The organism is Mesobacillus subterraneus (assembly GCF_000934845.1).
Classification (GTDB): domain Bacteria; phylum Bacillota; class Bacilli; order Bacillales; family Cytobacillaceae; genus Mesobacillus; species Mesobacillus stamsii.
Map to the genome: position 1 here is coordinate 1 of NZ_JXIQ01000033.1, position 48,431 is coordinate 48,431.

The following is a 48,431-nucleotide window of genomic DNA, read 5'->3' on the forward strand; positions in this document are numbered from 1 at the left end:
TTATACATCTCGGGAATCCAGGTTACAACAAATTGCGAAAGAATACCATCCATCTTCTACACCAACGGATATCACAAAAACAGAATGTCATTTTGAAGAAACGGTTTATCAAGCGAAGTCATGGTCTAAAGCTAGAAAGGTGATCATCCAATCGGTACGTCCAGCTTGTGAATTATTCTTTGTCCACTCCTTTTTCGTGACCAATGTTGAAGTCGCATTTTCTCCAAAAGATATCGTCCGAGCTTACCAAAAAAGAGGGACGATGGAGAACTATATCAAGGAGGCCAAGAATGGTTTCAGGTTAGATCAAATGAATAGTCATTCGTTTCAAGTGAACGAAGTGAAGATGATGTTGAGCCTTTTGGCTTACAACTTAACGAATTGGCTTCGAACACTTCCGTTTCCACCAGAACACAAGAATATGCAAATCCAGACTATTCGTACTCGGATCATTAAGGTGGCAAGTAAATTAGTAAAGTCAGGACGATCTCTCTACTTCAAATTGTCTTCCAGTTTTGTCTATCAGGAATTCTTTTGGAAAGTGCTTAATAGAATCAAGACACTACAAATAGAATAGTTCAGAGTTGACTATGTGGAAATTTTTAAAAATATTTTACCTTCCAAGGGGGTAGTCTGCCTAAAATAGGTATTTTTATTTCCTTAATTTAGGTAAGACTTGCATCCTCAAGTGAAAAGACGATTTTTCCTTAAAAAGACGAAAGAAATGTAATTTATTTCCAAGTAAGTGTACGGATTTAAAGAAGGTATGAATAATTCAGGCTATACTATAATAATCCTACAAATACTTCATCAAACTTTAAAAAAATCATAAAAAATCATTCCCCGCCTCCCCATTATCGTTTAAAATAGATTTAGATGTTTAATTCATGAATGGGAGTGATGGTGGAAATGGATCAATACCAATTTAGTTCAGAACACAATAAAATGATTGTCGAGGCTATAGTTGAAGGTTATCGTGAATATATTGAGCATCGAAAAGATCGAAGAGATAAGATGAAAATTAGCTCTGCCTTTGCATGGACTAAAGGGAATTTTATTGAAAGCAAAGTGGCAGAAGAGTGTATTAATCATGGTTTCACATACAAGAAGTCTAAAGCAGGTCTAACATGGGACTATCTCCAGTTTATCCATGGTGATACTAAAATTCTCTTTCTGATAAAAAATGCTGCCTATTTTAATGAAAAGTGCTTTTCGCAGGCAATACTACCTACTAGTGGCAATAGGAGCGGCCGCCTCCGAACTTACCTTCATGAATTATCTAAAATTAATAAAGACTTATCATTTTCTTCCCATCATCAACAATCAGAAGAAGTGTCTTATAAACACTATGAACAACTTTCGTTATTTTTAGTTCAAGAAAAGCAAGTAAAAGAAGAACTAGACCACTTCAGAACATCCTATAATGAATTTCATATACTCACGTATGGTCTTGATGAGGCATATCAGATATCTGAAATTATTCATTATCTACCGAATCCACAAGATAATGTAGCTTACCTAGTGGAAAACCTTTCAAGTTATATTTCTGGAGCAGATTTGACAGAAGAGGACCGTGAAGTAGTTGCGCCAGAAGCAAATGATGATCTCATGGATCCAGCAGCATTCGACATTGGAATTCTTGAAGAAGAGCAACAAAATGAATAAATGAGAAATAATTGATTTAATTAAGGAGGGAGCGGCATGTTTATTGGTGAAAATCTAACCAATCTCCGGATCATGCATGGGTACTCTAGAAAACAGCTCTCTGATATGATAGGCGTAACAGAACAGGCAGTTTGGCAGTATGAAAACAATTACACCTCACCAAAAATGCAAGTTATTAACGAATTAAAGCATATTTTCAATGTGAAAAATAAATACTTCTATACTAATGACATTCTGATGAAAAAGATGAACCCAGGAAATGTGAATATGATGAATATCGCTTACCGTTCAAAGGTTGTAAATGTCGTCTCAAAAACCCAGGCGGAAGCCAAGCATATAGAGTATTTAGATACTTTTGTTGACTATATAACGGCTAAAGTAAGATACCCCACCATGAAAATTATTCAGTTAAGAGATGAAGTAATTAAATACTTAAATACTTCAGATGACAGTAGGTTGGTTCAAATTGAAAAAATCGCTGAACTAGCTCGAAAAAAACTTGGGTTTAGGAATGACACCAATGAGGACTTGATGTTTCTAGTCGAGAAAAGTGGCGTGTTTGTTTTTGAAAAGGCAATTGGTGATGAAATTGATGCTTATAGCTTATGGACCAATAATGAACGTCCCTACATAATATTAGGAAATTTGAAGCGTTCAGCTGTTCGAAGAAACTTTGATATTGCTCATGAGCTAGGTCATTTACTACTTCACTACCGTCTTGAGTTCACTAGCCTGGATCGTAAGGAGCATAAGATAATAGAAAATGAGGCAAATATTTTTGCAGGTATCTTCCTTTTACCTGAGGAAGAGTTCAAAAATGACATGAAAGACTTACTCCATATTACTAATCCAGATGCTTACATCGACTTAAAAAAGAAATGGAGTACCTCGTTACAAGTATTAGGATTCAGGGCCGCCAAACTGGGAATTATTGAACCAAAAAATCATCGGAACTTTTATGCAGCACTTCATCGAAAGGATTATTTAAAAAAAGAACCACTAGATGAAATTATACCTCTGCAGAAACCGATGAAGGTAAAATCAATAATTGATCTAGTTTCAAAAAAAGGGCTTATAGATATTCGTCACATGATTGAAAACGATTGGAAAGTAGATCTTTCTTTTTTCCATCGGATGACAGGAATTGACCCGAACTTCTTTAGTAAATATTTAATTAGTAAACAAGATTTCGGACTTGAGAATGTTACAGACTTACCGATACGTATCTCCGGAAAAGATAAGTAAGTCAAATTAAGAAAGGTAAACTTCGACTTTAAAGTTTACCTTTCTTTTTAATAATTCTATTATTACATTAGGGTTGGTTTACCACTACTTATGATACGGTTCCCCCCGATTTATCCTAAAAGCCCGATAAATTTGTTCTACGAGGATCAAGCGCATTAGTTGGTGCGGGAATGTCATTTTTGAGAAGGATAGTTGTTCATCTGCTCTTTTTAAAACTTCCTCGCTGAGTCCTAGTGATCCGCCGATGATAAAGGCAATTTTGCTTTTTCCGTAGGTGGCTAGCTTATCGAGATTGTCTGCGAGTTCTTCGGATGATCTTTGTTTGCCGTTGATGGCCAGGGCGATGACATGGGTATCTTGGCCAATTTTGGCTAGGATTCGCTCGCCTTCTTTTTGCTTGACTTGGTTTTTTTCGATTTCGCTTAATTCTTCGGGTGCCTTTTCGTCTGGGAGTTCGATTACTTCTACTTTTGCGTAGCTTCCAAGCCGCTTTATGTATTCCGCGATTCCTTGTTTGAGGTATTTTTCTTTCAGTTTTCCTACCGTTATGATTGAGATATTCACAGGCATCCTCACTTTACAAACAGTTTACAAACAATCTATTAACAATAGTTATCCACATATTCACAGCACTATCCACATTTAGTAGGAGATCATTCGTTCGCCACAATATATATTGCAGGTTGTCCACAGTATCCACAGGGAAACGTTGACTTATCAACAGCCTCCAGTTTCGTTAATCGGGGTGCTACTTCAAATTCATCTACTGCTTCATCCAGTGCTAACTCGACATGATCCGCGCAGCAATACTTCATATTCCTCATCCTTTCCGTTTATTTTCTCTATCCTTATCATTTGTTAATTCTGATTTTTAATGATCGACAAAGACTATTTTAGCACAAAAACAGGAAGCGTCTGCCTCCTGTTTTTTCATCACAACAGCTATAATGTTTCTCCACCCAGCTTCATAGTTGTTTCTTGCAGCTTGCCATTTCGGTAGTATTTAACCTGCATATCGTCGCCGACCTTCTTTTTGTTATACAGATGCTTGCGCAAATCGACAACGTCGCGGATTTCTTCTCCATCCATTTCAATGATGACGTCCAATTCCTTCATACCTGCCTTGTCTGCCGGAGAATTCGGCTCTACGGCTCTGATCGCGACGCCAAAATTGACTTCCTTAGGAAGCTTCAAAGTGTTCTGTTGGTGATAGGCTGAAATTTCATTAACAGAGGCGAGTTCGACGCCCATGAATGGCCTTTTCACTTCCCCGGTCTTCTCAAGGTCATCAATGATAGGAGCTGCATAATTGATGGGAATGGACAATCCAATTCCTTCTACAGCACTCTGGGCAATTTTCATCGAGTTAATTCCAATTACTTGACCCTCAATATTGATTAAAGCACCACCACTATTGCCCGGATTGATGGCTGCATCTGTCTGGAGCACCTCAGCTTGCCAGTCAGGTGTTCCGTCCTGATTTACATCCACTGGGATGGCCCGTTCCAATCCAGAGATAATTCCTTGGGTAACCGATCCTGAGAAGGTAAGTCCAAGCGGGTTTCCGATTGCAATCACTGGTTCACCAGGCTTTAGTTTTTCGGAATTTCCAAACTCAGCTACGACCTTGATTTGCTCAGCTGGCACCTCCAACACCGCCAGATCCGTCCAAATATCGCTTCCTAAAAGTTTTGCCGGGATTTTTGTCCCGTCGCTAAGGCTGACCTCAAGCTCTGAAGCATCTGCCACAACATGGTGATTCGTGACTATATAGGCTTTATCTCCAGCCTTTTTGTAAACAACACCCGATCCTGTTCCGCCTGACTCCTGTGCTTGTCCCCAGAAGCTCGTACTTTCTTGGATATTCGTAATCCCGACAACCGCATCCCCGGCCTTGTCAACCGCATCGGTAATTTGGGTCGTAACATCGATCGAAACTGTTTTTTTCGCGGTGATGTCTTCATTTTTGTCCTGCGGCTGTTCTATTACAGCTGATTGATTATTTGGTTCAATTTTATAGGGCAGCACATCCAAATTCGATAACAAGGGGATGGAGAAAATCACCATTAACGCCCCAATCACTGCGCCTGCGAGGCTGGCCCAGAAGAAGCCGCCTTTCCTGCTGTTTTGCGGTTTATACCGACCTTGATAATCTTGATCATCGTAATATCCCATAGTTCACCAACCCTTTCATTAACCAATAGCTACAATTGTTTTGTATACCATATATTATACAACCAGACAGGATAATTTCTAAATATGAGCTCTTTTTTACAATCGAAAAAGGAGTATGGTTGTACCTTACTCCTTTCCCTGAAAATCTATTCTTCTAAACGCGTTAAATGGCGGTCAAAGGGGTTGGAGTTTTTGGATCCGTGTCCATCAAATCGAACTGTTCTCCTACAATGATTCCCTGGCCCTCCAATGTTTGCGTGACTGCCATTCTTGCAAGGTCCTTCATATTGTTATCCTTGCTCAAATGGGCAAGGTAAATCCGTTTGGTTTGATCTCCTGCGACTTCGCTCATTGCCACTGCAGCATCCTCGTTTGATACATGGCCGTAATCGCTTAAGATACGGCGTTTCACGCTCCATGGATATCTGCCCATTCTCAGCATCTGCACGTCATGATTGCTTTCAAATACATACGCGTCCGCATTTGAAATGATTCCCTTCATCCTGTCGCTGACGTAACCTGTGTCCGTTACAAGCGCCAATTTTTTCCCTTCTTTATGGAATACATAAAACATCGGCTCAGCAGCGTCATGTGAAACGCCGAAGGATTCAATATCCAATCCGCCAAAGGTTTTCACCGTCTCCATCGCAAAAGAAAACTTTTGGTCTAACGGAATTTCGCCAATTAATCCGTCCATTGCTTTCCATGTCTTTTCATTCGCATAGATTGGCAGTTTATATTTACGGGCAACGATTCCTATGCCTTTTATATGATCGCTATGTTCATGCGTCACTAATATTCCAGAGAGGTCTTTCATTTCACGGCCGATTTCTTTGAATAAACCCTCCATCTGTTTGCCGCTCAATCCGGCATCCACTAAAAAGGATTGGCCCTCCGTCTCCACATAGATCGCATTTCCCGTACTCCCGCTGGCGAGAACACTAAAATGCAAACTCATTTCTCTTCACTCCGTTGTATTATTTTCTCCGTCTGTCAACGGGATGACCCGACCTTCGAATGCATGTACAAACATGTTTTCCTTGCCATTGACTTCAATCCTCCACGTTGGTGTCACCACATGGGAAGCTGTCAGGGAAACGAGTGTGGAATACCCCAACTCAAAGTCTGTAATTTTACTCTTAGGTTTTAATAACCCTTTTTTATAGAGCGTGTCCACAGCCCTGAGCGGCGGAAGCAATTCCTCTGCCTCGGAAAGCTCGTCCACGATCTCCAAATATGTCTGTCGGTACGAAGTCACTTCCTGGTCTTCATTTAAAAAGAAGGTCAATTTTGCATTACTGTTATAGTAAAACGTTTTATTTTCGTATTCCTGATAATACGTAATGGTCCCAGCCTCATCGTTTTTACTCCAGAACTTATACTGGTCCCCCGCAAAAATATTCGCCTTCAGAAAGGCAGAAAGATCAGCAGGCTCGAAGTTGCCCGTTAATTGCCACCGCTTATCAAGTTTAGCCTCAATCGATGTGCCATCCCCAAGACTGATGGACTGCCCCTTGAACTTTTCCATGTCTTCAGCGGTGAATACCTTTGCTCTTACACTAAGGTATTGTTCTTTATTTTTTGCCTCAGGAACTTCCACATAGCTAATATCATCATTCTTCAGTTTTTCTTCCAGTGTCGTTTCCTTTGGAATTTCATATTGGGCAGCATCCCTCGTATTGATGAACTGGTATACGAGGTATACATCGAGGACGAGGAAAGTCAGAATAAAGATTGTCTTGATTCTACTCCAATCCATTATTCAATTCCTCCTCCCAGATCAGCTGACGCCACTCCTGGTCGTACAGGTAAAACCAGCCTGGCTCCAGCAAGATCACTGAATTCTCCGTTCCTTGAGTCAGATAATATCCCGGCATCATATTTTCCAGAAGTTCCGGTTTGAAATCCTTTTTATGCTGTAAATATTCTACCGCCTCTTGTCCCGAAGGCAATGTCTTTGTTTCCACATCCGGATTCAATGGAAGCTCCAGATGAAAGCCTGGCCGTACATAGCGGCTGATTTCTGACTGCCGCCATTGCTGATAAATTTCGGACATCCCCATTTGGTTAAATACGGGGTATCCTTCCTTGCTGTAAAGACGGAAAAGGACATTCTGGTTAAAATCATCCTTATACACGTATCGGTACGATTCCGTCCAGCCACCATGCCCATTGACAAATTCAATGCTCTTTTGCAGGACATTTGTGGTTCCAATGACCGAATCCCCATTGCGGACCGGATTTACATAATTGATCATATTTGTTTCTGTATCCACGATCATTTTGCTTGCATCATCGGTATACTCCTCAACCCCTTCTCCTACACTGCGCTGTACAAAGCTTGGATCCGTGAACAGCGCATCCTTAAACTGGTCTGAATCTAACGGATTTTGATAATAGGTGTGCATGACCATGTCGACTTTTTCCGTTGGCAGATAGATTTTCTTAGTATCAGAAACAGGATATAGGAAATAGGGAGTCAGTTTTTTAGCAGAATCATAGTATTTGTCCGTAAAATCATTGATATAGGTTGGACTGACATAGACTTCCTGGTTTTTTTGCGAGTAAAAATAAACAATGCCCTCCTGCTTTTGCTGTGTCTCCGAATTGATGATGATCCGGTCGAAATCAAATTTCGGAATATCCTTTTCGCTAATATTTAATACCCTTTTATAAAGATCAATCGGCACTTCATCCGGGAAAATTATTTCCGTGTTGTGTCCTTGGTTGATTTCCTCGGTAAAATCGGCCACCCGGCCAGGATACTTTCCGACATCAAAGTACTTCCATTTGGTGATGACCCCAATAATCCCATCGATATAGGCATTATCCACCGACCCAAATTGCTTGCCGTCTACTTGATAAATGATCTGATGCGGCTTGACGATCTTCTTGAGATCCTTCTGGGTTGCAATATTTACTTCTTCCACCGTTTTGTGATTAGTAACTAATTCATAGTCCGGCTGGTAGGTCCATATATTCCAGGTTAAAATCCCACTCAATACTACCAGAAAGGTTAACATACCAGATTTTATATTTTCATATGTCATGACCAATCATCCTCTGCATTTCGGTCATAAGGTAGAGTGAATTGAACAGTTGTTCCCTTGCCTTCCACACTTTCCGCCCAAATTCTTCCCCCATGGGCATTGACCATTTCTTTGGCAATCGCCAGTCCAAGTCCGGTTCCGCCAAGTTTTCGTGTTCTGGCTTTATCGACGCGGTAGAAACGGTCAAAAATTTTCTCGAGATTATCCTTAGGAATCCCGACACCTTCATCTGAGATACTTGCAACAATCTGCTCCTCCAATTCCTTCACCTCGAAGGTAATCGTCCCGCCTTCAGGTGAATATTTCATTGCATTGGAGATGATATTATCCAGCACTTGAGTGATTTTGTCTTCGTCTATTTCTACAAAAATAGCATCGCTTGGTATGTTTCTTTTGAAAGCTACATTTTGTTCCTTCGTCATTTCAAACCGGTCAATGATCCGGTTAAAAAACACCGGGAAGTCAACCCATTCTTTAGTAAGACGGTAATCCACACTGTCCAGCTTAGACAGCTGCAGCAAATCGTTGACAAGCCGGATCATCCGCTCTGTTTCTCCTCTGGTTGTCTCCAGGAAGTTAGGGGCAATTTCTTCATCGCGCCAGGCGCCATCCGCCAAGGCTTCCAGATAACTGCGCATTGTAGTCAACGGGGTGCGTAATTCATGGGATACATTTGCTACGAATTCGCGTCTTTCCATATCAATTTTTTCCTGTTCGGTAATATCATAAAGGACCGCAATTAATCCATTTACAAAGCCGCTTTCCTTCTGGATAACCGAAAAATTCGCACGAAGGATGAATGGCTTGCTTTTCGTACTGTAATCCAAAATGATGGATTCCTTCTCCTGCAGCAGATCCTCAAAGCTATAGTTTTCATCTAGACCAAGAATCGAAACCAACGGTTGTGAAAGGACTGTTTCACGTGAAACACCAAGCATTTGTGCAGCTGGATCATTGATCAGGATGATCCGCCCTTTCCGATCGGTTGAAAGGACACCATCCGTCATATAGGAAATAACGGAGCTGAGCTTTCTTTTCTCCCCTTCAGTAGTTGCCTGTGCTTCCTGCAGCTTTTTCGTCAGGTTGTTAAAAGTGATCGCCAGCTGACCAATTTCATCATAGCCATACACTTTTACCTTTCTGGAAAAATTGCCGCGCGTCATCGCCAGCGCCTGTTTGCGCATATCGGAAATCGGCCTGGTAATCGTCTGTGCTAGCAGCACACCTAAAATAGCTGTAAAAATAAGGGCAATTGCTGTCCCTGTAGCAAGGATTTTATTAATGTCATTCATTTGGTTAAAAATGTCATCAATTCTAGCTACAAGATAGACAGCGCCGATCGCTTCACTGTTATGCATGATTGGAGTAGACAGCACCCAAACTCTTTTCCCTGTTTTCGGATCCAGTTGGATGACGTCTTCATCTGCTTCAAAGATGATCGACCGTTTTATGTTTACATCAGGAGTTCTCTGCCCTACCAACCCGCTATTGCTAGAGCTGGATGTTCCCAATATTTTAAAACTGCTTCCATCAATCACGCGAATTTCCGAGATATCGGATGCCTTGTTATAGTCTTGCAATACCTGTCTAATTGCTTCCTCTTTCGTCGGGTCTTCCTTCCCGCGTTCCTTTACCATTTCTTCCTGAATATCATACACCAGCAGGTCCACACGGGATTTCACGGAATCTTGGTAATTGGTCATTAGTGTCGTCTCAAGCTGTCGGACAAAGTAAACACCAATAATCTGCATCGCTACGAGAATAAGCAGCACATATATAAGCACAAATTTCAGGTGGATCGAGCGAAAAAAGCCTACTTTTTTCATCCCTATTCTTACTCCTGCTCAGAGTTTCTTAAATAATAGCCAACTCCTCGTCTGGTCACGATCCACATCGGATGACTAGGATTATCTTCGATTTTTTCGCGAAGTCGTCTAACAGTTACATCCACTGTCCGCACATCTCCGTAATAATCATAGCCCCAAACGGTTTGCAGCAAATGCTCTCTCGTCATGACTTGTCCAATATGCTTGGCAAGATAATGGAGCAATTCAAATTCACGGTGTGTCAATTCAATTGTTTCTCCCCGCTTCGAGACAACATAAGCATCGGGATGGATGGTCAAAGAACCGACGCTAATTTCATTTGATTCTTCCTGCTCATTTTCTTTTACGGCATTCGCTTGATGGCGGCGCAGGTTTGCTTTTACCCTGGCAATCAATTCCCTCGTGCTGAACGGCTTCGTAACATAATCATCTGCACCAAGCTCTAAGCCGAGAACTTTATCGATTTCGGAATCCTTAGCCGTCAGCATGATGATCGGCATTTCAAATTTCTTGCGGACTTCACGGCAGACTTCCATGCCATCAAGCATCGGAAGCATAATATCAAGCAGAATCAAATCAGGCTGAATCTCCTCTACCATCTCCACTGCTTGATTCCCATCGTATGCACAGTAAACATCATACCCCTCTTTTTTTAAATTGAACTGCAGGATGTCTGCAATTGGCTTCTCATCATCAACAACCAAAATTTTCTTCTCCATACGACATTCTCCTTTTTCCACCAAATTATCATTCTTATATAAAAGCGCTTCTCTTTTTTTAAAATTGTTATCTTTTCTATTTTACTGTAAATCAGCGAAAAACGATATTTTTTCTATTATACGATTTTTCTGCTTCTCTTCCCAATCGCACCAATCTTCCCCAGAAAAACAAACAGCGAAAGCGACTCGAGTGGCTAGGCGCTGGAGCTGGATTAAGAAAACAAGTAATTTCCCACAACTAAATAATTTTATAATTACCTAAACATCAAAAAAGTCTCTAGTTTGGCTAGAGACTTTTGTAAAATCTTAATTTCGATTTACTTTGGATAACGGGTCAATGATCTTCCCATTTTGATGTACTTCAAAATGAAGATGGATACCAGTTGAATTGCCTGTTCTGCCCATGACCCCGATTTTCGAACCGCGCGAAACTGTCTGGCCTACATTTACCGAGATCGATGCAAGGTGAGCATACAAGGTGCGATAGCCGTTATTATGATCGACGATGATTTTATTGCCATATCCATCGCCGCTATTGCCAGCATAAACGACTGTTCCATTATCTGCTGCCTTAATGGTGTAATTGCTTGGCCTAGCGATATCAATTCCTTTGTGCAGCCTGCTCCATCGGTAGCCTTGACGGCTAGAAATATAACCGCCATTTGTCGGCCATGCAAAAGTTCCATCTCCACGAGAAGGGATAACTTTCGTTCCCTTCCTAATGATTTCAGTCACAGGTTCCTCAAGGACTGTTTCTTTGAGGACTTCCTTCTTGATTGTCTTGCCATTTTGCTCTGTCAGCGAGTAGGTCATACCCTTGATCCCAACTTTGCCCTCCTGCTTCTTCTTCGTGTCGCCCTTAGGCATGGTAGGATCTTCTATGACCTCTTTTTTAAAAGCTATTTCTTCCTTAGCATATACTTGACGATGGACGACAACATCAACGAAAGGCTTTAAAACTGTTACATTTATTTCTTGACCAGGCTTGAGAATGGAATTTTCGTTCAACCCTTTATTTAAGGAAAGCAATTGGGCAAGCTTTAGATTATGGTCACTTGCAATGGTTCCCAATACATCTCCTTCTTGAACCTGATACTTCTGTTCTTTAAGCGTCCCTTTTTTAAGAAGTTCAACAGCTTTCTCGATAGGGAGGATCTTCTCAGGAGCAATTTTTTCTGCTGACTGTGAAACTTCCTTAGAGAAATTAACGTCTACTATACGGGTTTCCTTTTCTTTCCCATCGGGTAATGGGAGAGTAGGAGCAGTTTCTCTGCTCTTCACTGCTGCTAATTCTTCTTCCGTAATGTATTCAAGCAGTAAAGTATCGAGAACTTTTTCAGCTGCTGCCTTGTCTTTTAAGTAAGCAACTGGTTTGTTATCGATCATGACAGCCGAAGCTTCGGCCTGGACATGGATCTGATTCTTAAGTTCTGTGATTACATCATTTGTGTTGGTATTCGTGTCAGAACTAAACACCTGCTCAGGAATATACGAGACATTCATTCCTAGATCGACTACCAGGTTCGCATAATTCTTCTTAGCAGCTGCTAATTCGGCTTCTACCAAGTTTTCGACTTGAGTTTTGTCTGCTACCATTCCTACAAAGCTATCATTTACATACACATAAAATACGGTCGTTGTTGTTAATTTCGTTTCTGCCGCGTGTGCTGCATTTCCCGCACTAAATGACAATGCAGCTATAGTAACCCCAGCCATGATCGACTTTTTTATTGCCGGCTTCATCCCATTAGATGTTTTGCCGGCAAGATTGGACAGCCTATGTTTTAAATTTCTCATCCTGATCCTCCTACAACGGTCAAACACTATTAGTCTAGTTCTATATAACTATTTTCTGATAATTGCACCTTTATACTTTACCATATTATGTATCGCTAGAGTGATAAGTCTTCAATATGTAACAAAATTGTATAATAGCTGACATTTTATTACGTTTTTTGTCAGACAAATTCCATTCGATATCGATCTATTTTCCTATTTTCTAGTCGAATAACAAGCCGAAAGTCTAGCGATAACAAGATATCCCCCTACTTTTGGGTAAAAATTCATGCAGCCACCTATTCAATCCATCATAGCCAGGTTAAAAATAGGAAAATTACAGAGTTTATTACAAATAGATTACAAAAAAGAGAGCATGTCATTAGACACGCTCCCTTTTTTAATGGCTCAGGACGGAATCGAACCGCCGACACAAGGATTTTCAGTCCTTTGCTCTACCGACTGAGCTACTGAGCCAAAATTTATTAAAATCATCGTTTTTTGTCGAATACGTGACAACATTGCTTATAATACCATAGCAGTTTGTCGCTTGTACATGTTTTTTTGCTAAAAGTTGCATTTTTTTGTACCAAATCAGCTTGCTGGCCATGCTGCGACTAGGAACTACCTGTACTTCGTTCACAAATAAGCCCCCGACTGCATGGCCAGGGGCTGTATCTCGTTAAATTAAGATCTCCAAGGGCTGCGCACAGTATTTGTCTGGGTGCGGTCTGGGCCGACGGAAAAGATAGATAGCGGAATCCCAGTCAGCTGAGAGATTCGTTCAAGATAATGCCTTGCATTTTCCGGGAGTTCATCGAGTGATTTCACACTAGTGATGTCTTCAGTCCAGCCCGGAAGTTCTTCATAGACAGGATCACACTCAGCAAGTGCTTTTAGGCTTGCAGGAAATTCTTCGATCAATTCCCCTTTATAACGATAAGCTACACAAATTTTCAGCGTTTCAATACCAGTCAGAACATCGATGGAGTTTAAAGATAAATCTGTTATTCCGCTGACACGGCGAGCGTGGCGGACGACGACACTGTCAAACCAGCCAACACGGCGCGGTCGTCCAGTAGTTGTTCCGTATTCACGGCCTACTTCTCGAATCCGATTCCCAATTTCATTGTCCAGTTCGGTTGGGAAAGGGCCATCGCCAACGCGCGTCGTATAAGCCTTTGACACCCCAACAATATGGGTGATTTTCGTTGGTCCCACTCCAGACCCAATTGTCACACCGCCAGCGACGGGATTGGAAGATGTAACGAACGGATAGGTACCCTGGTCGATATCAAGCATTACCCCCTGTGCACCTTCAAACAGCACTCGGCGGCCTTCATCCAAGGCGTCATTTAACACGACAGATGTGTCGACAACATAATGCTTTATTTGCTGGCCATATTCGTAATACTCTTCCAAAATATCCTCCAGCTTGAAGCCTTCCGTTTCATAAATGCGTTCAAACAGGCGATTTTTTTCTTCAAGATTTCGGGTAAGTTTTTCTTCGAATACTTCACGGTCTAACAAGTCAGCAATCCTGATTCCGATACGGGCAGCCTTGTCCATATAAGCTGGGCCAATTCCTTTTTTTGTAGTGCCGATCTTATTGGCACCCTTGCTTGCCTCTTCCACTTCATCCAGCTTCAAATGGTAAGGCAGAATAACATGGGCACGATTGCTGATCCGGAGATTGTCAGTGGACACTGCTTTCTCGTGAAGATAGGCAAGTTCCTGAACTAGTGCTTTCGGATCGACAACCATTCCGTTCCCGATCACGCTGATTTTCTCTTTATAAAAAATTCCGGATGGAATCAAATGCAGTTTATATGTTTCCCCATTGAACTTGATCGTATGGCCTGCGTTGTTTCCTCCCTGGTAACGGGCAATTACTTCGGCATTTTCTGAAAGGAAATCTGTGATTTTTCCCTTTCCTTCATCTCCCCATTGTGTTCCAACTACTACTACTGATGTCATATAAAAAGCACCTCCAAAGGTAATATGGTATTTTCGGTTTCAAACATATAAAGTTTACCAGTAATTCCGGGAAAAAGTCAATAAAACACGAACATTAATTTTAAATTATCTTTCATTTGTTCGTATAAATTTTTACCTAAGTAAAATCTCCATCTAAAAAAAAGAGAATCAACCAAATCTGGTCCATTCTCATTTTCCCCCTGGGGGAGCATACGATTCGTCATATCGGTTCTCTATATTGACGAATTTATTATATTCTTTTACAAAGGCGAGCTTGACCGTTCCAACTGGGCCGTTACGCTGCTTGGCAATAATGATTTCAATAATATTCTTATCCTCAGATTCTTTGTCATAGTAATCATCCCGATACAGAAAGGCAACGATATCGGCATCCTGCTCAATCGATCCGGATTCACGAATATCGGACATCATCGGCCGCTTGTCCTGGCGTTGTTCCACGCCACGGGACAGCTGAGACAACGCGATCACAGGTACTTGTAGCTCGCGGGCAAGCTGCTTGAGGGAACGGGAGATTTCCGATACTTCCTGCTGGCGGTTTTCGCCGGCTCGACCGCTGCCAAGGATCAGTTGCAGGTAATCGATCAGGATCATGCCAAGTCCCTGCTCTTGCTTAAGACGGCGGCATTTAGAACGGATATCCGCAATTCTGAGTGATGGACTGTCATCAATGAAAATCCCTACATTCGACAGACTGCCCATTGCCATCGTCAGCTTGCCCCAATCTTCATCATTCAGGGAACCGGTCCGCAGCCTCTGCGCATCAATATTTCCTTCCGCACAAAGTACACGCATGACAAGCTGTTCTGCACCCATCTCCAAACTAAAAATCGCCACATTCTCGCCTGTTTTTTTGGCAACATTCTGGGCAACGTTCAGGGCGAACGCCGTCTTCCCGACAGAAGGACGAGCTCCGACGATGATCAGGTCATTTCGCTGAAAACCAGCGGTCATTCGATCAAGCTCCGTAAAACCCGTTTCCAGACCGGTGATATCCCCTTTGCGGTTATGCATTTCCTCGATATTATCGTACGTTCTGACTAGGACATCTTTTATATTGTGAAAGGAGCCTCCGCCCTTGCGCTGGGCAACCTCCATAATGTTCTTTTCCGCTTCGGCCAACAAGGCTTCGACTTCATCTTCCCGCATATAGCCATCTTCGGCAATCCCTGAAGCGGTACGAATCAGCCTTCTCAACAGCGATTTTTCTTCTACGATTCTAGCATAATACTCTATGTTGGCTGCCGTCGGGACGGATGCCGCCAATTCACTGAGATAGCTGACCCCTCCGACATCCTCAATCAGTTTGGAAGATGCTAGGTTTTCCGTAACAGTTACGAGGTCGATTGCTTTTCCTTTATCGTTCAAATCCAGCATGACGCTGAATATTTTCTGGTGTGCCACTCGGTAAAAATCTTCGGGTAACAGCATTTCTGAAGCAAGAGTTAAAGCGGATGGCTCTAAAAAGATTGCACCAATTACGGCTTGTTCCGCTTCTATATTTTGCGGCGGAAGTCGATCCGCGAATAATTCACTCATCTGCCAGCCCCCTTACAAATTACTCAAACGGAAAAAAGTGATCAGCAAAACCGATCACCTATTTCTGTAACTATATTAGTTTATCATGTTTCGGTCGATATGGAACTGTCAATTATTTTCCTTCTTTTACATGGACATTCAATGTTGCTTGAACTTCCTTGTGAAGCTTTACAGGAACCTTTGTATAACCAAGTGTGCGGATGGCATCCTGCATTTCCATTTTACGTTTATCAAGCTTGATGCTGTGGGCCTTTTGCAATTCATCAGCAATTTGCTTGCTTGTAATGGAGCCGAAAAGACGGCCGTCTTCGCCAGACTTCGCCGTTAGTTCAACCGTTACTTTTTCCAGCTTTTCCTTCAATTCCTTCGCATCCTCAAGCTCCTGCTGCGACTGTTTCTCTTCTTTCTTCGCTTGGGCGTTAAGGGAACTCATAGCAGCCTGATTGGCTTCGACAGCCAGTCCCTGCTTGATTAGGAAGTTATGAGCATAGCCGTCCGCCACGTTTTTGATTTCGCCTTTTTTGCCTTTTCCTTTCACGTCTTTCAAAAATATTACTTTCATTCTTTTTGTCCCCCTTCTAAATAATCATCTATCGCATGTTGTAAAAGTGATTCTGCCTCGTCGATTGAAAGATCAGCTAATTGCGTAGCAGCATTGCTCAAATGCCCGCCGCCATCCAGACTTTCCATGATAATCTGGACATTGACTTCCCCTAATGATCTAGCGCTGATGCCAATCGTGTCTTCGACTCTGCGGGATAAAACGAAGGACGCCTGTACCCCCTCCATCGTCAAAAGGATGTCTGCTGCTTGGGCAATTAGAACATGATCAGATCGAATATCATCTGAGCCTTTTGCAATCACAATTCCGTCACGGTAAAAATAAACATTTTCAATAATTCTTGCTCTTTTAATATAAGTACGGATATCTTCTTTTAAAAACTTTTGCACGAGAATCGTATCTGCTCCATGGCTGCGCAAATAGGAAGCAGCATCAAATGTCCGCGCTCCCGTCCTTAAGGTGAAGCTTTTCGTATCCACGATAATCCCAGCCAGCAAAGCCGTTGCTTCAAGCATCTGGATTCTTCCATTCTTCGGCTGGTATTCAAGCAATTCTGTAACGAGTTCTGCTGTCGAGGAAGCATAAGGCTCCATGTAGACAAGCAGCGGATTTTTGATGAACTCCTCGCCCCTGCGATGGTGGTCGATGACAATGACATTCTCTATCTGGTTCAATAGCTTCTCATCTATCACCATTGACGGCTTATGAGTATCGACAACGACAAGCAATGTGTCATCCGTGACGATTTCATATGCCTGTTCCGGCGAGATGAAACGAGAGTAAAGCTCCTCGTTCTGTTTAATCTCATCCATCAGGCGCTGGACTCCTGTATCCATTTCATTTTTATTATAAATGATAAACCCTTCATGGTTGTTCATTTGTGCTACTTTAAGAATCCCGATCGCTGAACCAATTGCATCCATATCTGGATTCTTGTGGCCCATAATCAAGACTTTGTCGCTTTCGATAACCAATTCCTTCAGCGCATGGGAAATGACTCGTGCCCTTACCCTCGTTCGCTTTTCAACTGGATTGGTCTTGCCTCCATAAAATTTGACCTTCCCATTAGGTTGTTTAATTGCCACCTGGTCTCCGCCACGACCTAAAGCTAGGTCTAAACTGGATTGTGCCTGTGAACCAAGTTCAGGAAGGGAGGAATAGCCAGTGCCGACACCAATACTAAGGGTTAACGGAACATTTTGCTTTGCTGTCGTCTCCCTTACCTCATCCAGGATGGTGAATTTGCCCTTTTCCAACAGCCGGAGGATATGTTCATTAAACACGGCAATAAAACGCTCCGACGAAACCCTTTTGAGAAAAACACCATTATTGGTCGCCCACTTATTTAAAATAGAGGTAACCACGCTGTTTAGACTGCTTTTTGTCTGATCATCCATCCCCTGGGTCACTTCATCATAATTATCTAAATAGATAATCGAAATGACCGTCCGCTCATCATGATACAGTTTTTCGATTTCTGCCTGCTCGGTCACATCAAAAAAATAGAGCAGCCGTTCCTCCGGCTTATGAATGATCTTGAATTTCCGATCATGCAGGGAGATGATCTCCGTTTCCACCTCTTGCTTAATCAAGGGAATAACGGCATCTGCTACATCATACAAGGACTTTCCGACTAGCGAATCTTCATGGAAACAAGAAGCGATGAAAGGATTGGTCCACTCGATATAATAGTCATCATTAATCAGCATGATCCCAATCGGCATTTCCATCAAAGCTTCTTCGCCGACTTTTTTTACGCGGTACGATAGGGTAGAAATATATTCCTCTGTTTCTTCCTTTATTTTATGGTTCACTTGAAAAATCAAATAAACAAACAGGCCAGTGAGAATGAACCCTGCAGCCCCTATAATCCAGTTATAGAAAGACAGAAATCCAATTAGCACCAGTGTTACGGCCATCAATCCATACAATGGATAACGTATTTGCCGCCTCTCTAAATAAGAAGGCATGTGCTCAGCTCCTAAAGCGTTAGTTTCTGATTACTTCTTCTCTCCTAGACGTTTTCTTAAATCAAAACCTAAGTCCATTATACCTAATATCCTCACAATATAAAGAACAAACGGAAGGAGGAACACAAGGACAACTACGATAATCGGAACGGCTCTCGGATACCCTTTTATCTGTGTGAAATAAAAAATGAAGGCAATCCCCTGAAGGACCATCAGCATTTGCAAAATGAACGTTAGATTGGAAATCACCCAGAACCAATAGCTTCCTTGTACAGGCTGCATTACCAGTGCAACGATCATCGTAATCAAATAATACCATAGAATGCTTTTCGGCAGATTTAACTCCCGTAACGGCCGCCATCCGGGCACCTTAATGCCAAACCGTTTCATGAACGGAAAGGAAGCAAGCTGCAGCAGGAATACGATTAAAAAGGAGGACATGACGAACATGCTTGGCATAAGTACTTCTATCATATCAACCATTGAGTCGAATTGGTTTATCAGTTTCTCATCTGGTGTCTGATTCATTTGTTCCAGCATTTTCACCGCCTGGTCCACAGACGAACGGAACACTGTCACCATTTCATCAATAAAATTTATATTAAATAAAACAATCGACAAAGCATATTGTGCTACTAAATTGACAAGAAACACAATGGATCCAGCGATATAAACAGCAAATCTGCTTTTTCCTTCCCTCACCAAGTACCCCATGACGGCGCCTGTCGTACCATATGCCAACGCGAGCGGAATCGCCAGAAACGAACCAAGAATCATCGATAGCAAAACAGCCGCAAGCGTAAAGACAGCCGTGCTTTTCCAGTCATGCTTTGATGCGAACATCAGAAACGGCAAGGCAAGAAAGAAATTGACGATCATCCCCAAGCCAGGAATATACAAAGTAATTAACAACAAAACAGCAAAAATTGCTAACAGGATGGCTCCCTCTGTCAGCTTGTATGTATTTTTCATGTTTCACCTCATAAGAAAAGCATTCTAGTCTGCTTTGACAGTACTCAAGCGATCTCAAAAGAATCACCAGGCTGAACCGAGCAAGACCATTAACCGATAAGAACTATTGTAGCCTGTAAAGGACAGACAAGCAAACGATACGCCATATAACGGGAACGGTATTAGAAAAGGCAGCGGGAAGCCCCACTGCCTTTAAAATCCGCTCTTTATTCACCTGAAACATATGGAAGTAAAGCCATTTGACGAGCGCGTTTGATAGCCACTGTCAATTTACGCTGATATTTAGCGCTTGTTCCTGTTACACGACGTGGTAAAATTTTGCCGCGCTCAGAGATGAATTTTTTAAGAAGATCGGTATCTTTATAATCAATCTTAGTGATTCCGTTTGCTGTGAAGTAGCAAACTTTACGGCGTTTTGCACGTCCGCCTCTGCGTCCACCCATTGCCATGGTTATTTCCCTCCTTCTCCATTGTAATATAGTTCATGTCCGCATTATTTAAAACGGAAGATCGTCATCTGAAATGTCGATTTGGCCGCCACCTGCAAATGGATCTTCATCTACTTTTGTATAACTTTGGTTTTGGCGTTGATTCTGATTCCCATACGGAGAATCTTGATCATTTTGACGGGGATAACTGCCACTGCTGGTCCCTTTATCTGAGGACTGTCCTTTTGGCTCAAGGAACTGAACACTCTCAGCCTGAACTTCTGTAACGTATACACGCTTACCATCTTGTCCTTCATAGCTGCGCGTCTGAATGCGACCGTCTACACCTGCAAGATTGCCCTTCTTTAAGAAGTTGGCAACATTTTCAGCTGGACGGCGCCATACTACACATTGAATAAAGTCTGCTTCCCTCTCCCCCTGCTGGTTGGTAAATGAACGATTTACCGCAAGCGTGAAAGTAGCAACTGCAACTCCATTTGGTGTGAAACGTAATTCAGGATCCTTGGTCAAACGGCCGACAAGAACGACACGATTCATCATCAGAATCAACTCCTTCCCCCAGCTTGGATGTTCCACGTGAAACATTTTCTGCTGAAAGTTTTATATTAAAAACATTTTTATTCTTCTTCTTTAATAACGATATGGCGAATGATATCTTCATTGATTTTAGCAAGACGGGAGAATTCCTCCACTGCTGCCGGAGTAGCACTTACCTTAACAAGCTGGTAGTAGCCATCACGGAAATCATTGATTTCATAAGCTAGACGGCGTTTGCCCCATTCCTTAGCTTCTGCAATCTCCGCACCATTGTCTGTAAGGATTGTGCTGAAACGCTCGGTAAGAGCCTTTTTAGCTTCCTCTTCAATGCTTGGGCGGATGATGTACATAATTTCGTACTTTCTCATCACTGTCACCTCCTTTTGGTCTAAACGGCCCCATGACAGGGCAAGGAGTAATTGTTTAATTACTCACAAGATGGAATTATAGCACAGAACCTATTCAAAAGCAATGCAATAGGAAAAGAATCCTATAATCAAATACTAACATATGTTCGTTTTTTTGTCCAAACTATTTTTCGCTATTGTGATTTTATACATTGAAGCGGAAGTGGATGATATCTCCATCTTTTACTTCATATTCTTTGCCTTCAAGACGAACCTTGCCTGCTTCCTTAGCAGCATTCATCGATCCAGCTGCAAGAAGGTCATCATAATGGACGGTTTCGGCACGGATGAATCCTCGCTCGAAGTCTGAGTGAATAACGCCGGCGCACTGAGGTGCTTTCATGCCGCGGCGGAAAGTCCATGCGCGCACTTCTTGGACGCCGGCTGTGAAATAGGTAGCCAACCCAAGTAGACTGTATGCTTTCCGGATCAGCTGGTCAAGACCAGACTCTTCGATGCCAAGCTCTTCAAGAAACATTTTCTTTTCTTCGCCTTCTAGCTCAGCAATTTCTTCCTCAATCCGCGCACTGATGACAATTACTTCCGCATTGTCCTTTTCTGCGAACTCACGAACCTGTTGAACATACTTATTGCCACTAGGATTGGCGAGATCTTCTTCGCCGACGTTGGCAACATAAAGCATTGGCTTAATTGTTAATAGATGAAGGTACTTAACCACTTTCATTTCTTCTTCGGTAAATTCTATCGCACGAGCTGGCTGTTCTGCTTCAAAAGCTTCACGCAGACGTGTCAAAATCGGAAATTCAATAGCCGCTTCCTTATCCTTTTGCTTAGCCAATTTCTCGACTCGGCTGATTCTTTTTTCGACAGATTCCATGTCAGCCAGGATCAATTCCAAGTTGATGACTTCTATATCGGATAAAGGGTCTACTTTCCCTGCAACGTGAGTGATATTGTCATCCGCAAAGCAGCGGACAACCTGACAAATCGCATCTACCTGGCGGATATGTGAAAGAAATTTATTCCCAAGCCCTTCCCCCTTGCTCGCTCCTTTTACGATACCGGCGATATCAGTGAATTCAAAAGCAGTCGGCACGGTCTTTTTCGGCTGAACCAATTCAGTTAATTTCGTTAAACGATGATCAGGAACCTCAACGATTCCAACATTCGGGTCGATTGTACAGAACGGGTAGTTGGCTGATTCAGCACCAGCCTGTGTAATTGCATTGAACAATGTTGACTTGCCGACGTTAGGAAGTCCAACAATACCTGCTGTTAAAGCCATCCATGTCACTCCTCTATTTTAAAAATGTATCTATTCAAGTAATAATCACCTAAACGATTTTTTCCTCCCACAATTATAGAGATTACAGGGGGAAAAAACAAGCTTGTAAGAAAGCACTGAAGCCCCACATCGTGTGGGCTGCCTTAGTGTCGTGCAATTGGCTTTTTGACTTTTGGCCTGAATGATACCCTTATATCGGAGCAAAGGTCTTCATAAGGGCATCTTTTCGCCTGAATGGTACCGCTTATAGCGGAGCAAAGGCCTGCATAAGGGTATCTTTCCTCCTGAATAGTACCCTTATAGCGAAGCAAAGGCCTGCATAAGGGCATCTTTCACCCTGAATGGTACCCTTATAGCTGAACTTTGGCCTGCATAAGGGTATCTTTCCTCCTGAATAGTACCCTTATAGCGGAGCAAAGGCCTTCATAAGGGCATCTTTCCTCCTGAATAGTACCCTTATAGCGGAGCAAAGGCCTGCAAAAGGGCTCATTTCCGCGTTTAGGATCCCTTTCCAGCTTTTTTTAAATGGGCATTATTCTATTCTCTCGAAAAGAAACGCCGCACTCACAAAGTGCGGCAGTACAGTCATCACTCTTTTTCCACTTTTTCAATCGTAACAAGGCAATCATATAGACTGCTTCCAAGTCCGTTGTCTGATACCCTGCTTGATGTTAGCTGGTTGGCGGTTCCGCCGAATCGGGCGCTCAAGCCTTCGTCAATATTGATCGTCCCTGGATGGGCTGTTTTGAGGATCGACACCGTACCATGGATTTCGCCTCTATCATTCCAAACTCGAACATAGTCCTGATCCTTCAACCCCTTTTCAGCAGCCACACTTTTAGCAATCTCCACTTTCACATAAGGTTCTGGCTGAAATAGCTGGAAATGCTGCGAGTGGTTGGAACGGAGCGGATGGATCGTCAGCAAGCTGTAGGGATATTTTCCCGCCAGCTCGGGTTTGGCCCACTTTGTTTCCGCTGGCAGCGACAGCTTGATCCGGCCGTCAGGAACGGCAGATGAAGTGAATTCATATTTGCCGCTTGGCGTCTTGAATTTACGATTGGCCCACGGAACCTCCTCGATAGGCAGTTCGGCAAATTTATCCGCACGAATTTTCTCGAGCGTAACTCCCTTCTTCGACATGGAAACGAGTCCCATTTTCAAGAATTCTTCTCTTGTAAAATCAAATTCCAAACCGAAGCCTAATCTTGTGGCCAGTTCCGCCCAAATCCAGGCGTCCGGCTTTGCTTCTCCAGGTGGTTCAACCAGCTTCGGACCGTGATTCACATACTGATGGTACATCGATGAAAAGAAAACATCTTCTGCTTCAAAGGCAGTGGCAGCTGGCAAAACATAATCAGCAAGTTCTGCCGTATCGGTCCTAAACTGGTCGATGACTACTAACGTTTCTAATGACTCAAAGGCTTGTCGTACTCTATTTGTGTCTGGCACCTGTGTCAGCGGATTTCCACACGTGACGATTCCCATTTTTATTGGAGGATCCATAGCGGTCAGAATCTCCTCTGCCTGCCTCATCATTGTAAAAGTGCGGGCCGAACTTTTTCGCTCTGGTATAGTCAAGTTCTGATAGTCAAAATTTTGCCCAACCTGCTTGTTCGCATAGTTGGCTCCGCCGCCGGGAATGCCTATGTTGCCGCTGACTGCAACGAGAGCGTCGATCAGCCTGATTGTATTGCCTCCATTTTCATACCGCTGCATCCCAAGCCCGATGATCGTTGAAACCGGACGGTCTGCATATACTTCTGCAAGCTGAGTGATCAACGCAATCGGCACTTCAGTCACTTCACTAATATAGTCCAGTGATACACTATCGAGCAATGTCTTTACATCCTCGAAGCCAACTGTATGAGCTGCCAAAAACTTCTCATCATGTCCTTCCATCCTCAGCAATTCTTTCATAATACCAGCAGCTAAAAATCCATCAAATCCCGGTTTGATTGAGATATATTCATTCGCAATCTTCGCAGTTGCGTTAAAAATCGGGTCAATTACATAAATTTTGGCGCCTTGCTTTTTCACAGACTGCAAGCTTTGAAAAAGATGCATATTTGTACGAGCAATATTCCTGCCCCAAATGACGATATGCTTGCTGTTCGACAAATCTTCTGGTGCATGGCTGTGGGAATCGCCAAAATCCCAATTCTGGGCTTCAATTCCGGCTCCCCAGCAAATGGAGCCAGTCAATTCCGTTACACCGCCATAAAGATGAAAAAAGCGGCTGTCAAGATTGGAGAGCAAACCACTGTTAGCATAATCATGGCTATGCAAAACGGAAGTGGTTCCAAAGCTTTCTTTATAATAAGCCAATTTTTCTGCAATTTCATCCAATGCCTGCTCCCAGGAAATCTGTTGGAAATTGCCGTCGATTTTTTTCAGTGGATAAAGCAAGCGATCTGCTGAATTCGCCCTGTTCTCCAGCATCCTGCCGCGCCCGCATATTTTCCCCTGAGTAATCGGGTGGTCCGGATTGCCCTCGACCTTTGTTACTTTGCCGTCTTCCACGGTAACAAGGAATCCGCAGCTGTCCCAGCAATTCAATGGACATGCTGAATGATAAATTTGTGCCATTTTCTCATCCCCCACTATTTCTCTTCTCGATCATCTCCCGGCGTTGATAACACCTTTTTCACTTTACGCGCGAACTCTTTTCTTGGAATTAAGACACTGTGCTCGCAGCCTTCACATTTAATGCGGATATCCATGCCAAGCCGGATGATTTTCCATTTGTTAGTTCCACATGGATGTGGTTTCTTCATTTCAACAACATCATTCAGCTGAAATTCATGCTCCAATAGTAAAACCTCCTTGTTTAGTTGCCGATTTCTTTTTCCCCTCCGCCTTCCTGACGTGAATACATAACCATCCGTGGGAATGGGATCTCAATTCCATGTTCGTCAAGAAGCAGCTTGATGTCCTTGCGCAGCTGTCTAGCGATATACCAATGCTTCATTGGCAAAGTTTCTGCGACAATTCGCAGTACTACCTCAGAGGCTGCAAATTGCTGGATTCCTAAAAGTTCTGGTGTATTGACGAGTTCAGGATATTTCTCTAACGTTGTATTCAAATAATCCTGCAGGACGTTTTCTGCATATTGAATATCTCCTTCATAGGAAATCCCAATATCAAGAACTGCCACACTATTGTAAAGAGAGAAATTAGTGACTTCTACGATGCTGCCATTCGGAAGGATATTGATTTCCCCTGTAAAGCTTTTAATCTTCGTCGTCCGCAGTCCGATTTCCTCCACTGTTCCCTCAAACTGACCTATTCTTACATAATCCCCTACTGAAAATTGATCTTCAAAAATAATGAAGAAACCGGTAATGATGTCCTTCACCAGACTTTGCGCCCCAAAGCCGACTGCCAAACCGACAATCCCAGCACCAGCTAGCATCCCCTGGACATTGATGGTCAAGGCGGAAAAAATCATCATGATCGCAATGAAGTACACGACATAGGTAAGAACATTTTCAAGCAGCTTCAACAGCGTTGCTTCCCGTCGTTCTGTTATACGGAGCGGGCCCCTTGTCTTTACCTTAAAAAAGTTGCGGATTGCAATTTTGCCAATGCGGATCAATAAGCCAGTAAGAATCAAAATCACAATAATTTTTAATACACTTACCCCAATGGCGAACCAAAGTTGCTCATCCAATAGTTTTTGACTGATTGTATCAAAAATCGCTTGTGTTCTAGTTAAACTTTCTTCCGTTTTTGTCAATTTTCCCACCTGCTCATTTCATTTCATTGATTCTATCAAACGTTATGTAACAAAATAGAAGTTTTCATACAAACACTTTTATTTTAACAAGATTTATAATGTAGGGAAAGCAGGCTGTTTGCCTGATGGAAAAGTTAGTTTAAATCTTTCTGTTTACAGGTATGTATAGATTACACCGAAAGTCCGTATACTGATAGTACGAATTTTAAGGAGTTGATCCAATGAATCTCAAAACCCATTTTTTCGAGCGAAAAAACAGTGTAGCGAAAATCAATCATGAAGAGGAAATGGCAGCCGAAAAGCTGGCTTCAGAAATCTTGGACTTACTTCCTCCTTTCAGCACAAGGCCCATTGTTTTTGTCTGCATTGGAACGGACCGCTCTACCGGTGATTCATTGGGTCCGCTGATCGGCACACTGCTTGAAGAAAAAGATATTGCTCCCTTTCAAGTGTACGGGACGCTCGATGATCCAATCCATGCTGTTAATTTGGAGGCCAAACTAACGGAAATCCAGCAAAAACACTTCAATCCATACATTATTGGCATCGACGCCTGTCTTGGCCGTTTGAAAAGCGTCGGATCGATCCAGGTTGGCAACGGGCCAGTCAAGCCAGGCGCCGGTGTGAACAAGGAATTGCCCGAAGTCGGCGATATGCACATAACAGGAATTGTCAATGTCAGCGGTTTTATGGAGTTCTTCGTGTTACAGAACACAAGATTGAACCTCGTGTTAAAAATGGCAAAAACAATTGCAAATGGTATTTACAAGAGCAGCCAGCAGCGTTCAGCGAAACAGGATTGGCCAAAGGTAAACTGGGACCTTGAAGCCGCCCAGCCTACAATTGTTGAATAACGAATATAAATAACGCCCGGGAATCTGCCTACCGGCGTTATTGCTTATATTCCGATCATATAGTGTGAAATGGTCACCAGGACAGCCGTCACCAGTATGCCAGGAAGAATATTCGCTACCCTGATTTTTGTCAGACCAATCATATTCAAGCCGATGGCAAATATCATGACGCCGCCTGTTGCAGTCAGCTCAAGAATGAAGCTGTCCATCAAACTCTGTGGAATCAGCTTATCAATTTGCGTGGCAAATAAGGCGATGAGTCCCTGGTAAATAACGACAGGGATTGCAGAAAAAATCACTCCGATCCCAAGTGTTGTGGTCAGGATTAATGCCGTGAAGCCATCAATGATCGCTTTCGTATACAAAACATCATGATCCCCGCGAATGCCGCTATCGAGTGCCCCGATAATAGCCATTGCCCCGATCACAAAGAGCAAAGTTGCAGTAACAAATCCTTGAGATATGCTGCTCTCACCATTTGAGCCAATCTTCTTCTCCAGCCAGTCCCCGACTGCATTCAGCTTTTCCTCTAGCTTCCATGCTTCCCCTAGCACAGCACCGATCACCAAACTCAAGATGACGATCAGATAATTTGCGCTCTTAAAGCCCATTTGCAGGCCAAGCACGATAACGGCAAGCGCAATGCCATGCATAACGGTTACCTTCATATTTTCCGGTATTTTTGTTAGCAGCCTTCCCAATAATGTTCCAATGATAATCAATAATCCATTCACCATGGTGCCAAGTAGAAACATTTCACTCACCCATTTTCCGTATTAGTTGGCTTGCACAAAAGCCAATGTAAAAAAATTAAGCCATCAAAATGATAGCTTAGGAATTTTGATTGTCTAATAGTTCAAGAATCCGTTCCAGATCATCTTTTGAAAAAAATTCAATTTCAATTTTTCCTTTGTTTTTGGATTGCTTGATGGAAACTGTAGTTCCAAAGCGTTCACGAAGCGAGGTTTCCCGCTCCTTGATGAATAGGTCCTTCGTCTCTTTTTTTCTTTTTGTTTCACGTGGAACAAGCCTATTCATATCCTGGATGAGTTGTTCCAGCTGGCGAACATTCATGCCATCCTTAAGGATTTTATCGACCAGGACAGACAGCTTGTCTTTCTTTCTTAAGCCAAGGAGTGCGCGGCCGTGTCCCATAGAGATTTTTCCTTCTGAAATAAGTTGCTGAATTTTTGGTGGCAGCGACAGCAACCGGATATGGTTTGCCAGATGCGGCCGGCTTTTTCCAAGTCTTTTCGCCAATTCTTCCTGTGTCAGCTTGAGTTTCTCGATCAACGTTTGATAGGCAATTCCTTCTTCGATCGGATTCAAGTCTTCACGCTGTAGGTTTTCGAGCACGGCAAGCTCCATCATTTGCTGTTCAGTCAGATCACGGACAACTGCGGGGACGGTTTCCAAACCGGCTTCTTTTGCAGCCCGATACCGTCTTTCCCCTACTACGATTTCATAGCCTTTAATCGTTTTCCTTAAAATGATTGGCTGTAAGATTCCATGCTCCTGGATCGAAAGCTGCAATTCCTTGATTGCAGCCGGATCAAAAACTTTTCGTGGTTGGTATGGATTTGGTCTAATTTCCTTGATGCTTATTTCCTGGACCTTTTCTTCCCTTTCTGCTTCCATGTTGAAAAATGCATCTAATCCCTTCCCTAAGCCTCTAGCCATTTGCAACCACTTCCTTTGCAAGATCTAAATAAACCTCTGCTCCGCGGGATTTCGGATCATAAATGATAATCGGCTCTCCATGGCTTGGTGCTTCACTTAGACGGACATTCCTAGGAATGATCGTCTGGTAAACCTTATCCTGGAAATACTTCTTCACTTCCTCAATCACTTGCAGACCGAGATTTGTACGTGCGTCCAGCATCGTCAGCAGGACCCCTTCTATTTTCAAATCATGGTTCAAATGCTTCTGCACAAGCCGAACCGTATTCAGAAGCTGGCTCAGTCCTTCAAGCGCATAATATTCGCATTGGACCGGAATGATCACTGAATCCGAAGCCGTCAATGCATTCAGAGTCAATAGTCCAAGTGATGGTGGACAATCGATAATAATATAATCAAAACGGTCCTTCACTTCCTCGAGCGCCCGCTTCAGGCGAACCTCTCTCGAAATGGTAGGAACAAGTTCAATTTCCGCCCCAGCCAGCTGGATGGTCGCAGGCACTGTATAAAGATTCTCAACTGCAGTAGGAAGGATCACCTTACCCGCCTCTACATCATCTACCAGCACATCATAAATGCATTGTTCCACATCTGCTTTTTCTATGCCTACTCCGCTCGTCGCATTCCCTTGAGGATCTGTATCGACAAGCAGCACCTTTTTCCCAATGTATGCCAAGCATGCACCAAGATTCACCGATGTCGTCGTCTTGCCAACGCCACCCTTTTGATTCGCAATCGCAAGGATTTTTCCCACCTTGTCACCTTCTTTCAAACCAGTAAAAATTCTATTCAGCTTTTCCCAAGCATAGATCCATTCATAAAATACGCTTTTTTCCGCAAAGTCCCGGAAAAAAGCGATCATGTTCTTTATTTTATCATGAAAACAGGTACTTGATCGAATTTTTGTAAAAAAGAAATCACCCTGTGAAAAGAATACAAAAAAACACCTATAGGGGAACATTCGAGCGTCCTGCCTATAGGTGACATTCTCTATTTTTTTGTTTTTGGAATCCGGATCGTGAATTGATAAAATTCTTCAAATTCCTCTTCCTCTGAGTCGAGACGGATGCCGCTGTCGGAAACCATCGTTAGCGATTGACGGATTGTATTGACGGCAATCCTCATATCATTGCTGAATGCTTTTCGCTTCGGTTTTGGCTTTTCCTCCCCGTGACTCAAGAGCTTGACGACACGTTCTTCTGTTTGTTTAACATTAAGCGATTTTTCGATGACCTCTGCGAGCACCTGCACCTGTAATTCCGGGTTTTTCAATGGAATAAGCGAACGTGCATGGCGCTCTGTAATCCATTTATTTAAAAGGGCATCCTGGACTTCTTCTGGGAGCTTTAGCAGCCTAAGCTTATTTGCCACAGTCGATTGCCCTTTTCCAAGCCTTTGTGCCAGCGCTTCCTGTGTGAGATTGTGCAACTCTAGCAATTTCCCATAGGCCATTGCTTCTTCAATCGGTGACAGCTCCTCCCGCTGAAGATTTTCAATCAAGGCCACAGAAGCTGTTTCAGAATCAGACAAGTTTTTCACGATTGCCGGAACTTCTATCCATTCAAGCTTTTTCATAGCCCGCCAGCGGCGTTCGCCAGCAATGATTTCAAATCGATCCTGCTCGTATTCCCGTACAACGATTGGCTGGATCACTCCATGTATGTGAATGGTACGGGCCAATTCTTCAATCTTTTCCTCATCAAAAACCGTTCTTGGCTGGTATCTATTTGGAATAATATGGTCAATCGGAATTTTTTTTATTTCTTCATTTTCTATGATGTCAATATCCTCGACCGTTTGAGCTTCTATTTGGTTCGGTTCTTCCAACTGGTTCCGTTCTTTTTCCTTTTCCCCAATGCCAAAAAAGCGCGAAAAAGAAGGCTTCATCACCCTACACCACCTTTATGAACTCCCTATTCATACATTCTCTATAAAAATGACAAGTTCCTGCCTATTGACTCTATTATAAACTAAATTCATTTTTAAAAATAGGACTAAAAGCGCAACCGCAAAAGCGTAGAAATTCCGGTCTCTTCCAGTCTTTTACCAGAGGCTCGGTTCACGCATGGAAAGCCGTTACTCAATCGGTGTTTTATTAGGAGTCCCTGGTTTTCTAGGGTACTTTTTAGGTGTCGGCTTTTGTTTGTTTATGATGAAAAGAGTGCGTTCACTTTCTTCGACTGGCAAGGTGAAAGAGTGCGAGGATTCCAGTTTTCCTCCAAGTATCGTGATCGCTTTTTCGCCAGCAAGCAGTTCTTCTCCCGCCTGATTGCCTTTCATGGCGATGAAGGTTCCGCCGACCTTCACAAGAGGGAGACAAAGTTCACTCAAAACAGACATTCTTGCTACCGCTCTCGCAATGACTACTTGATATTTTTCGCGATATCCCGGGTTTTGTCCGAATGTTTCAGCGCGGTCATGGATGAAGGTTGTCCCTTCAAGACCGAGCGTCTTCGAAAGCTGTTCCAGGAATGTAATCCGCTTGTTCAGCGAATCGACGATCGTGACCTTGATTTCCGGAAAAGCAATTTTAATTGGAATACTCGGGAAGCCGGCTCCAGCGCCAACATCGCACAAATCTAGCGGCTTATGGAAATCAAAATAGAATGCAGCTGAAACGGAATCATAAAAATGCTTCAAGTACACATCCGGCTTTTCCGTAATCGTAGTTAAATTCATTTTTTCATTCCACTCAACGAGCAGGTGGTAATAAATTTCATATTGCTCCATTTGCCTCTGGGAAAGCTCAATCCCCTTTTCAGCGAGCAATGCTTTAAATTGATCCGTATTCATAAGCCAACCCTTTCTGTGCTTGCTACTTGATTCGTGCAATTCGTCCCTGTTCCAGATACACGAGCAGAATGGAAAGATCGGCAGGGTTCACACCTGAGATTCTTGATGCCTGTGCTAACGTCAATGGCTGGACCTCTCTCAATTTTTGGCGCGCTTCCGTTGCCAGTCCAGAAATCGCATCATAGTCGATATTTTCCGGGATTTTCTTATCTTCCATCTTCTTCAGCTTCTCCACCTGCTGAAGCGATTTTTCAATATATCCCTCATATTTAATTTGGATTTCTGTTTGTTCTTCTATTTCAAACTCGAGCTCTCCATCCGCAGGTGCGAGCTGTTTAATATGCTCATAAGAAACTTCGGGGCGTTTCAGAAGGTCTGAAGCACGGATTCCATCCTTCAATTCACTGCCGCCAAGCGTACGGATCCATTCCTGAACCTCAGCTGACGGTTTGATGATGATGGACTGCAGCCGTTTCTTCTCCGCTTCGATTGCCTTTTTTTTCACCAGAAACTTATGGTAGCGTTCCTCTGTGATCAGACCGATTTCATATCCTTTTTCCGTTAAGCGCAGGTCAGCATTGTCATGGCGCAGCAACAGGCGGTATTCCGCTCTTGACGTCAGCAGGCGGTATGGTTCATTTGTTCCCTTTGTCACAAGATCATCAATCAGGACGCCAATATAGGCGTCGGCACGGCTAAGGATGACTTCTTCCTTGTCCAGAGCCTTTCTGCCGGCATTAATCCCAGCCATGATCCCTTGTCCTGCCGCCTCTTCGTAACCTGAAGTCCCATTGATTTGACCAGCAGTATACAAATTCTTAACCAGCTTTGTTTCCAATGTCGGCCATAGCTGTGTCGGCACCATCGCATCATACTCAATCGCATAGCCAGCACGCATCATCTGAACTTTTTCAAGCCCAGGGATCGTCTGAAGAATCTTGTGCTGGACATCCTCTGGCAAGCTGGTAGACAGCCCCTGCACATATACTTCTTGAGTGTTCCTTCCTTCTGGCTCGAGGAAAATCTGATGGCGCGGCTTGTCATGGAAACGGACAACCTTATCCTCAATCGATGGGCAATAACGTGGGCCTGTCCCCTTGATCATGCCGGAATACATCGGTGAGCGATGCAAATTGTCATCTATCAGCTGATGTGTCTGCTCATTCGTATACGTCAGCCAACAAGGAAGCTGATCTGTAATATAGTTCGTCGTTTCATAGGAAAAGGCTCGGTGAACATCATCGCCAGGCTGTATTTCTGTTTTCGAATAATCAATTGAGTCACTGTGTACTCGCGGCGGGGTCCCCGTTTTAAAGCGAACAAGGTCAAAGCCAAGCTCTTCCAAATGCTCTGAAAGCTTAATCGATGGCTGCTGGTTATTCGGTCCGCTAGAGTATTTCAACTCACCGAGGATGATTTCCCCGCGCATATACGTCCCCGTCGTGATCACGACCGTTTTCGCACGATAAATGGCTCCGGTTTTCGTAATGACCCCTTTGCATTCCCCGTCTTCGACAATCAATCGCTCTACCATGCCCTGAATTAAGGAAAGGTTGTTTTGATTTTCGAGCGTCTTTTTCATTTCATTCTGATAAGCGAATTTATCGGCTTGAGCCCGCAAGGCACGTACTGCTGGGCCCTTGCCGGTGTTTAGCATTCTCATTTGGATATAGGTTTTATCGATATTGCGGCCCATTTCGCCGCCAAGAGCGTCAATTTCGCGCACAACGATTCCTTTGGCAGGTCCGCCAATTGACGGATTGCAAGGCATAAACGCAATCATATCCAGGTTAATGGTAATCATCGCAGTTTTGGCACCCATTCGTGCCGGCGCAAGTGCTGCCTCCACACCCGCATGGCCAGCTCCCACTACCACTACATCAAAATTCCCGGCTTCATACCCCATCCTGCTGCCTCCTTTTATGCTGTTTAATCCTATGATTATTTTCCTAAACAGAACTGGGAAAATAACTGGTCAATCAAGCTTTCATGAACACTTTCCCCAATGATTTCCCCAAGTAGCTCCCACGAACGAGTCAAGTCAATCTGAACAATATCGATTGGCGTTCCGATTTCAACGCCGCTGATTGCTTCGTCAATGGCATGAGCAGCCTGGCTGAGCAAGGCAATATGGCGACTGTTCGAAACATACGTCAAATCCCCTGATTCAATCGCTCCGGAGAAGAACAGACTGGAAATCGCTTCTTCCAGCTGATCCACACCCTTGTCTTCTAATAATGAGATTGTCACGAGGGAATAATCGTTCGCAAGCTCCCTCACTTCCTCCAAATTGATGTTTTGCGGCAGATCGGTTTTGTTGACAATCACGATCACATCCATGCCTTCGACCGCTTTGAAGATGTTCCGATCCTCTTCTGAGAGCTCTTCCGAATAGTTCAGAACGAGCAAAATTAAATCCGCTTCCTTCAGAACTTTTCTTGACCGCTCGACCCCGATTCGTTCAACAATATCCTCCGTCTCTCGGATTCCCGCTGTATCAAGAAGCCGTAACGGAACGCCGCGAACATTGACATATTCTTCAATGACATCCCGTGTGGTACCAGGAATATCGGTAACAATTGCTTTATTTTCATGAACAAGGCTATTCAATAACGATGATTTTCCGACATTCGGTCGTCCTACAATGACAGTGGAAATTCCTTCCCTGAGGATTTTTCCCTGCTGCGAGGTTTGCAAAAGCTTTTCGAGCTCTCCCTTTACATACTTCGCCTTTTCCAACAGCATTTGATGCGTCATTTCCTCGACATCTTCATATTCCGGATAATCGATATTCACCTCAACATGTGCGAGTATCTCAAGAATTTCCTGACGCAGCTTTTGGATCAGTCTCGATAAGCGCCCCTCCATCTGGCCAAGTGCCATATTCATCGCACGATCGGTCTTCGCTCTGATCAAATCAATGACTGCCTCTGCCTGCGAAAGGTCGATCCGTCCATTTAAAAAAGCTCGTTTTGTAAATTCCCCTGGCTCCGCAAGTCTCGCACCCTGATTCAGGACAAGCTGGAGCACACGGTTTACCGAAACAAGCCCCCCATGGCAGTTGATTTCGATTACGTCTTCTTTCGTGAACGTTTTCGGACCCTTCATGACCGAGACCATCACCTCTTCAGCAACTTGTCCAGTTTTCGGGTCGATCAGATGGCCATAATGAATCGTGTGCGTAGCCGCCTCGCTTAGCCGCTTGCTGCCGACACCTTTGAACAAGCTGTCAGCAATCTCAACAGCCTGATCCCCGCTTAACCGCACAATCGCTATCGCTCCTTCTCCCATCGGCGTAGAAATAGCCGCAATCGTATCAAATTCCACATGCTTCACCTCGCCTTTTTTAAAAAAAATATATATAAAGTTTGATTTCTGCAAATTACTAGAATACCACATTTGTTTAGCGAAAAAAAGAAAGGCATCTTCTCCGTCAACATTATCCACAGTGCATAAAATAAACTGTATTCATTTTAACTTATCCACATGTGAATAACAATAAAACCAAATGAGGAAATTTTACGATGTGGAAAACTATCTTGCCGATTTGTGTAGAGGATCTGATGATGAATTGGAAAAAAACTAAGAAAATTTCCAAGTCGCCAATAAAAAAAGATTTTCGCCAATAAACAGCTCGTAATCGCCAATAAAATAAATTTATCGCCAATAAAGCGAAGAAATCGCCAATAAACAAAGATGCGGATTATTATCAGCCAAAATCATGCTCTGAATTTGCTATTTCTAATCGAAATCTCGCTGGCCTGTCCATTTTTTCTAAAAATAACAACAAAAAACCCGATCCTGTGATGAGGTTCGGGTTGAAATTCTTTATTTGGACGGCGAAATTACGATATGCCTGTGTGGCTCGGTGCCATCGGAATAAGTTTTGATTTTTTTATTTGACATCAAGGCAGTATGAATCACTTTGCGTTCATAGGAGGGCATTGGTTCCAGCGCGACGTTTTGCCCGGTTCTTACTGCTTTTTGTGCCAGGCGTTCCGCAAGCTGAATGAGGGTGTCATTCCGGCGTTGACGGTAGTCTTCCGCATCAAGCAATACAGTAGCGTACTGATCAGAATATCGATTGACTACAAGCTGCGTTAAAAACTGCAGGGAATTCAAGGTTTGTCCTCTTTTTCCAATTAGCAAAGCAATTTTTTCACCTGACATCGTCAATAAGACGATTTTTCCGTCTTTTTTTACATCTACGTTAATAGATGCTCCCATTTTTTCGCTAACCGATTTCAAATAAGTTACGGCTTCCTCCACAGCATCGATCTTGACCGTTACTTTGACGACAGCCGGACGTGTGCCAAAAATTCCGAAAATCCCCTTTTTGCCTTCATCAATTACATCAATTTCTGTGCGGTCTTTCGTTGTCTTTAATTGAGCTAAAGCGGATTCTACTGCTTCGTCGACATTTTGTCCTGTAGCAGTTACCTGTTTCACTTTTTTGCTCCTCCCGCATTGCCGGCAGCCTTCGTTTTTTTCAGATCCGGCCCTTTTATAAAGTATGTTTGACCAATCATAAATAAGTTACCTACTACCCAGTATAAGGAAAGAGCTGCTGGGAAGTTGATTGCGAATACAACGATCATGATAGGCATTAACCAAAGCATCATCGCCATTTGCGGATTGCCTTCCTGACCAGCCATCATCATTTTTTGCTGAATGAAAGTAGTGATACCTGCAACAACTGGCAGAATATAAAATGGATCTGCTACACCAAGGTCGAACCATAAGAAATTATGCTCGGCAATCTCTCTCGTTCTTGAAATCGCATGGTAGAAACCAATCAAAATCGGCATCTGGACAATCAGCGGAAAACAGCCTGAAAGCGGATTAACACCATGTTGCTGAAAAAGTGCCATCGTTTCTTGCTGCAGCTTTTGCTGTGTCTTTTGGTCCTTTGAACTGTATTTTTCCTTCAGTTTCTGCATTTCCGGCTGCAACGCCTGCATTGCTTTAGAGCTTTTCGTTTGCTTAATCATTAGCGGCAGAATCGCAAAACGGATCAGCAACGTAACCGCGATTATGGATAATCCAAAACTGCCTCCGAGCCATTCAGCCATTTTCACGATCAGCATAGATAATGGATAGACTATGTACTCGTTCCAGAAACCCTTGCTATCTGGAGTAATTGGCTGGTTGTACTCTGTACAGCCCGTCAGCAATGACACCACTAGCACCAAGCCCAATATCAATAAGATTCTTTTTTTCAAGCTTCTTTTCCTCCTAACTTCCCAATACGCTCCATTTATTTTCAAAAGTTGTCCCAAATTTACTGTGCATTATCCCTTGGCTGCAACATGCAATCAAAAGTATTTTACCATCTTTTATCGGGAAGCGCTTTTAAAAAATGCAATTCGGCAAATATTTTTTCCTCAACTATTCTCTCCAGGTTTCAGTATCTTCAAAACCTTTCCGACCTTCAAAACATGCTCTAAGCTTTTCTTAACCTCATGCATGTTCATTTCGGCAGTAGGCTTCCGGGCGATGATGATGTAATCATTGCCAGTTTGGACCTGGTCGTGTAATTCATGGAAAGATTGCCGGATATACCGTTTAATCTGGTTGCGCATGACGGCGTTGCCGATTTTTTTGCTGACTGACAGGCCGATGCGGAATTTTTCCTGCTCCGGTTTTTTCAAAATATAAACGACAAATTGCCGGTTAGCAACCGACCTTCCCTTTTTAAAAGCCTCTTGGAATTCTTTATTTTTTTTCACACTGTATTCTTTTTTCATTCAATCACCTTCATCTCTCTATGGATCGGGAACTTATATCAGTCGGATTCTTTTTGCAACCAATCCGTTAAAGCTCATTCACCAGTAGATCCAGTTCCCTGACTTGTAAATGCCAAAAGAGAAAAAAGACCACTGACATTTCAGTGGCCTAGGCTGATAAAACTTTTCTTCCTTTGCGACGACGACGAGCAAGAACCTTACGGCCATTTGCACTGCTCATGCGAGCACGAAATCCGTGAACTTTGCTGTGTTTACGTTTATTAGGTTGATAAGTACGTTTCATATATGTTACACCTCCCTGAGGAATAGCTGTTACAGACAGTCTTTGTAATTATAAGGAAGCCGGTATTATTTGTCAAGTGGCGATCTATGCTTCGTAAAACAACTTCACCGATTCGGCTCTCCGAGGCACAGGACGTGCTGACCCGCCAGCCACAGGACGACGTGGTGTTTTGGCGAGCAGCGCTTGTCGGGGCTGACCAAGGCGCTTCCGCTTTTCAACCTGTGGACAAAAAACGACAGCTTTTTTATTATCCACAACCCATTTTAACAGCTTTTACACAAGTTAGCTGGCTGTGGACAATTTCACTCCACAGATTGGGTCCATTGTGGATAATTATTGAATAAGCGTTGCACCATGCTGGATTATCTGCTATTATATTTGTGTTTTCACTCTTAATTTTTTGATGACCAAAATACACTTATCCACAAAGTGTGGATAAGCTGTGGATAGGTTATTCAGGGCTGTTGTAAAAGTTTGTCCACAGATAGTGGATTTTGTCGAAAAGCTCCTTATCTTCCTTATTATATATTTTTCCACAATCATAGTTTCGTATATTTCTTAATCAGGGGTTGTACAGCAGGTATACCCTTTCGTTTTATGCTTTTCGATGCTGATGGCCTAACGGCTCGTTGTCAAAAGCAATTTGCCCATGAAGCCAAACATAGAGAGAAAAATGACAGAAAAGGAGGGGAAATTATTGGAGAATATTGCAGATCTCTGGAATAATGCTCTCATGAAAATTGAGAAAAAGATCAGCAAGCCAAGTTATGATACATGGTTAAAATCAACAAAAGCCCATTCGCTCCAAGGAGATGTCCTTACGATTACAGCACCGAATGAGTTTGCACGCGATTGGCTGGAAGAACGCTATTCCCAGCTCATTAGCGGAATTTTATACGAAATAACGGGTGAAGAGCTGGCTGTTAAATTCATTATTCCCCAAAACCAAAATCAAGAAGATCTTGATATACACTTGCCGCCAAGAAGGGTTAAGAGGGATGAGGAAATGCCAGATTTACCAGTCAGCATGCTGAACCCAAAGTATACATTCGATACTTTTGTCATTGGTTCAGGCAATCGTTTCGCCCACGCAGCATCGCTTGCAGTAGCTGAGGCACCGGCAAAAGCTTACAATCCATTATTCATTTATGGGGGAGTCGGACTTGGAAAAACCCATTTGATGCATGCAATTGGGCACTATGTTCAAGATCATAATCCGAATGCGAAAGTGGTTTATTTGTCATCTGAAAAATTCACGAATGAATTCATTAATTCAATCAGGGACAACAGAGCAGGGGATTTCCGCGATAAATATCGCAATGTTGATGTCCTGCTAATTGATGATATTCAGTTTTTGGCTGGGAAAGAACAAACACAAGAGGAATTTTTCCATACCTTCAATACCTTACATGAGGAAAGCAAACAGATAGTCATTTCAAGTGACCGTCCTCCAAAAGAAATTCCAACTCTTGAGGACAGGTTGAGATCCCGTTTCGAATGGGGCTTAATCACCGATATTACGCCGCCTGACTTAGAGACACGAATCGCGATCCTCCGCAAAAAGGCAAAAGCAGAGGGATTGGATATTCCGAATGAAGTCATGCTATATATCGCCAATCAGATTGACTCCAACATCCGTGAACTAGAGGGAGCCTTGATCCGGGTTGTCGCATATTCTTCACTCATTAATAAAGATATTAACGCAGACCTGGCAGCCGAGGCTTTAAAAGACATTATTCCGAGCTCGAAGCCTAAAGTGATTACGATTCTGGATATTCAACGGGTTGTAGGACAGCATTTTAATATTAAGCTCGAGGATTTTAAAGCAAAGAAACGAACTAAATCTGTCGCTTATCCAAGGCAAATCGCCATGTACCTTTCAAGAGAATTGACGGATTTCTCGCTTCCGAAAATTGGCGAAGAATTTGGTGGCCGTGATCATACAACGGTCATCCATGCCCATGAGAAAATTTCCAGGTTGATCACAACCGATCCAAATCTGCAAAGGCAAATTAAAGATATCAATCAACAATTAAGGGTTTAGGATAATGTGAATAACTCATCCCTGGTTGCACACAGCCTATCCACATGTGGATAGGCTGTGTTTCCTTTGCTTAGCTCACTTATCCACAAATCCACAGGCCCTACTAGTACTTCTATTACTTTTTTAAACATATTAATATATGCATAAACAACAAAAAGATACCAAAATGGAGGGGAAAAAATGAAATTTATAATCCAGCGGGATTATCTTCTGCAAAGCGTCCAGGATGTCATGAAGGCAGTAACAAGCAGAACGACTATTCCGATACTGACTGGCATTAAAATTGTTGCACATGAAGAAGGTGTCACACTTACAGGCAGCGATTCCGATATTTCGATCGAATCTTTTATTCAAAAAGAACTAGAAGGTGATGAAATCGTTGAAATCAAACAGCGAGGATCGATTGTTCTGCAGGCGCGTTTCTTTAGCGAAATCATTAAAAAACTTCCTACAGACATTGTAGAAATAGAAGTCCAACCAAATCTGCAAACCGTCATCCGATCCGGCAAATCTGAATTCAAACTTAACGGCCTTGATGCAGAAGAATATCCACATCTCCCGCAAATTTTAGAAGAACATATTTTTAAGATTCCGACAAACTTATTAAAAGGGTTGATTCGCCAGACTGTCTTTTCAGTGTCCACGTCAGAAACACGCCCGATCTTGACAGGTGTCAACTGGAAGGTCGAAAACAATGAACTGATCTGTATTGCAACAGATAGCCACAGATTGGCATTGCGAAAAGCTGAGATTGAAGCTGGGAATACTGAAAGCTATAATGTGGTGATCCCGGGCAAAAGCTTGAATGAATTAATCAAAATCCTGGATGACAGCTCCGATTTAGTCGATATTGTCATCACAGAAAACCAGGTTTTATTTAAAGCCAAACACCTGTTATTCTTCTCCAGATTGCTAGAAGGAAACTATCCTGACACAGGAAGACTGATTCCGAATGAAAGCAAAACGGAGGTTGTCGTGGTTACAAAACAATTTCTTAATGCTATTGATCGTGCGTCTTTGCTTGCAAAAGAGGGACGGAACAATGTCGTCAAACTTGCGACAATCGATGGCGGAGCAATTGAAATTTCCTCCATCACACCAGAAATCGGAACGGTTGTCGAAGAAATTCCTAGCCAGTCCATCGCCGGAGAAGAACTGAAAATTTCTTTCAGCGCAAAATATATGATGGACGCGCTAAAAGCATTAGAGGGTTCAGAAATCCAGATCAGCTTTACAGGCGCGATGAGGCCATTCGTCATTCGCCCCCTGCATGATGACTCTATCCTGCAGTTGATCCTGCCGGTAAGAACTTACTAAATCCAGACCACCACCAGTTATTGCTGGTGGTTTTTTAATAAGATCATTTGTTTCTATGGGATATATTTAGTAAAATAAAGTATTGATTCCTTTTGGAAGAAAAGGGTGCGAATCGTGAATGAGGAGATAAAAATTGATACGGAATATATTACGCTTGGCCAGTTCCTTAAATTAGCCGATGTGATTCCATCAGGTGGAATGGCGAAATGGTTTTTAAGTGAACACGATGTTTTTATCAATGGTGAACAAGATCAGCGAAGAGGCAGAAAGCTTCGTGCCGGAGACAGGGTATCGATTCCGGGTATGGGCGAGTTCAGCATAACGCAATAATCCAGAGGATGAACTGTTCATGTATATAGAGCAACTGCAATTAAGGAATTACCGCAACTATCAAGGATTAGAGGCAATATTTGAAAACAAGGTCAATGTCATCCTCGGCGAAAACGCCCAAGGGAAGACCAATGTGATGGAATCGATCTATGTATTGGCAATGGCAAAATCACATCGAACCTCCAATGATAAAGATTTGATTCGCTGGGACGAAGAATATGCTAAAATAGAGGGACGGATTAAAAAAAACAACGGATCGCTGCCAATGCAGCTTGTCATTTCCAAAAAAGGCAAAAAAGCGAAAGTCAATCATCTGGAACAGCGCAGGCTTAGCCAGTATGTTGGCAACATGAATGTCGTCATGTTTGCACCAGAGGACTTGAACCTTGTAAAGGGAAGTCCACAGGTAAGAAGACGATTTGTCGATATGGAAATAGGACAGGTTTCGGCAGTCTATTTGCATGACATCAGCCAGTACAATAAAATCCTTCTGCAGCGGAATCATTTGCTTAGGCAGCTGCAAATTAAAAAAACGACTGACCACACGATGCTGGAAATCCTGACCGAACAATTTATCCAGGCTGCTGCAAGAATCATAGTAAAACGGTTTGAATTTCTGAATTTGCTTGAACAATGGGCAGTGCCGATCCACCAGGGAATTTCAAGAGGACTGGAAGAATTGAAAATCATCTATAAACCATCTGCGGACGTATCAGAAGGGGATGATTTGTCGAAAATGATAGCAGTGTATGAAGAAAAATTTGCTAAAATAAAGACGAGAGAGATTGACCGGGGAACTACCATGTTCGGTCCGCACCGGGACGATCTGCAATTTGTTGTCAATGGCCGAGATGTCCAGACCTTTGGATCCCAAGGACAGCAGCGAACAACCGCGCTTTCGGTGAAATTGGCCGAAATCGAATTAATTCACGCTGAGATCGGGGAGTATCCGATTCTCCTGCTGGACGATGTCCTGTCAGAGTTGGATGATTATCGCCAATCCCATTTATTAAATACCATCCAAGGGAAAGTTCAAACCTTTGTCACCACCACCAGTGTGGATGGGATTGACCATAAGACATTAAGAGAAGCGGCCACTTATAACGTGAAGACCGGGGAAATGTCAAGAATCCAATGAGGTGGAATTTGATGTATATGCATGTTGGGGAAGAGGTCCTTGTCAGGACGAAAGATATTATTGCAATTATCGCGATGGAAAGTGTCAGTTTCTCCATGTTCATGGAAGAATTCATCGAAAAGCAGGACAGGGAGATTGTCCAACTGACTAAAGGGTCCATCAAATCCATCATCGTTACAGACAACCAAATTTATTATTCCCCGCTGGCGTCAGGGACTTTGAAGAAACGCTCACAAAAATCATCCGTTCAGGAGTTTGAATAGATTGGCGTTTTGCAAAAAAAAATGTCGAAAAACAATGCAAAATGGCCCATGGATTTTCAGTTTAGTGTCCCAGGTTACATTCCTGTGGAACAGCACTATTTTTATAAAAATGATGAGGTAACTGGAAAGTGTAGGTGATCGATATGGCAATGGAGGAACAAAAATCTATGCAGGGACAAGCGTATGATGAAAGTCAGATACAAGTGCTTGAAGGCCTTGAAGCAGTACGCAAACGTCCAGGGATGTATATTGGGTCAACGAGTGGAAAAGGCTTGCACCATCTTGTCTGGGAAATCGTCGATAATAGTATAGACGAAGCGCTTGCTGGCTTTTGTGATGAAATAAACGTCATTATCGAAGAAGATAACAGTATTACTGTCAAGGATAATGGCCGCGGGATTCCAGTCGGTATTCATGAAAAAATGGGAAGGCCAGCGGTGGAGGTTATCATGACGATTCTTCATGCCGGCGGCAAGTTCGGCGGCGGAGGGTATAAGGTATCTGGCGGGCTGCACGGTGTTGGTGCCTCCGTTGTCAATGCCCTGTCTATGTATTTGGAGGTATTTGTCCATCGTGATGGCAAAATTCATTATCAAAAATTCGAACGAGGCGCTGTTGGGGAACCTCTGAAGGTCATTGGCGAAACGGATTATACAGGCACAACAACCCATTTTAAGCCCGACCCACAGATTTTCACCGAAACGCTGGAATTTGAGTATGATATTCTCGCAACCCGTTTGCGTGAGCTTGCCTTTCTGAATAAGGCCCTTAAGATTACCATTGAGGACAAACGCGGCGAAGGCAGACGGAATGAGTACTACTATGAAGGTGGAATTAAATCATATGTTGAGCATTTAAACCGCACGAGAGAAGTACTCCATGAAGAACCAATCTTTATTGAGGGTGAAAAGGATGGAATCACGATCGAGGTCGCTCTCCAATATAACGATAGCTACACTGGAAATATTTATTCTTTTGCGAATAATATTCACACCTATGAGGGTGGAACACACGAATTTGGTTTTAAAACTGCATTGACTCGTGTGATCAATGATTATGCCCGTAAGCAAGGCGTTTTTAAAGATAATGACTCCAACCTTTCAGGAGATGATGTTCGGGAGGGCATAACAGCAATCGTGTCTGTTAAGCATCCAGATCCTCAATTTGAAGGCCAGACGAAAACAAAACTAGGAAATTCCGAAGTACGGACTGTGACTGACACCCTGTTTTCCGAGCACTTTGAAAAGTTCATGCTGGAAAATCCTGCGGTTGCCCGTAAAATCGTCGAAAAAGGGCTTATGGCGGCAAGAGCCAGACTCGCGGCAAAAAAAGCGCGTGAGTTGACGAGAAGAAAGAGTGCGCTTGAGATCTCCAGTCTGCCAGGAAAGCTTGCGGACTGCTCTTCAAAGGACCCAGCAATCAGTGAAATATATGTCGTAGAAGGGGACTCCGCGGGCGGTTCCGCCAAGCAGGGACGAGACCGTCACTTCCAGGCAATCCTGCCATTGCGAGGGAAAATCTTGAACGTCGAAAAGTCGCGTTTAGATAAAATCCTGTCCAATAACGAAGTAAGAGCAATCATTACAGCAATTGGAACAGGAATTGGCGAAGACTTCGACCTTTCTAAAGCTCGATATCATAAAATTGTAATCATGACTGATGCTGATGTGGATGGCGCCCATATCCGTACTTTATTATTGACGTTTTTCTACCGGTATATGAGAAAAATTCTCGAAGCTGGTTACATTTATATTGCTCAGCCCCCATTATACAAAATTCAGCAGGGCAAAAAAATTGAGTATGCTTATAACGACAAACAGCTTGAACAGATTCTCGCAGAGCTTCCGCAGCATCCGAAACCAGGCATGCAGCGCTATAAGGGTCTCGGCGAGATGAACCCAGAGCAGCTTTGGGATACGACAATGAACCCTGAGACACGGACATTGCTCCAGGTAAGCCTTGAAGACGCGATCGAATCAGATGAGACCTTTGAAATCCTCATGGGTGATAAGGTAGAACCGCGCCGCAATTTCATTGAGCAAAATGCTCGTTATGTAAAAAACCTGGACATATAAAAAAGTTTTGAAAACTAAATTAGTGTTTAGCATTGGCGCCTATTCAGGCGCTTGTGCTTTTCGACTAAAGGAGGTTTCTCTTAAATGGCTGAGACACCAAACGATCGTGTAAAAGAAATTAATATTAGCCAGGAAATGCGTTCATCCTTTCTGGATTATGCCATGAGTGTCATCGTAGCTCGTGCGCTTCCAGATGTCCGTGACGGCTTAAAGCCAGTACATAGAAGGATTCTATATGCGATGCATGATCTCGGCATGCACTCAGACAAAGCGTATAAAAAATCGGCGCGGATCGTTGGAGAAGTCATCGGTAAATACCACCCGCATGGTGACTCTGCTGTATACGATACGATGGTCCGTATGGCCCAGAATTTCAACTACCGCTACATGCTAGTCGATGGCCATGGGAATTTTGGTTCTGTCGATGGCGACGCCGCGGCTGCAATGCGTTATACAGAAGCACGGATGTCAAAGATCTCGATGGAGCTGTTGCGTGATATCAACAAAGATACCATTGATTATCAGGACAATTATGACGGTTCTGAAAGAGAGCCAATGGTCATGCCATCGAGGTTCCCAAACCTTCTCGTCAATGGTACTTCTGGGATTGCGGTCGGAATGGCGACGAACATCCCCCCTCACCAGCTCGGCGAAGTAATAGATGGAGTACTGGCAATTAGCAAGGATCCTGATATGAGCATCATGGAATTGATGGAAATCATCACTGGACCCGATTTCCCGACAGCAGGCTTAATTTTAGGTCGCAGCGGAATTCGGAAAGCTTATGAAACCGGCCGCGGGTCGATTACCTTGCGGGCGAAGGTTGAAATGGAACAAAAATCAAACGGCAAGGAAGTCATTATCGTCAGGGAACTGCCCTACCAGGTTAATAAAGCAAAGCTAATTGAGAAAATTGCTGAATTAGTCCGCGATAAAAGGCTAGACGGCATCACTGACTTGCGGGATGAATCGGACCGTAAAGGAATGAGGGTTGTCATTGAAGTTCGCAAGGATGCGAATGCCAATGTCCTTTTAAATAATCTGTATAAACAAACCGCCATGCAGACAAGCTTTGGGATCAACCTGCTTGCTTTAGTCGATGGACAGCCAAAGGTTCTGAACTTGAAGCAATGTTTAACCTATTATCTGGATCACCAGGTTGTCGTCATTCGCCGACGCACAGAATTTGAACTTCGGAAGGCGGAAGCGCGTGCCCATATTCTCGAAGGGCTGCGAATCGCACTTGATAATCTTGATGCGGTCATCAGGCTGATTAGAAGCTCGCGCACGACGGATATTGCCAGAGAAGGCTTGATGACACAGTTTACTCTATCGGAAAAGCAAGCTCAGGCCATACTTGATATGCGATTGCAGAGACTAACAGGTTTGGAACGCGAAAAGATTGAGGAAGAATTTCAGAACCTTATGCAGTTGATTATCGAACTAAAAGCGATCCTGGCCGACAATGAAAAGGTGCTCGAAATCATTCGGGAAGAGCTTACGGAAATCAAAGAGCGCTTCAAAGATGAGCGCCGCACGGAGATTGTCTCAGGCGGTCTTGAAATGATTGAGGACGAGGATTTGATCCCTCGTGAAAACATTGTCATTACCCTCACCCATAATGGGTACGTGAAACGCCTACCTGTTTCGACATATAGGGCGCAGCGCCGCGGAGGTCGCGGAATCCAGGGGATGGGAACGAATGATGATGATTTCGTCGAGCATTTAATTACTACCTCGACTCACGATACCATTCTTTTCTTTTCAAACAAGGGAAAGGTTTATCGTTCAAAGGGGTATGAGATACCGGAATTTAGCCGGACAGCGAAAGGAATCCCGATCATTAATCTGTTGGAAGTCGAAAAGGGTGAGTGGGTCAATGCCATCATCCCTGTGTCAGAATTCGTGGACGACTGGTATCTGTTCTTCACAACGAAAGAAGGAATTTCGAAACGTTCTCCACTTACCTCCTTCGCGAATATACGCAATAACGGGCTGATTGCCTTGAACCTGCGTGAAGGGGATGAATTGATCTCTGTTCGCCTGACAGACGGAACCAAGGAAATGATCATCGGCACCAAAGCTGGCTTGCTGATCCGCTTCCCTGAAACAGATGTCCGTTCCATGGGCCGTACTGCCACAGGAGTAAAAGGGATCCGTCTTTCCGCCGGTGATGAAGTCGTCGGTATGGAAGTCCTTGAAGAAAGTGCCGAAATCCTCGTCGTTACCAAGAACGGTTACGGTAAACGGACACCTTCCGAAGAATACAGAAGTCAAGGACGAGGCGGAAAAGGAATCAAGACTTGCAATATCACTGAAAAGAATGGGGATCTTGTAACGATGAAAGTCGTGACAGGAGAGGAAGACCTGATGCTAATCACTACAGGAGGTGTGCTGATCCGTATTCCGGTAAGCTCTATCTCGATGACAGGCCGTAATACACAAGGTGTGAAACTCATCAATCTCAACAAAGCAGAAAATGAGTACGTTTCGACAGTTGCGAAAGTTGACAAGGAAGAAGATAAGCCGGAAGAACTGGAAGAGGAAGAGAACGCGGAAGCAATCGTTACCCCAGATGAGGATAGCAGTGAAGCAGTAGAAACAACGAATGATCCAGAAGAAGAATAAACTTTTTAGGGGAGCACAAAAATGTGTTCCCCTTTTTTGGTAAAATAAAGTAAAATATTTGTAAGAGATGAAAAATTCCGGAGGGGATGGCCTTGCGCGTACTAGTAGATAACTTAAGAGAGGGCAGTATCCTCACTGAAGATGTTCTAAGTAAAACGAATAGACCCATCATGAGCAAGAACACTGTTTTATCAGAGCATCTAATCAATATTTTGAAAATTTTCCTGGTGAAAGAAGTGAATGTAGAGAAAACACTTGTAAATGGAATGCCGTACTCAACTCCAACAACCGGAAAAGATAGTGTGGATGACGACAAGCCTGATCGAACGTTTGTTGGTTTGTTTTTACAGGCCAAGCAGGAATTTAAGAAAGAATTCATTTCTTGGCAATCAGGGATGCCAATTAATATTGCCAAACTAAGATCGATCGTTTTGCCGCTTATTGAGCAAACTGATATGAATTCGGCGGATATATTCCATCTGCATCATTATACCAGCAAGACGGAATATCTGTATGATCACCCTTTGGCGGTAGGAATCATCAGTGCGTTCATCGCAAAAAAAATCAATTACAGCAAAGGAGAAGTGGCTCAAATCGCGCTTGCTGGATGTTTATCGGATTGCGGCATGGCGAAAATCAGTCCAAGCCTTCTGAACAAAAGCACCGCTTTAACAGTGGAGGAATTTGAGGAAATCAAAAAACATCCAACCTTCAGTTATCAGATGGTCAAAAACAGCCCGTTGCTGAAGGATACTTCCAAGCTTGCCATTTTGCATCATCATGAAAGGATGGATGGTAGCGGCTATCCTTTCGGCGAAAAGGCAAGCAGAATCCACCCATATGCGAAAGTTCTTGCAGTGGCTGATTCCTTTCACGCAATGACTTCTGAAAGAATTTACAAGCCAAAGCATTCCCCGTTTAAAGTGCTGGAAACGATCAATGAAGATTTGTTCGGAGAGTTTGATATTACCGTTTTGAAGGCATTAAGTACAGCGATCATGAATTATTCGGTTGGCACGAAAATCCGCCTCTCTAACGGACAATCGGCAGAAATTATTTTTGTAGACGAAAAAAATCCAGCAAGGCCACTAGTAAAATTGCTAGAGTCAAAGCAAATTCTTGCTTTAGAAAAACACAGATATTTACATATCGAGGAGATCATCCATTAAAAGCTGGCTATGTATGCCCAGCTTTTTTAAAATTTAATAGAGAATAGGTATTGCTTTCTAGATATTTTCCTGCTATAATTTTCAAAGTCAGTGACAAAACAACCATGTTCATGAAATTCTTCTTAAAAAAAGTTATTGACATAAATAGAATGAAAATGTTATATTTATAAAGTCGCTTCTGAGCGGCGCACACAAAATTGTTCTTTGAAAACTAAACAAACAAGCGTCAACAAACAAT

45 protein-coding genes and 1 tRNA gene are annotated in these 48,431 nt (G+C 43.1%); 13 read left to right on the forward strand and 33 right to left on the reverse strand.

Features of this window, described 5'->3' with window-relative positions; genetic code table 11:
- From UB32_RS05780 to UB32_RS05790, 3 genes are all read left to right on the forward strand, one after another.
- Positions 1 to 577 (forward strand): transposase (locus UB32_RS05780; RefSeq protein ID WP_044392005.1); only part of this gene is annotated, 577 nt, incomplete at its 5' end.
- A 332-nt stretch (positions 578 to 909) separates the two neighbouring features.
- Positions 910 to 1,665, forward strand: coding sequence for a hypothetical protein (locus tag UB32_RS05785; protein ID WP_044392007.1), 756 nt, complete (start codon positions 910 to 912; stop codon positions 1,663 to 1,665).
- A 36-nt stretch (positions 1,666 to 1,701) separates the two neighbouring features.
- Complete coding sequence (locus tag UB32_RS05790) at positions 1,702 to 2,910, forward strand: helix-turn-helix domain-containing protein (RefSeq protein WP_044392008.1); 1,209 nt, start codon at positions 1,702 to 1,704, stop codon at positions 2,908 to 2,910.
- Positions 2,911 to 2,994: 84 nt separating this feature from the next.
- On the opposite strand, the gene rlmH is transcribed toward UB32_RS05790, so the two are convergent.
- The 22 genes from rlmH to UB32_RS05895 all read right to left on the reverse strand — a co-directional run bounded on the left by rlmH (position 2,995) and on the right by UB32_RS05895 (position 25,872).
- A complete protein-coding gene (gene rlmH / locus UB32_RS05795) occupies positions 2,995 to 3,474 on the reverse strand; it encodes a 23S rRNA (pseudouridine(1915)-N(3))-methyltransferase RlmH (RefSeq protein WP_044392009.1) in 480 nt (159 codons plus the stop codon).
- 89 nt (positions 3,475 to 3,563) lie between these two features.
- Positions 3,564 to 3,725: a CxxH/CxxC protein gene (locus UB32_RS19330; protein ID WP_084221732.1), complete on the reverse strand. Its 162-nt coding sequence runs from the start codon at positions 3,723 to 3,725 to the stop codon at positions 3,564 to 3,566.
- Positions 3,726 to 3,852: 127 nt separating this feature from the next.
- Positions 3,853 to 5,085: a S1C family serine protease gene (locus UB32_RS05800; protein ID WP_044392010.1), complete on the reverse strand. Its 1,233-nt coding sequence runs from the start codon at positions 5,083 to 5,085 to the stop codon at positions 3,853 to 3,855.
- A 163-nt stretch (positions 5,086 to 5,248) separates the two neighbouring features.
- Positions 5,249 to 6,043 (reverse strand): MBL fold metallo-hydrolase, encoded by a 795-nt coding sequence (locus tag UB32_RS05805; RefSeq protein WP_044392011.1) that lies wholly within the window; start codon positions 6,041 to 6,043, stop codon positions 5,249 to 5,251.
- Positions 6,044 to 6,049: 6 nt separating this feature from the next.
- Positions 6,050 to 6,844: a two-component system regulatory protein YycI gene (locus tag UB32_RS05810; RefSeq protein WP_044392012.1), complete on the reverse strand. Its 795-nt coding sequence runs from the start codon at positions 6,842 to 6,844 to the stop codon at positions 6,050 to 6,052.
- A complete protein-coding gene (locus tag UB32_RS05815) occupies positions 6,831 to 8,135 on the reverse strand; it encodes a YycH family regulatory protein (protein WP_044392013.1) in 1,305 nt (434 codons plus the stop codon). Before UB32_RS05815 ends, UB32_RS05810 begins: the two co-directional genes overlap by 14 nt.
- Positions 8,132 to 9,961 (reverse strand): cell wall metabolism sensor histidine kinase WalK, encoded by a 1,830-nt coding sequence (walK, locus tag UB32_RS05820; RefSeq protein ID WP_044392014.1) that lies wholly within the window; start codon positions 9,959 to 9,961, stop codon positions 8,132 to 8,134. Before walK ends, UB32_RS05815 begins: the two co-directional genes overlap by 4 nt.
- 8 nt (positions 9,962 to 9,969) lie before the next feature.
- Positions 9,970 to 10,680 (reverse strand): response regulator YycF, encoded by a 711-nt coding sequence (yycF, locus tag UB32_RS05825; RefSeq protein ID WP_044392015.1) that lies wholly within the window; start codon positions 10,678 to 10,680, stop codon positions 9,970 to 9,972.
- Positions 10,681 to 10,986: 306 nt separating this feature from the next.
- Positions 10,987 to 12,477, reverse strand: coding sequence for a M23 family metallopeptidase (locus UB32_RS05830; protein WP_044392016.1), 1,491 nt, complete (start codon positions 12,475 to 12,477; stop codon positions 10,987 to 10,989).
- Positions 12,478 to 12,860: 383 nt separating this feature from the next.
- Positions 12,861 to 12,933 (reverse strand) — tRNA-Phe (locus UB32_RS05835).
- Between the two features lie 210 nt (positions 12,934 to 13,143).
- Positions 13,144 to 14,433 (reverse strand): adenylosuccinate synthase, encoded by a 1,290-nt coding sequence (locus tag UB32_RS05840; RefSeq protein ID WP_044392017.1) that lies wholly within the window; start codon positions 14,431 to 14,433, stop codon positions 13,144 to 13,146.
- 189 nt (positions 14,434 to 14,622) lie between these two features.
- Positions 14,623 to 15,990 carry a replicative DNA helicase gene (dnaB, locus tag UB32_RS05845; protein WP_044392018.1) on the reverse strand — a complete coding sequence of 456 codons (1,368 nt, stop codon included), beginning with the start codon at positions 15,988 to 15,990 and terminating at the stop codon, positions 14,623 to 14,625.
- A gap of 112 nt (positions 15,991 to 16,102) precedes the next feature.
- The gene (gene rplI, locus UB32_RS05850) at positions 16,103 to 16,552 is read right to left on the reverse strand and encodes a 50S ribosomal protein L9 (RefSeq protein WP_044392019.1); all 450 of its coding nucleotides are present in this window, start codon (positions 16,550 to 16,552) and stop codon (positions 16,103 to 16,105) included.
- On the reverse strand, positions 16,549 to 18,522 hold the full coding sequence (locus UB32_RS05855; protein WP_044392020.1) for a DHH family phosphoesterase: 1,974 nt from the start codon (positions 18,520 to 18,522) through the stop codon (positions 16,549 to 16,551). The genes rplI and UB32_RS05855 overlap by 4 nt, the downstream gene beginning before the upstream one ends.
- A gap of 30 nt (positions 18,523 to 18,552) precedes the next feature.
- Complete coding sequence (locus UB32_RS05860; RefSeq protein WP_044392021.1) at positions 18,553 to 19,494, reverse strand: YybS family protein; 942 nt, start codon at positions 19,492 to 19,494, stop codon at positions 18,553 to 18,555.
- A 206-nt stretch (positions 19,495 to 19,700) separates the two neighbouring features.
- The gene (gene rpsR, locus UB32_RS05865) at positions 19,701 to 19,937 is read right to left on the reverse strand and encodes a 30S ribosomal protein S18 (protein ID WP_044392053.1); all 237 of its coding nucleotides are present in this window, start codon (positions 19,935 to 19,937) and stop codon (positions 19,701 to 19,703) included.
- Positions 19,938 to 19,991: 54 nt separating this feature from the next.
- Positions 19,992 to 20,483 (reverse strand): single-stranded DNA-binding protein, encoded by a 492-nt coding sequence (ssb, locus tag UB32_RS05870; RefSeq protein WP_044392022.1) that lies wholly within the window; start codon positions 20,481 to 20,483, stop codon positions 19,992 to 19,994.
- A gap of 77 nt (positions 20,484 to 20,560) precedes the next feature.
- Complete coding sequence (rpsF, locus tag UB32_RS05875; RefSeq protein ID WP_044392023.1) at positions 20,561 to 20,848, reverse strand: 30S ribosomal protein S6; 288 nt, start codon at positions 20,846 to 20,848, stop codon at positions 20,561 to 20,563.
- Between the two features lie 184 nt (positions 20,849 to 21,032).
- Positions 21,033 to 22,133 (reverse strand): redox-regulated ATPase YchF, encoded by a 1,101-nt coding sequence (ychF, locus tag UB32_RS05880; protein WP_044392024.1) that lies wholly within the window; start codon positions 22,131 to 22,133, stop codon positions 21,033 to 21,035.
- Between the two features lie 588 nt (positions 22,134 to 22,721).
- Complete coding sequence (locus UB32_RS05885; protein WP_044392025.1) at positions 22,722 to 24,722, reverse strand: molybdopterin-dependent oxidoreductase; 2,001 nt, start codon at positions 24,720 to 24,722, stop codon at positions 22,722 to 22,724.
- Between the two features lie 14 nt (positions 24,723 to 24,736).
- A complete protein-coding gene (locus UB32_RS05890) occupies positions 24,737 to 24,946 on the reverse strand; it encodes a DUF951 domain-containing protein (protein ID WP_044392026.1) in 210 nt (69 codons plus the stop codon).
- A gap of 17 nt (positions 24,947 to 24,963) precedes the next feature.
- Entirely contained in the window at positions 24,964 to 25,872 is a 909-nt protein-coding gene (locus tag UB32_RS05895; RefSeq protein WP_044392028.1) for a mechanosensitive ion channel family protein, read from the reverse strand.
- 221 nt (positions 25,873 to 26,093) lie between these two features.
- Between UB32_RS05895 and yyaC the strand changes: the two genes are divergently transcribed.
- On the forward strand, positions 26,094 to 26,726 hold the full coding sequence (gene yyaC, locus UB32_RS05900) for a spore protease YyaC (protein WP_044392029.1): 633 nt from the start codon (positions 26,094 to 26,096) through the stop codon (positions 26,724 to 26,726).
- 44 nt (positions 26,727 to 26,770) lie between these two features.
- Here yyaC and UB32_RS05905 read toward each other — a convergent pair whose 3' ends face one another.
- The 11 genes from UB32_RS05905 to rpmH all read right to left on the reverse strand — a co-directional run bounded on the left by UB32_RS05905 (position 26,771) and on the right by rpmH (position 37,229).
- Positions 26,771 to 27,481 (reverse strand): DUF554 domain-containing protein, encoded by a 711-nt coding sequence (locus UB32_RS05905; protein ID WP_044392031.1) that lies wholly within the window; start codon positions 27,479 to 27,481, stop codon positions 26,771 to 26,773.
- A 76-nt stretch (positions 27,482 to 27,557) separates the two neighbouring features.
- Positions 27,558 to 28,406, reverse strand: a complete 849-nt coding sequence (locus UB32_RS05910; protein WP_044392033.1) for a ParB/RepB/Spo0J family partition protein — start codon at positions 28,404 to 28,406, stop codon at positions 27,558 to 27,560.
- On the reverse strand, positions 28,399 to 29,160 hold the full coding sequence (locus tag UB32_RS05915; protein WP_044392054.1) for a ParA family protein: 762 nt from the start codon (positions 29,158 to 29,160) through the stop codon (positions 28,399 to 28,401). Before UB32_RS05915 ends, UB32_RS05910 begins: the two co-directional genes overlap by 8 nt.
- Positions 29,161 to 29,396: 236 nt before the next feature.
- The gene (noc, locus tag UB32_RS05920; RefSeq protein WP_044392037.1) at positions 29,397 to 30,293 is read right to left on the reverse strand and encodes a nucleoid occlusion protein; all 897 of its coding nucleotides are present in this window, start codon (positions 30,291 to 30,293) and stop codon (positions 29,397 to 29,399) included.
- A 189-nt stretch (positions 30,294 to 30,482) separates the two neighbouring features.
- Positions 30,483 to 31,199, reverse strand: coding sequence for a 16S rRNA (guanine(527)-N(7))-methyltransferase RsmG (rsmG, locus tag UB32_RS05925; protein WP_044392039.1), 717 nt, complete (start codon positions 31,197 to 31,199; stop codon positions 30,483 to 30,485).
- A 22-nt stretch (positions 31,200 to 31,221) separates the two neighbouring features.
- Entirely contained in the window at positions 31,222 to 33,105 is a 1,884-nt protein-coding gene (gene mnmG, locus UB32_RS05930) for a tRNA uridine-5-carboxymethylaminomethyl(34) synthesis enzyme MnmG (protein WP_044392041.1), read from the reverse strand.
- A gap of 35 nt (positions 33,106 to 33,140) precedes the next feature.
- Positions 33,141 to 34,526: a tRNA uridine-5-carboxymethylaminomethyl(34) synthesis GTPase MnmE gene (gene mnmE / locus UB32_RS05935; protein ID WP_044392055.1), complete on the reverse strand. Its 1,386-nt coding sequence runs from the start codon at positions 34,524 to 34,526 to the stop codon at positions 33,141 to 33,143.
- Between the two features lie 501 nt (positions 34,527 to 35,027).
- Positions 35,028 to 35,648: an RNA-binding cell elongation regulator Jag/EloR gene (gene jag / locus UB32_RS05940; RefSeq protein ID WP_044392042.1), complete on the reverse strand. Its 621-nt coding sequence runs from the start codon at positions 35,646 to 35,648 to the stop codon at positions 35,028 to 35,030.
- Entirely contained in the window at positions 35,645 to 36,421 is a 777-nt protein-coding gene (gene spoIIIJ / locus UB32_RS05945) for a YidC family membrane integrase SpoIIIJ (RefSeq protein WP_044392043.1), read from the reverse strand. Before spoIIIJ ends, jag begins: the two co-directional genes overlap by 4 nt.
- 162 nt (positions 36,422 to 36,583) lie before the next feature.
- A complete protein-coding gene (rnpA, locus tag UB32_RS05950) occupies positions 36,584 to 36,946 on the reverse strand; it encodes a ribonuclease P protein component (protein ID WP_044392044.1) in 363 nt (120 codons plus the stop codon).
- Between the two features lie 148 nt (positions 36,947 to 37,094).
- The gene (gene rpmH, locus UB32_RS19340; protein WP_013059930.1) at positions 37,095 to 37,229 is read right to left on the reverse strand and encodes a 50S ribosomal protein L34; all 135 of its coding nucleotides are present in this window, start codon (positions 37,227 to 37,229) and stop codon (positions 37,095 to 37,097) included.
- Between the two features lie 86 nt (positions 37,230 to 37,315).
- Here rpmH and UB32_RS05955 point away from each other — a divergent pair, with 86 nt between their 5' ends.
- The 9 genes from UB32_RS05955 to UB32_RS05995 all read left to right on the forward strand — a co-directional run bounded on the left by UB32_RS05955 (position 37,316) and on the right by UB32_RS05995 (position 48,193).
- On the forward strand, positions 37,316 to 37,573 hold the full coding sequence (locus tag UB32_RS05955) for a hypothetical protein (protein ID WP_044392045.1): 258 nt from the start codon (positions 37,316 to 37,318) through the stop codon (positions 37,571 to 37,573).
- Positions 37,574 to 37,926: 353 nt separating this feature from the next.
- The gene (gene dnaA, locus UB32_RS05960) at positions 37,927 to 39,273 is read left to right on the forward strand and encodes a chromosomal replication initiator protein DnaA (protein ID WP_044392046.1); all 1,347 of its coding nucleotides are present in this window, start codon (positions 37,927 to 37,929) and stop codon (positions 39,271 to 39,273) included.
- A gap of 180 nt (positions 39,274 to 39,453) precedes the next feature.
- Entirely contained in the window at positions 39,454 to 40,590 is a 1,137-nt protein-coding gene (gene dnaN, locus UB32_RS05965; protein WP_044392047.1) for a DNA polymerase III subunit beta, read from the forward strand.
- Positions 40,591 to 40,704: 114 nt separating this feature from the next.
- Positions 40,705 to 40,920, forward strand: a complete 216-nt coding sequence (yaaA, locus tag UB32_RS05970) for a S4 domain-containing protein YaaA (protein ID WP_044392048.1) — start codon at positions 40,705 to 40,707, stop codon at positions 40,918 to 40,920.
- 19 nt (positions 40,921 to 40,939) lie between these two features.
- A complete protein-coding gene (recF, locus tag UB32_RS05975) occupies positions 40,940 to 42,058 on the forward strand; it encodes a DNA replication/repair protein RecF (RefSeq protein WP_044392049.1) in 1,119 nt (372 codons plus the stop codon).
- 11 nt (positions 42,059 to 42,069) lie between these two features.
- On the forward strand, positions 42,070 to 42,321 hold the full coding sequence (remB, locus tag UB32_RS05980) for an extracellular matrix regulator RemB (RefSeq protein WP_044392050.1): 252 nt from the start codon (positions 42,070 to 42,072) through the stop codon (positions 42,319 to 42,321).
- A gap of 143 nt (positions 42,322 to 42,464) precedes the next feature.
- Positions 42,465 to 44,396 carry a DNA topoisomerase (ATP-hydrolyzing) subunit B gene (gene gyrB / locus UB32_RS05985; protein WP_431305963.1) on the forward strand — a complete coding sequence of 644 codons (1,932 nt, stop codon included), beginning with the start codon at positions 42,465 to 42,467 and terminating at the stop codon, positions 44,394 to 44,396.
- Positions 44,397 to 44,480: 84 nt separating this feature from the next.
- Positions 44,481 to 47,024, forward strand: coding sequence for a DNA gyrase subunit A (gyrA, locus tag UB32_RS05990; RefSeq protein ID WP_044392051.1), 2,544 nt, complete (start codon positions 44,481 to 44,483; stop codon positions 47,022 to 47,024).
- A 92-nt stretch (positions 47,025 to 47,116) separates the two neighbouring features.
- Positions 47,117 to 48,193 (forward strand): HD-GYP domain-containing protein, encoded by a 1,077-nt coding sequence (locus tag UB32_RS05995; protein ID WP_198528166.1) that lies wholly within the window; start codon positions 47,117 to 47,119, stop codon positions 48,191 to 48,193.
- The last annotated feature ends 238 nt before the right edge of the window (positions 48,194 to 48,431 follow it).

Bases quoted from the DNA above. Each gene is read 5' to 3' on its own strand.
- rnpA (WP_044392044.1), bottom strand. From the start codon at position 36,946: ATGAAAAAAGAATACAGTGTGAAAAAAAATAAAGAATTCCAAGAGGCT.
- UB32_RS05785 (WP_044392007.1), top strand. From the start codon at position 910: ATGGATCAATACCAATTTAGTTCAGAACACAATAAAATGATTGTCGAG.
- gyrB (WP_431305963.1), top strand. From the start codon at position 42,465: ATGGCAATGGAGGAACAAAAATCTATGCAGGGACAAGCGTATGATGAA.
- UB32_RS19330 (WP_084221732.1), bottom strand. From the start codon at position 3,725: ATGAAGTATTGCTGCGCGGATCATGTCGAGTTAGCACTGGATGAAGCA.
- dnaN (WP_044392047.1), top strand. From the start codon at position 39,454: ATGAAATTTATAATCCAGCGGGATTATCTTCTGCAAAGCGTCCAGGAT.
- UB32_RS05860 (WP_044392021.1), bottom strand. From the start codon at position 19,494: ATGAAAAATACATACAAGCTGACAGAGGGAGCCATCCTGTTAGCAATT.
- noc (WP_044392037.1), bottom strand. From the start codon at position 30,293: ATGAAGCCTTCTTTTTCGCGCTTTTTTGGCATTGGGGAAAAGGAAAAA.
- UB32_RS05830 (WP_044392016.1), bottom strand. From the start codon at position 12,477: ATGAGAAATTTAAAACATAGGCTGTCCAATCTTGCCGGCAAAACATCT.
- mnmG (WP_044392041.1), bottom strand. From the start codon at position 33,105: ATGGGGTATGAAGCCGGGAATTTTGATGTAGTGGTAGTGGGAGCTGGC.
- UB32_RS05840 (WP_044392017.1), bottom strand. From the start codon at position 14,433: ATGACATCAGTAGTAGTAGTTGGAACACAATGGGGAGATGAAGGAAAG.
- rpmH (WP_013059930.1), bottom strand. From the start codon at position 37,229: ATGAAACGTACTTATCAACCTAATAAACGTAAACACAGCAAAGTTCAC.
- yyaC (WP_044392029.1), top strand. From the start codon at position 26,094: ATGAATCTCAAAACCCATTTTTTCGAGCGAAAAAACAGTGTAGCGAAA.
- rsmG (WP_044392039.1), bottom strand. From the start codon at position 31,199: ATGAATACGGATCAATTTAAAGCATTGCTCGCTGAAAAGGGGATTGAG.
- dnaB (WP_044392018.1), bottom strand. From the start codon at position 15,990: ATGAGTGAATTATTCGCGGATCGACTTCCGCCGCAAAATATAGAAGCG.
- ssb (WP_044392022.1), bottom strand. From the start codon at position 20,483: ATGATGAATCGTGTCGTTCTTGTCGGCCGTTTGACCAAGGATCCTGAA.
- rpsF (WP_044392023.1), bottom strand. From the start codon at position 20,848: ATGAGAAAGTACGAAATTATGTACATCATCCGCCCAAGCATTGAAGAG.
- gyrA (WP_044392051.1), top strand. From the start codon at position 44,481: ATGGCTGAGACACCAAACGATCGTGTAAAAGAAATTAATATTAGCCAG.
- UB32_RS05885 (WP_044392025.1), bottom strand. From the start codon at position 24,722: ATGGCACAAATTTATCATTCAGCATGTCCATTGAATTGCTGGGACAGC.
- UB32_RS05810 (WP_044392012.1), bottom strand. From the start codon at position 6,844: ATGGATTGGAGTAGAATCAAGACAATCTTTATTCTGACTTTCCTCGTC.
- recF (WP_044392049.1), top strand. From the start codon at position 40,940: ATGTATATAGAGCAACTGCAATTAAGGAATTACCGCAACTATCAAGGA.
- UB32_RS05910 (WP_044392033.1), bottom strand. From the start codon at position 28,406: ATGGCTAGAGGCTTAGGGAAGGGATTAGATGCATTTTTCAACATGGAA.
- rpsR (WP_044392053.1), bottom strand. From the start codon at position 19,937: ATGGGTGGACGCAGAGGCGGACGTGCAAAACGCCGTAAAGTTTGCTAC.
- remB (WP_044392050.1), top strand. From the start codon at position 42,070: ATGTATATGCATGTTGGGGAAGAGGTCCTTGTCAGGACGAAAGATATT.
- rplI (WP_044392019.1), bottom strand. From the start codon at position 16,552: ATGAAAGTAATATTTTTGAAAGACGTGAAAGGAAAAGGCAAAAAAGGC.
- yycF (WP_044392015.1), bottom strand. From the start codon at position 10,680: ATGGAGAAGAAAATTTTGGTTGTTGATGATGAGAAGCCAATTGCAGAC.
- UB32_RS05855 (WP_044392020.1), bottom strand. From the start codon at position 18,522: ATGCCTTCTTATTTAGAGAGGCGGCAAATACGTTATCCATTGTATGGA.
- ychF (WP_044392024.1), bottom strand. From the start codon at position 22,133: ATGGCTTTAACAGCAGGTATTGTTGGACTTCCTAACGTCGGCAAGTCA.
- UB32_RS05790 (WP_044392008.1), top strand. From the start codon at position 1,702: ATGTTTATTGGTGAAAATCTAACCAATCTCCGGATCATGCATGGGTAC.
- walK (WP_044392014.1), bottom strand. From the start codon at position 9,961: ATGAAAAAAGTAGGCTTTTTTCGCTCGATCCACCTGAAATTTGTGCTT.
- UB32_RS05805 (WP_044392011.1), bottom strand. From the start codon at position 6,043: ATGAGTTTGCATTTTAGTGTTCTCGCCAGCGGGAGTACGGGAAATGCG.
- UB32_RS05800 (WP_044392010.1), bottom strand. From the start codon at position 5,085: ATGGGATATTACGATGATCAAGATTATCAAGGTCGGTATAAACCGCAA.
- UB32_RS05955 (WP_044392045.1), top strand. From the start codon at position 37,316: ATGCTTCGTAAAACAACTTCACCGATTCGGCTCTCCGAGGCACAGGAC.
- UB32_RS05815 (WP_044392013.1), bottom strand. From the start codon at position 8,135: ATGACATATGAAAATATAAAATCTGGTATGTTAACCTTTCTGGTAGTA.
- UB32_RS05905 (WP_044392031.1), bottom strand. From the start codon at position 27,481: ATGTTTCTACTTGGCACCATGGTGAATGGATTATTGATTATCATTGGA.